Source organism: Bifidobacterium tissieri, from assembly GCF_002259645.1.
GTDB lineage: Bacteria > Actinomycetota > Actinomycetes > Actinomycetales > Bifidobacteriaceae > Galliscardovia > Galliscardovia tissieri.
The window spans coordinates 1-57671 of record NZ_MWWV01000019.1 but is presented as its reverse complement, the minus strand read 5'-3'; the positions used below and the strand labels follow the sequence as shown (position 1 = coordinate 57671).

General features: G+C 61.2%; 44 protein-coding genes, 1 tRNA gene and 1 pseudogene (1 of these 46 running past the window's edge). 17 read left to right on the top strand and 29 right to left on the bottom strand.

Going from position 1 to position 57671, the window contains the following annotated elements; genetic code table 11:
• The 4 genes from BTIS_RS10585 to aroC form a co-directional block, all read right to left on the bottom strand.
• Window positions 1-1239 carry the 5' portion of a M20/M25/M40 family metallo-hydrolase gene (locus BTIS_RS10585; protein WP_094665276.1) on the bottom strand. Its footprint begins 417 nt before the window's first position, so 1239 of the gene's 1656 nt are visible here — the first part of the coding sequence; the start codon lies at window positions 1237-1239; the stop codon falls past the left edge of the window.
• Window positions 1240-1313: 74 nt separating this feature from the next.
• Complete coding sequence (aroQ, locus tag BTIS_RS10580; RefSeq protein ID WP_094665274.1) at window positions 1314-1760, bottom strand: type II 3-dehydroquinate dehydratase; 447 nt, start codon at window positions 1758-1760, stop codon at window positions 1314-1316.
• 27 nt (window positions 1761-1787) lie between these two features.
• A complete protein-coding gene (locus BTIS_RS10575) occupies window positions 1788-3401 on the bottom strand; it encodes a bifunctional shikimate kinase/3-dehydroquinate synthase (RefSeq protein ID WP_094665272.1) in 1614 nt (537 codons plus the stop codon).
• Between the two features lie 14 nt (window positions 3402-3415).
• Complete coding sequence (gene aroC, locus BTIS_RS10570; protein WP_094665270.1) at window positions 3416-4603, bottom strand: chorismate synthase; 1188 nt, start codon at window positions 4601-4603, stop codon at window positions 3416-3418.
• 71 nt (window positions 4604-4674) lie between these two features.
• Here aroC and BTIS_RS10565 point away from each other — a divergent pair, with 71 nt between their 5' ends.
• Window positions 4675-5118, top strand: a complete 444-nt coding sequence (locus BTIS_RS10565; protein ID WP_094665268.1) for a prepilin peptidase — start codon at window positions 4675-4677, stop codon at window positions 5116-5118.
• A 14-nt stretch (window positions 5119-5132) separates the two neighbouring features.
• Here BTIS_RS10565 and mltG read toward each other — a convergent pair whose 3' ends face one another.
• From mltG to BTIS_RS10530, 7 genes are all read right to left on the bottom strand, one after another.
• The gene (mltG, locus tag BTIS_RS10560; RefSeq protein WP_094665266.1) at window positions 5133-6323 is read right to left on the bottom strand and encodes an endolytic transglycosylase MltG; all 1191 of its coding nucleotides are present in this window, start codon (window positions 6321-6323) and stop codon (window positions 5133-5135) included.
• Window positions 6323-6790, bottom strand: a complete 468-nt coding sequence (gene ruvX, locus BTIS_RS10555; protein WP_094665264.1) for a Holliday junction resolvase RuvX — start codon at window positions 6788-6790, stop codon at window positions 6323-6325. The genes mltG and ruvX overlap by 1 nt, the downstream gene beginning before the upstream one ends.
• Before the next feature lie 17 nt (window positions 6791-6807).
• Complete coding sequence (alaS, locus tag BTIS_RS10550; protein ID WP_094665262.1) at window positions 6808-9489, bottom strand: alanine--tRNA ligase; 2682 nt, start codon at window positions 9487-9489, stop codon at window positions 6808-6810.
• Between the two features lie 115 nt (window positions 9490-9604).
• Window positions 9605-9850: a hypothetical protein gene (locus tag BTIS_RS10545; RefSeq protein WP_094665260.1), complete on the bottom strand. Its 246-nt coding sequence runs from the start codon at window positions 9848-9850 to the stop codon at window positions 9605-9607.
• A gap of 4 nt (window positions 9851-9854) precedes the next feature.
• On the bottom strand, window positions 9855-10265 hold the full coding sequence (locus BTIS_RS10540; RefSeq protein ID WP_094665258.1) for a DUF948 domain-containing protein: 411 nt from the start codon (window positions 10263-10265) through the stop codon (window positions 9855-9857).
• Between the two features lie 129 nt (window positions 10266-10394).
• Window positions 10395-11072, bottom strand: a complete 678-nt coding sequence (locus BTIS_RS10535; protein ID WP_094665256.1) for a histidine phosphatase family protein — start codon at window positions 11070-11072, stop codon at window positions 10395-10397.
• Window positions 11073-11091: 19 nt separating this feature from the next.
• Window positions 11092-11922 carry a histidine phosphatase family protein gene (locus BTIS_RS10530; protein ID WP_094665254.1) on the bottom strand — a complete coding sequence of 277 codons (831 nt, stop codon included), beginning with the start codon at window positions 11920-11922 and terminating at the stop codon, window positions 11092-11094.
• 193 nt (window positions 11923-12115) lie between these two features.
• On the opposite strand from BTIS_RS10530, the gene BTIS_RS10525 reads away from it, so the two are divergent.
• Window positions 12116-12823, top strand: a complete 708-nt coding sequence (locus tag BTIS_RS10525; protein WP_158216900.1) for a response regulator transcription factor — start codon at window positions 12116-12118, stop codon at window positions 12821-12823.
• Between the two features lie 71 nt (window positions 12824-12894).
• Here BTIS_RS10525 and BTIS_RS10520 read toward each other — a convergent pair whose 3' ends face one another.
• The 8 genes from BTIS_RS10520 to BTIS_RS10485 all read right to left on the bottom strand — a co-directional run bounded on the left by BTIS_RS10520 (window position 12895) and on the right by BTIS_RS10485 (window position 22939).
• A complete protein-coding gene (locus BTIS_RS10520; protein ID WP_094665252.1) occupies window positions 12895-13254 on the bottom strand; it encodes a YccF domain-containing protein in 360 nt (119 codons plus the stop codon).
• 224 nt (window positions 13255-13478) lie between these two features.
• Window positions 13479-14105, bottom strand: a complete 627-nt coding sequence (gene rpsD / locus BTIS_RS10515) for a 30S ribosomal protein S4 (protein WP_094665250.1) — start codon at window positions 14103-14105, stop codon at window positions 13479-13481.
• Between the two features lie 216 nt (window positions 14106-14321).
• Window positions 14322-15155 carry an ABC transporter ATP-binding protein gene (locus tag BTIS_RS10510; RefSeq protein WP_094665248.1) on the bottom strand — a complete coding sequence of 278 codons (834 nt, stop codon included), beginning with the start codon at window positions 15153-15155 and terminating at the stop codon, window positions 14322-14324.
• Window position 15156: 1 nt separating this feature from the next.
• Window positions 15157-16374 carry an ABC transporter permease gene (locus tag BTIS_RS10505; protein WP_094665246.1) on the bottom strand — a complete coding sequence of 406 codons (1218 nt, stop codon included), beginning with the start codon at window positions 16372-16374 and terminating at the stop codon, window positions 15157-15159.
• Between the two features lie 37 nt (window positions 16375-16411).
• Window positions 16412-16810 carry a DUF4418 family protein gene (locus tag BTIS_RS10500; RefSeq protein ID WP_094665244.1) on the bottom strand — a complete coding sequence of 133 codons (399 nt, stop codon included), beginning with the start codon at window positions 16808-16810 and terminating at the stop codon, window positions 16412-16414.
• 154 nt (window positions 16811-16964) lie between these two features.
• Window positions 16965-19649 (bottom strand): UvrD-helicase domain-containing protein, encoded by a 2685-nt coding sequence (locus BTIS_RS10495; protein WP_094665383.1) that lies wholly within the window; start codon window positions 19647-19649, stop codon window positions 16965-16967.
• 115 nt (window positions 19650-19764) lie between these two features.
• The gene (gene putP / locus BTIS_RS10490; protein ID WP_094665242.1) at window positions 19765-21369 is read right to left on the bottom strand and encodes a sodium/proline symporter PutP; all 1605 of its coding nucleotides are present in this window, start codon (window positions 21367-21369) and stop codon (window positions 19765-19767) included.
• 202 nt (window positions 21370-21571) lie between these two features.
• Window positions 21572-22939, bottom strand: coding sequence for an MFS transporter (locus tag BTIS_RS10485; RefSeq protein WP_211279453.1), 1368 nt, complete (start codon window positions 22937-22939; stop codon window positions 21572-21574).
• Between the two features lie 177 nt (window positions 22940-23116).
• Between BTIS_RS10485 and BTIS_RS10480 the strand changes: the two genes are divergently transcribed.
• From BTIS_RS10480 to BTIS_RS10470, 3 genes are all read left to right on the top strand, one after another.
• Window positions 23117-23695, top strand: a complete 579-nt coding sequence (locus BTIS_RS10480; protein WP_094665240.1) for a xanthine phosphoribosyltransferase — start codon at window positions 23117-23119, stop codon at window positions 23693-23695.
• Window positions 23696-23811: 116 nt separating this feature from the next.
• Window positions 23812-25212 carry a nucleobase:cation symporter-2 family protein gene (locus tag BTIS_RS10475; protein ID WP_245819422.1) on the top strand — a complete coding sequence of 467 codons (1401 nt, stop codon included), beginning with the start codon at window positions 23812-23814 and terminating at the stop codon, window positions 25210-25212.
• A 263-nt stretch (window positions 25213-25475) separates the two neighbouring features.
• Window positions 25476-26957, top strand: a complete 1482-nt coding sequence (locus BTIS_RS10470) for an ATP-binding protein (protein ID WP_094665238.1) — start codon at window positions 25476-25478, stop codon at window positions 26955-26957.
• 69 nt (window positions 26958-27026) lie between these two features.
• On the opposite strand, the gene BTIS_RS10465 is transcribed toward BTIS_RS10470, so the two are convergent.
• From BTIS_RS10465 to BTIS_RS10455, 3 genes are read right to left on the bottom strand one after another with little or no spacing between them, the layout of a single operon-like run.
• Entirely contained in the window at window positions 27027-28361 is a 1335-nt protein-coding gene (locus BTIS_RS10465) for an ABC transporter permease (RefSeq protein WP_094665236.1), read from the bottom strand.
• Window positions 28348-29571 (bottom strand): ABC transporter permease, encoded by a 1224-nt coding sequence (locus BTIS_RS10460; protein WP_094665234.1) that lies wholly within the window; start codon window positions 29569-29571, stop codon window positions 28348-28350. Before BTIS_RS10460 ends, BTIS_RS10465 begins: the two co-directional genes overlap by 14 nt.
• Window positions 29572-29604: 33 nt before the next feature.
• Window positions 29605-30576 carry an ABC transporter ATP-binding protein gene (locus BTIS_RS10455; protein ID WP_094665232.1) on the bottom strand — a complete coding sequence of 324 codons (972 nt, stop codon included), beginning with the start codon at window positions 30574-30576 and terminating at the stop codon, window positions 29605-29607.
• Window positions 30577-30760: 184 nt separating this feature from the next.
• Between BTIS_RS10455 and BTIS_RS10450 the strand changes: the two genes are divergently transcribed.
• The 3 genes from BTIS_RS10450 to BTIS_RS10440 all read left to right on the top strand — a co-directional run bounded on the left by BTIS_RS10450 (window position 30761) and on the right by BTIS_RS10440 (window position 33845).
• On the top strand, window positions 30761-32008 hold the full coding sequence (locus BTIS_RS10450; RefSeq protein ID WP_094665230.1) for a sensor histidine kinase: 1248 nt from the start codon (window positions 30761-30763) through the stop codon (window positions 32006-32008).
• A gap of 48 nt (window positions 32009-32056) precedes the next feature.
• Window positions 32057-32740: a response regulator transcription factor gene (locus BTIS_RS10445; protein WP_094665377.1), complete on the top strand. Its 684-nt coding sequence runs from the start codon at window positions 32057-32059 to the stop codon at window positions 32738-32740.
• Window positions 32741-32906: 166 nt separating this feature from the next.
• Window positions 32907-33845, top strand: a complete 939-nt coding sequence (locus BTIS_RS10440) for a 3-hydroxyacyl-CoA dehydrogenase (protein WP_094665228.1) — start codon at window positions 32907-32909, stop codon at window positions 33843-33845.
• A gap of 122 nt (window positions 33846-33967) precedes the next feature.
• On the opposite strand, the gene BTIS_RS10435 is transcribed toward BTIS_RS10440, so the two are convergent.
• The 3 genes from BTIS_RS10435 to BTIS_RS10425 all read right to left on the bottom strand — a co-directional run bounded on the left by BTIS_RS10435 (window position 33968) and on the right by BTIS_RS10425 (window position 40061).
• A complete protein-coding gene (locus BTIS_RS10435) occupies window positions 33968-35449 on the bottom strand; it encodes a DUF1846 domain-containing protein (RefSeq protein WP_094665226.1) in 1482 nt (493 codons plus the stop codon).
• A 211-nt stretch (window positions 35450-35660) separates the two neighbouring features.
• Window positions 35661-37337 (bottom strand): phosphate acetyltransferase, encoded by a 1677-nt coding sequence (gene pta, locus BTIS_RS10430; protein ID WP_169713093.1) that lies wholly within the window; start codon window positions 37335-37337, stop codon window positions 35661-35663.
• Between the two features lie 246 nt (window positions 37338-37583).
• Complete coding sequence (locus tag BTIS_RS10425) at window positions 37584-40061, bottom strand: phosphoketolase (RefSeq protein ID WP_094665224.1); 2478 nt, start codon at window positions 40059-40061, stop codon at window positions 37584-37586.
• A gap of 461 nt (window positions 40062-40522) precedes the next feature.
• On the opposite strand from BTIS_RS10425, the gene guaA reads away from it, so the two are divergent.
• From guaA to tnpB, 4 genes and pseudogenes are all read left to right on the top strand, one after another.
• Window positions 40523-42085 carry a glutamine-hydrolyzing GMP synthase gene (gene guaA / locus BTIS_RS10420; protein WP_094665222.1) on the top strand — a complete coding sequence of 521 codons (1563 nt, stop codon included), beginning with the start codon at window positions 40523-40525 and terminating at the stop codon, window positions 42083-42085.
• Window positions 42086-42372: 287 nt separating this feature from the next.
• Window positions 42373-43602: an acetate/propionate family kinase gene (locus BTIS_RS10415; protein ID WP_094665220.1), complete on the top strand. Its 1230-nt coding sequence runs from the start codon at window positions 42373-42375 to the stop codon at window positions 43600-43602.
• 169 nt (window positions 43603-43771) lie between these two features.
• Window positions 43772-44353 (top strand): IS607 family transposase, encoded by a 582-nt coding sequence (locus BTIS_RS10410; RefSeq protein WP_094665218.1) that lies wholly within the window; start codon window positions 43772-43774, stop codon window positions 44351-44353.
• Window positions 44346-45643 (top strand): annotated as a pseudogene (gene tnpB / locus BTIS_RS10405) (IS607 family element RNA-guided endonuclease TnpB). Before BTIS_RS10410 ends, tnpB begins: the two are co-directional and overlap by 8 nt.
• Window positions 45644-45705: 62 nt before the next feature.
• Here the strand turns inward: tnpB and aroA are convergent.
• The gene (aroA, locus tag BTIS_RS10400; RefSeq protein ID WP_094665216.1) at window positions 45706-47055 is read right to left on the bottom strand and encodes a 3-phosphoshikimate 1-carboxyvinyltransferase; all 1350 of its coding nucleotides are present in this window, start codon (window positions 47053-47055) and stop codon (window positions 45706-45708) included.
• 147 nt (window positions 47056-47202) lie between these two features.
• Window positions 47203-48933 carry a hypothetical protein gene (locus tag BTIS_RS10395; protein ID WP_094665214.1) on the bottom strand — a complete coding sequence of 577 codons (1731 nt, stop codon included), beginning with the start codon at window positions 48931-48933 and terminating at the stop codon, window positions 47203-47205.
• A 180-nt stretch (window positions 48934-49113) separates the two neighbouring features.
• Between BTIS_RS10395 and glgX the strand changes: the two genes are divergently transcribed.
• Window positions 49114-51252 (top strand): glycogen debranching protein GlgX, encoded by a 2139-nt coding sequence (gene glgX / locus BTIS_RS10390; RefSeq protein ID WP_094665212.1) that lies wholly within the window; start codon window positions 49114-49116, stop codon window positions 51250-51252.
• Window positions 51253-51374: 122 nt separating this feature from the next.
• On the opposite strand, the gene BTIS_RS10385 is transcribed toward glgX, so the two are convergent.
• Window positions 51375-52538 (bottom strand): ABC transporter permease, encoded by a 1164-nt coding sequence (locus BTIS_RS10385; protein ID WP_094665210.1) that lies wholly within the window; start codon window positions 52536-52538, stop codon window positions 51375-51377.
• 240 nt (window positions 52539-52778) lie between these two features.
• Here BTIS_RS10385 and BTIS_RS10380 point away from each other — a divergent pair.
• Together BTIS_RS10380 and BTIS_RS10375 are read left to right on the top strand one after the other, a co-directional pair.
• Window positions 52779-52855 (top strand) — tRNA-Pro (locus BTIS_RS10380).
• A gap of 296 nt (window positions 52856-53151) precedes the next feature.
• Window positions 53152-53703 (top strand): hypothetical protein, encoded by a 552-nt coding sequence (locus BTIS_RS10375; RefSeq protein WP_245819420.1) that lies wholly within the window; start codon window positions 53152-53154, stop codon window positions 53701-53703.
• Between the two features lie 55 nt (window positions 53704-53758).
• On the opposite strand, the gene BTIS_RS10370 is transcribed toward BTIS_RS10375, so the two are convergent.
• A complete protein-coding gene (locus BTIS_RS10370; RefSeq protein ID WP_245819419.1) occupies window positions 53759-54679 on the bottom strand; it encodes a LysR family transcriptional regulator in 921 nt (306 codons plus the stop codon).
• A 140-nt stretch (window positions 54680-54819) separates the two neighbouring features.
• On the opposite strand from BTIS_RS10370, the gene BTIS_RS10365 reads away from it, so the two are divergent.
• Together BTIS_RS10365 and BTIS_RS10355 are read left to right on the top strand one after the other, a co-directional pair.
• Entirely contained in the window at window positions 54820-56244 is a 1425-nt protein-coding gene (locus tag BTIS_RS10365) for an MFS transporter (protein ID WP_094665208.1), read from the top strand.
• Between the two features lie 910 nt (window positions 56245-57154).
• A partial coding sequence (locus BTIS_RS10355) for an IS1 family transposase (RefSeq protein WP_143248935.1) occupies window positions 57155-57671 on the top strand: 517 nt, incomplete at its 3' end.

Here is a 57671-nt window from a genome sequence, read left to right as displayed (position 1 = left end):
CGTCTGGCCGACCGCGTAACGAATGTCAAGATGCATCACGATGGCGTTGCCGTCGTTATCCGGTGTATCGTCGTCCGTCGTATTGCCATTCGACACCGAGACGATCTCATTGTCGGCAATGGCCTGGGGATCGAATTCATGACGAGGCATGATGATGCCGACGTTAACGGTGGTCGGGCCGCTTTCCTCATTGTCGTGATCAATGCCAAGCGCGGCACCATATGGGTCCGCTGCCCATCGGGCTATGCTCGCCGCCGCCGTGGCGTCGCGCCCGGAAAGCAGTCCGGCGTCATCGAGGCGTGAGGCGAGCAGCGCGATGGCGTTGATGGTGCCGTCCGGCTTGGACGCATGACCGGAGATACCATGTGCCTCGACGGTGACGCCCGACGACGTTCCGCGAACATGAATACGCCGGTACGCATCCCCTCCGTCCCCGGTGTCGGCACCGTCACTGTTCGCAGCTGCGAGCGCCTGTCGCGCGTCATCGATGTCGATGCCATGCAACTCCACGGATGCGACCGCAGGAATGGTGTTGGTCGAGGATCCAGAGTGCCAGTCCGCAAGCTGTTCGCCTACCGGGATGGCGATGTCGATGTCAAGCAGTCCTTTTTGGATATTGTTGACGGGGAACGGACCGTCGGTGACGATGGACTGGTATGGCGCTCCCCCGTTACGCACGAACCATTTGATGTCGTTCAACGCTGGCTCCTCGGAGCCGCCGAACAGCATACGGACCCGATGGTGGAACCGTTGACCCTGTTCTGCGAAGAACCTCAGCAGCCAATAGGTGATCAGGGCGACGCCTTTGTCGTCAAGCGCGCCGCGGGCGATGATGATATCGCCGTCGTTTTCGATGCGTGGCTTGAACGGGTCGTGCGTCCACCCCGGTCCTGCGGGTACGACGTCAAGATGGCTGATGAAGGCGATGTCATCCGTGGCCTGTCCGTCGTCTGTGGTCTGTTCGTCCGAAGCGGTCTGCGGGTATGCGACTTCGATGACGTGCCCGTCGTAGTCATGCGTTGGAAATTCGTCACATCTGGCCTTGTCGAGCATGTGGTCGAAGACGCGGCGCACTTCATGACCGTATGGTTCGCCTGGTTTTGGTGATGGATCGGATTCGTCGGAAACCGACGGGTAGCGCAATAGTTCGCAAAGCTCTTCAATGAAGCGTCCACGGTTGTCGTCGAACCAGTGCGATGCCGAGGCGATGAGTTGGCGTTCGGCAGCAGTGAGTGACATCTGGCGTCCTTTACCTATACGTGACAAATCAGGCCCCGTCACGCGATGAAGCGGACGGGGCCTGCGAAATGCGGTCAGCCGTTGACGATGTGCGCCACGGCCTCGAGGGCGAGCTTGTATCCGAAGAAGCCCATGCCGGTGATGGTTCCGGTGGCGACTGGGCTGATCACGGAACGCTTGCGGAATTCGTCGCGCGCGGACGGATTGGAGATGTGCACCTCCATGAGCGGCAAACCTGCGTCGCCCACCATGTGCGCGGCGTCGGAAAGCGCATACGAGTAGTGGGTGAACGCGGCGGGGTTCATCACCACCGGGGTCTTCTCGTCGGCTGCCTGATGCATCCAGTGGACCATCTCCGCCTCGTCGTCGGTCTGACGCACTTCCACGTCAAGTCCGAGTTCCCCGCCCCATTCGGTGCACAGACGCCGAAGTTCCTCAAGATCCTGTCGTCCGTACACATCCGGCTGGCGCACGCCGAGACGGCCGAGATTCGGCCCGTTGACAACGATGACCTTGGTCATGATGCTCTCCTTTGCTTCGTTATCTGCTTACTGCTGGACGCGACGGAACGCCTCTTCCACGACGTCTGCCGGCGGATTGTCGAGGTGAACGACATGACCGGGGCGGTCGAGTACCACGAAGCGCAGCATGTTGCCACGGGCCTTCTTGTCACGATGCATCAGCGCCAGCACGTCTTCGAATTCACCGCCGTTCCACGAGATCGGCAGGCCGAGCGAGGACAGCAACGAGCGATGGTAGTCCACCAGATCCTGATCGATGTAGCCGAGCAGGTGGGCCAGTTCGGCCGCGTACACCATGCCGACGGCCACGGCGTTGCCATGACGCCAGCGGAAGTGCTCGAGTTTCTCGATCGCGTGCCCCATGGTGTGTCCGTAGTTGAGGAACTCCCGCAGGCCCTTCTCCTTGAGATCGGAGGAGACGTGGTATGCCTTCACCCTCACCGTGCGTTCGATGAGTTCGGCGATCACATGCTCGAGATCGTCGGATATGTTCTCAGGATCGAAGGTACGCAGGGCGTCGGCGTTCTTTTCGAGGATTCGCAGGATCTCGGTGTCCATGATGAAGCCGGACTTGGCGACCTCGCCCAGTCCTTCGACGAAGATGTCGTTCGGCAGGGTGGCGAGCGTGGTCAGATCGGCAAGCACACCGGCCGGCGTGTAGAACGATCCGACCAGATTCTTGCCGGCATCGGTGTTGATGCCGGTTTTGCCACCGGTGGAGGCGTCCACCATGGCCAGCAGCGACGTCGGGCAATTCACGTAGCGGATGCCGCGCATCCAGGTGGCGGCGACGAATCCGGCCAGATCGGTGGCTGCGCCTCCGCCGAGCCCCACCACGGCGTCGGATCGGGTGAATCCTTCTTCGCCCAGACGCTTCCAGATGCCGTTGGCCACCTCGATGGTCTTGCCGGCCTCGGCATCGGGAATGGTGATGTCGGACACCTCGTATCCGGCGCGGCGCAGCAGCGTGCGCGCCCGGTCGGAATGACGTTGAACGGGGGTGGTGTGGATCAGCGCGATCCGCACCGGCTTGTCGCCCAGCACCTCGGCGAGATGGCCTGCCACGTGTGCGCCGATGCGCACATCGTACGGATCAGTACCCGTGACATGCACCACGCGTTCGTTTGCTGAATCCGCAATGTTCTGTGCAGCCTGCATGGGAGTCTTTCCTTTCGTGTGCACGATGCAATTCGTCAGCCGTTCGAATACGGGACGACGTTGGGAATACAGCCGGCGCCACTTCTTCGCAGCACCGTCGGCAAGCAACGGGCGGTTCCCGGAACGGGACGCGCGAGCGATGGCCTCGTTCGGATCCGCATCAAGATAGGCGACGGTGCCGCCCTGAGCGATATACGATTCGAGGGCGTCATAGACGCGGTCGGTCATCGGAGCGCCTCCGCCGAGCGACAGCACGCCATCGAAATCGTGGAGGTAATCGAGGATCACCTCCGCTTCGATCTGGCGGAACTCCTGTTCACCGCGCGTCTCGAAGATCTGCGGGATCTTGACGCCTTCCCGGGCTTCGATCTCCACATCGGAGTCTATGAATTCCACATCAAGCAGATCGGCCACATCCTGCCCGATGCGGGTCTTGCCCGCACCCGGCATGCCGATAAGCACGGCCTTGGGGATCAATGTCATAACAGCGGACTCCCCTAGCGCATATGCTCGGGCCAGGATGCCAGGTACGCCTCGGCGTTGCGGCGAATCTCCGACACCGAATCACCACCGAACTTCTCCAGCACGAAGCGGGCGAGCGTCAGACGAACCATGGCTTCGGCCACCACGGATGCCGCGGGAACCGCCGTGGTGTCAGAACGCTGGTTGATGGCCTGTGCGGCCTCGCCCGTCAGCACGTCCACCGTACGCAGCGCACGCGGAATCGACGGAATGGGCTTCATGGCCGCGCGCACGCGAATCGGCTGACCGTTCGACATGCCACCCTCGATGCCGCCGGCCCTGTTGGACAGACGGGTGATACGGCCATGCTCATCGGTCACGATCTCATCATGGGCCTGGGAGCCGGGACGGACGGCCTCGAGGAAGCCATCGCCGATCTCCACGCCCTTGATCGCCTGAATGCCCATGACGGCACCGGCGAGCGCGGCATCGAGACGACGATCGGATTCCACGTAGGTTCCCAGTCCGGCGGGTACGCCGTATGCCAGTACCTCGATCACGCCGCCGACGGTGTCGCCGCTCTTCTTGATCTCATCGATGCGGGCCTTCATGCGGGCCTCGCCGTCCTTGTCGAGGGTACGGACGGGGGAAGCGTCAAGCGCAGCCACATCGTCGGGAGTGGGCAGCGGCGCGTTCTCGTCGACGCCGGCCCCTCCGATGGAGATGACATGGGAGACGGTGCGAATGCCGAGCGTCTGCTCAAGGAACTTCGCGGCGACCGCGCCGAGAGCCACTCGGGACGCCGTCTCGCGAGCGCTGGAGCGTTCCAGCACGGGGCGAGCGTCATCGAAACCGTACTTGCGCATACCGGTGAGATCGGCATGACCAGGACGGGGACGGCTCAGCGGAGCGTTGCGCCCTTCACGCGGAATGTCATGATCAAGCGGATCGGCGCTCATGACCTCAGTCCACTTGGGCCATTCGGTGTTGGCGATCTCGATGGCGATCGGCGAGCCGAGCGTGGAGCCGTGGCGCACGCCGGTGAGCATACGGACCTTGTCCTCTTCGAACTTCATACGGGCTCCACGACCGTATCCCAGACGTCGGCGGGCCAACGCGTCCTTGATGTCCTGGGATGTGACGGCCACGCCGGACGGCAATCCCTCGATCATGGCCACCAACGCCTCGCCATGTGATTCCCCAGCCGTCTGCCAGCGCAACATCTCCCGCTCCTTTGTCCACGTGTATTTCCAACCGAACGTTTGTCGTTCAGCCTCGGTATATCTTACGAGTAATGACGTACCTTTTCATTCCTACAGCAGTGGCCGGATTTGTGGTGACGTGTACCGATATACGGACACGCCGGGTGCCGCGTGCTGTGATCGTGGGAGGTTCGGCGGCGCAGCTGCTCTGTCTGGTCGTCTGGTGCGTGCTTTACGGACAGTGGCCGTCGCTGGCCATGAGCGTCGTGCTGGGACTGGGTTCCGCATTGGTTCAGTTGGGTCTGGCGATGGTTCGTCCCGGCACGCTGGGGTTCGGTGATGTGACCTGCACGCTGATGATGGGGTTTGCCGTCGGCTGGTTCGGTCTGACGGCGGTGCTGTTATGGTGGATGCTTATGGGACTGATTGGTCTGATCATGCTGGGCCTATGCAAAGGCCGGGGCGGGGATTCGATTCCCTTCGCCCCGGCCATTGTCCTGGCAGCCGTGATCGTGGTCCTGCTGAGTCTGTTCTGAGGATCACGATTCGGCTAGTTATTAGCCTCCCAGTCTTCGTATTCCTTGGAGAATTGCTGGAACTCGTTCTCGTCGGCGGTGAACTTCGTTTCGCCGGTGTCGAGGTTGACCGTCACGAAGTACAGCCAATCGCCGTCCTCGGGATGCATCGCCGCCTTGATGGCGTTGTCGCCGGGCTGGTTGATGGGTGTCGGCGGCAGCCCCTTCTGCACACGGGAGTTATAGGGGTTGCTGGTGTCGGACAGCATCGTCTTGGTCAGGGCGCGGGGTTCGACGTTGTTGCCATAGGCGATCACCGAATCCATGCCGAGGGGCATGTCCTTGGCAAGTCGGTTCTCCACGACGCGGGTGACCTTGCCGTAGTAGTCGGACTTGTTGACTTCGCCTTCGGCGATGGACGCGATCTTGAGGATGCGTTCACGATCGTCGCCGGTGGGTACGCCAAGACTGTCGAGCTTGGCGATGCGCTTGTCGACCATCGTCTTCATGATGTCCGCGGCCGACTTCGATTCCTTGACGTTGTAGTTTCCGGGTTCCAGCCATCCTTCGAAGCTGCCGCCGGCCTCCGCGGGAAGGATGCCTTCGCCCTTGCCCTCGACGATGGCTTGGAATTCTGACCGGTCGATACCGGACAGGTCCGCGGCCTGATCAAGTACCGTGCTGAGTCGCTCACCGGGATTGACCACCAGGAATCCCTTGGCGTTATTGGAATCGGTGAGGATCTTCACTACCGCGTCGGACTTCATACGGTACTGCAGTTGGAACACGCCTGGCTGCAGATGGTTTTCGAGTCCGGCATTCTTGACCGCCTGCTGGAATGCGGCACTGGATTTGACAATGCCCGCCTTCTCGAGATTGTCACCGATCTGCACACTGTTCTGACCGGTCTCCACGGTGAATTCGACATCACCCGATCCCGGCCCCGGATAGTCCGCGGCCTCAGAACGAGTGATCTGCAGGGCGTCACGGGCGCCGCCGATCTTGGAGAAGACCAGCCATCCGCATACGAGCAGCAACAAAACGAACACCACAGCGATGATGACTTTGACCTGCCGGGCCCGCTGCTGTTTGCGCCGATACTGCTGCATCTCCTTGCGGGAACGAGGAGGTCGCGGAGGAACGGATGCGTCGGGCTCCGACTTACCGTCCTCACCGACCCATTCGGCCTGCTCAGCGAAAAAGTCCTGCATATCGTCGTCGGCCATCAAACCTCCATAACCGCTGTTCCGGCGCGTTCTCGCGCGTTCCTGTCCAAAGCCTCCTGCAACAGCACCACGGCTGACTGCTGATCTATACTCGGCCGGTGCTCACGCGTACTCAGTCCAGCTTCACGAAGCTGACGATGCGCATCAACCGTCGTCAACCGCTCATCCAGCAATTCTACCGTGACGGCAATGCCTTCCTCCGCGATGCGCCGCTCCAACGCGCCGGCCCATCGCCGTGCCTTCTTGGCGCTTTTCCCTTCCGCGCCGTTCAATTGCAAAGGGTGCCCTACCACTACGTGGGTGATGTCCTCATCCTCGATCACATCGAGCACATCATCGAGCACATGAAAATAGTCGTTTCCCCATACCTGCACATTGCCGATGGGGTGCGCAAAGGTAAGCTCTGGGTCGGACTTCGCGAGTCCGACCCGAGCATTACCGAGATCCACGCCTAACCAACATGACATGGAATGTTCCGTCCCGTTCAGTGCTGCAGCACCTGGGCCTTCAGGGACGAGAGGGCCTCGTCGATCTTGCCGGCATCCTGGCCACCGCCCTGGGCGAAGTCGGGCTTGCCGCCACCGCCACCGCCAAGGGTCTTGGATGCGGTGCGAACAAGATCGCCGGCCTTGATGCCAGCGCCGCGGGCCGCCTCATTGGTGGCCACGATGATCACGGGGTTGCCGTTCTCGCCCTCGCCGGCAAGCGCCACCACGAGCGGCTTGGATTCGCCGAAGCGACCGCGGATATCCATGACGGACTTGCGCAGGGCGTCGACGGATCCGAAGTGACCGACGTTCTTCACGGCCACGGCCACATCGTCGGCGGAATCCTTGGCGGTTTCGAGGATCTGCGGCACCTGAGCGGCGAGATTGCTCTCGTACATGGCCGCCAGACGTCGATCGGATTCCTTGAGCTTGGCCAGCAGGGCATTGACGCGATCGGCCAGCTCGTCCGGACGGGCGTTGAGCTTGTCGGACAGCTGGGACACCAGCGCGTGCTCGCGGGCGTGGAAGTCGTAGGCTCCCTGACCAACCACGGCGTCGACACGGCGGACGCCGGTGCCAACGGAGGCCTCGGACATGATGGACACGGCACCGATCTTGCCGACATGGTCAACGTGGGTGCCGCCGCACAGCTCACGGCTCCAGCCATCCTCGCCGATGGAGACGACGCGCACGATGTCGCCGTACTTCTCGCCGAACAGGTGCATGGCACCGAGGGCGATGGCGTCGTCGAACTTCATCTCCTGCGTGGTCACGGCAAGGTTGTCGCGCAGACGATCGTTCACACGGGCCTCAACCGCGTTCATCACGTCCTTGCTCGGCGCCTTGCCCCACTGGAAGTCGAAGCGCAGACGGTTCGGGGCATCCTCGGAGCCACGCTGGGTGGCCTGCGGGCCGAGCTCCTCGCGCAGCGCCTTGTGCACCATGTGCGTGGCGGTGTGGGAGCGGGCGATGGCGCCACGACGATCCTGATCGATGGTGGCGGTGACCTTGGCGCCGCGAACCAGCGTGCCTTCGGTCAGACGGCACTGATGCACGGTCAGTCCCTTGATCGGGTGCTGCACGTCGTCCACCTCGAGCACGGCACCGTCGTCGGTGAGGATCTCGCCCTGATCGGCGAGCTGACCGCCGGCCTCCGCGTAGAACGGGGTGCGATCGAGGATGACCTCGATGGTGGCGGGAGCGCTGACGGCCGCCACGGAGCCCTTGCCCTCCTGAATGATGCCCAGCACGTTGGAACGGCTGGAGAACTCGGTGTAGCCGAGGAATTCGAGCGGGGCCTCAAGCGTCTTCTTGAAGTCGTCGTACACGGACAGGTCCACATTGTGACGCTTCTTGAGCGCGTCGGCACGGGCACGGGACTTCTGCTCGTTCATGAGCTCACGGAACTTGGCCTCGTCCACCTTCACACCCTGTTCGGCGGCCATCTCGAGCGTCAGCTCGATCGGGAAACCGTAGGTGTCATGCAGGGTGAAGGCGTCCTTGCCGGACACCACAGGATCGGAGCCTTCGGACTTGGCCTTCTTGACCGCCACGTCGAGAATGGACGTGCCGTTGTCGAGCGTACGGCGGAACGCGTCCTCCTCGGCGTATGCGGATTCGGAGACCTCGTGGAACGTGGTCTCAAGTTCCGGGTAGCTGGGGGCCATGGCGTTCTTGGAGACCGGCAGCAGGTGCGGCATGACCTCCTCGGTGACGCCCAGCATACGCATGGAGCGCACGGTGCGGCGCAGCAGACGACGCAGCACGTAGCCACGGCCGACGTTGCTCGGACGCACGCCGTCGCTCATGATCATCAGCGCGGAACGCACATGATCGGCCACCACACGGAAGCGCACATCGGCATCGGCATTCTCGCCGTACTTCAGACCGGAGAGACGTTCGGCCTCCTCGATGACCGGGTAGACCTCGTCGGTCTCGTAGATGTTCTCCTTGCCCTGCATGAGGTAGGCAAGACGCTCGAGACCGGCACCGGTATCGATGTTCTTGTTCTCAAGCTCGCCCACGATGTGCAGGTCGGTCTTGGACTTGACGTTGTCGACCTCGTAGTTCTCGAACACGAGGTCCCAGATCTCGATGAAGCGGGTCTCATCGGCGGCGGGGCCACCGTCCTTGCCATACTGGGGACCACGATCGACGTAGATCTCGGAGCAGGGGCCACCGGGGCCGGGACCACCGGTGGTCCAGAAGTTGTCCTCCATGCCGAAGATCTGCATGTGCTCGGGATCGAAGCCTTCGTTCTTCCAGATGGAGCGGGCTTCCTCGTCGTCGGTGTACGTGGTGACCCACAGCTTCTCCGGGTCGAAGCCATAGCCGCCTTCGCTCTGCGGGGTGGTCAGCAGCTCCCAGGCGAAATGGATGGCCTCCTCCTTGAAGTAGTCGCCGAAGGAGAAGTTGCCGAGCATCTGGAAGAACGTGCCGTGACGGGTGGTCTTACCGACCTCGTCGATGTCAAGCGTACGCACGCACTTCTGGTTGCTGGCCATACGCTTGCGGGGCGGTGTCTGCTCGCCGAGCAGATAGGGGATGAACGGCACCATGCCGGCGATGGTGAACAGCGTGGTCGGGTTCGGCGAGATCAGGGATGCCGAAGGGACGACCAGATGGTCATGCTTCGAGAAGTAATCCAGATATCGCTTGGCGATTTCCGATGTGCGCATGGACGTGCGACTCCTTTAATTGATTGGCTTGCGAGCGCGGCGATCGGCCCGCGAAAAATTACTGGTCATGACTCGCGGAGAACCATCCGCGATGATTGCATGATGGGTTATCGGGTTAGCGGGCGCTGCGCTCGATGAACTCGCGGTTGAGCTGCTCCTCACGGGCACGACGATGCTGCTGGAAGTCGTCGAACAGGGCCTGCACCGTCTGCAGGGTGATGGGAGGCTGCTCCTCGTCGGGGCCGAACACGAACTGTCTGGCAGGCTCCGGCGTGTGGGCCTTCACATAGGCCTGAGCCTTGGTCACGGCCATCACGCCGATGCCCACGCCGAGCGAAATCCAGAAGATGCGTTTGAACATTCGTCTACTCCCCCTTGGCGTCGTCCGACAGCGGCGACGGCTCGGCATGGCGACCGGATGCGCGTCGATTCAGGAAGTCCTGTGCGGTGGCCTTGAGCGCCCACACGGTGGATGCGGCCTTGATCACCGGCTTGCCGAGGAATGATCCGTACAGATCGGTGAGCGCGCCCACGTTCGAGGCGGAGCGCTGGGCGGCATCGGAGATGGTGTTGACATCCTCGAGAGAACGATTGACCTTCTGCACGGTGGTCACGCCCTCGTCAAGGGCGGGAAGCGCATGGTCTCCGGTGTCCTTGACCGTCTGGGCGATCTGGTCGAACAGCTTTCCCAAACGAATCAGCGGGTAGATCATGAAGCCCGCCAGAATGGCGAACGCGATGGCCGCGATCAGGCCGGCGATCTGACCGATATCCATTGCCGAATACCTCGTTTCCTTGACGACTTCCCGGACATTGCAGCAGTCCCGGACGCAAATACAAATCCAAAGGCTATCACCTACGGCGAACAGTGGCGTCTGAATCGCATCACCGTTCGCCGATGGAACTCACTGATTATAGGAGATGATGGTGATGCCGCCGTCGTCCAACGGCTTGGTCGGATCGAAATCAAGCACGGTGACGCTGCCGTTCGCAGGACGTTCGCTCAGATCGTATCCCGCGGGGGCGAATCGGTGCATCAGGCTGAGCAGTGTGTTGCCGTGTGAGATCACCAGTACATCGTCGCCGTCGGAGAGTCGTTCATTGCCGGCGATGAGGTCGAATCCTCCCTCCACACGCGTCCAGTATTCGGTTTCGCTTTCGGCGTCATGGAACGGGTCGGCTTCCTTGAGGAAGTCCTTGGTGGCGGCCAGACCGTATTTCTCGACGATGGCGTTATAGGTCTTGACTCCGTGCGGAGCACCGGCGGCATACCACGCCATGGCCATGTCGAGGCCTTCATAGTAGCCGTAGAACTGCTCGCGGAAATGCATGTCGACGGTCAGCTCCGGGCGCTGGTGTCCGGCTTTTTCGTTGATGTCGAGGATAGATCGTGCGGTCAGTTCAGCGCGCGTGGTGTCGGAGCAGTAGGCCGCCGCGAAATCGACGCCCTCCAGCTTGTGCCCGGCCTTCTCGGCGTCAGCGATGCCGGATTCGGTCAGCGGGGAATTCGACCAGCCCTGCAGACGGTTGTATCGGTTGAAATAGGTCTGTCCGTGACGGACCAGATGCAGATGAAACGTCATATCTCTGATTATCCCACTCTCAGGCCGGAATGGGCTTCCATCGCGGCATATCGTCGTTGCGCAGGTCCTCGGGACCGTTCTCCCAGTCCATCGACCCGGCGATGGCGGGACCGGTGTCGAATTCATCGAGCGTCCATCGCAGCGCGCCGTCACCGGTATACACGGGGGTGAGCCTCGACCAGAAGGCATTGCGCATGGAACCGAGATTGCTCAGATTGTCGGGGTCCATGCCAAGCAGCGTCTCGATGGTGGCGACGATCCAGGATCCATGTCCCACGATGACCAGCGTGGTCTCGCGTTCCTCGCCGCGGGCGCGTTCGATGAGGTCCACCACCGCATCCGCGCCACGCCGTCCGACATGGGTCCGCGTTTCCACGCCGTATTTGGTCTCTCCCCCGGTATGGGCCTTCCATGATGCATAAGCTTCGGCGTCCATTGCGCGCATTTCCGGGCGGGTGAGACCTTCCCATCGTCCGAATGAGCGTTCCCTCATCCGTTCGTCGAGTTCAACAGGGAGACCGAGAATATCGGCGAACGCATGAGCGGTCTGCCGGGCTCGGAACAGATCCGACGCCACCACGCGCAAGGTTCTGCGGGAGGCAGAGGCCTTGCGGTATTCCTCGACATCGCTGTGTCGAGCGGCTCCGGGACCCGGTTGGGGAAGGGTCTCCGGCCGGTCAGCGATGCGACTGACCTTAGCCCAGTAGTATCGGCGAGCGAGTTCGAACCCGGTCTGATCCGCCTGCCATTGTCCGATGATGTCGAGAGGGACGTCGATCTGTCCTTGGAGTCTGCGTTCGAGGTTGAAGCAGGTGCGCCCGTGCCGCACCATCACCACTTCGGTAATCATCGCGTTCCATCCATTCCGTACCGTGTGCGCGACGACGGTCGTCGCATTGGTCCCATCACATGGTGTCACATGGTGGGGAACGCGGGGCACGCACGTTGTCGCCAGCCCGGTCGACGAATCGGAATTCCGTCGTTTTTCCTCCATGCACCTTATGCTGAACACAGGCAATGGGACGCACATCATGGGAGGTTCGATGAGGATTCTGTTGGCGACACTCAACATGGCGTTGCGCAATGCGGCGCGTGCGACGCTTGAGTCGGCTGGATACATCGTCAGGACGATCCCTGCGAATGATGACGAATCCGAGGAGAATGAGCCGTTCACCGCGGAATTGGTCATCATGGACGACACGTTCCCGCAGCATGCGGATCGTCACGATCTGGATCTGATCGTGACGCAGATGATGAACGCCAAACTGCTGTATCTGCGTTCCACCAATCTGGACACGGCGAATGACGACCCCCGGAACGGTACCACCGATTCCCGTGATACCGCCACCGATGCGGGAATGCTATCGCAGATCGACGACGAGCTGCGCAAACCGTTCTCGGACTCGGAACTGTTGGCCCACGTCCGGATGCTGTCACGTACCGGAGTATCATCTGGCTCATCGATCCTGACTCGTGGCGATCTGACGCTGGACGTTGACGCCAGACGGGCGTTCTACGGTAGGCTGGACCGCCCGCTTCCCCTGTCCCCTCGGGAATATGCGGCTTTGGAGATGCTGGTCCGTGTCGATGGCGATTATCTGTCATTCGAGGAATTGCTCGAGGGAGTGTGCGGTAACGGGTTTTTTGAACAGCGTGACGTCATGATGACCGTCATGCGGTCGCTTGAGCGGAAACTGCATCAGGCGGGTCTGTTCATGACACAGCGTGGAGACCGCTACCGCATCGGCTGACGGACGCATGTCTGACCGCTTGCGATCATGCAACGGATGCATGCGATAGATCCGCAAGCGGTCATGATTGGTCAGCGAATGACCGCGCCGAACGGCATAAGCGCGAGCTTGGCCATTTTAAAGGACTGGATGCCGAACGGAATGCCGATGATGGTGATGCAGTTGGCCAACCCGGCGAGTACATAGCCGATCGCCATCCACAGTCCGGCGACCACGATCCAGATGATGTTGAGCAGCAGTGAGCCGAATCCACCGGCGTAATCCACCTGCTTGCCAAACGGGGTCAGCGTCAGCTGCGCCATCTTGAACGCCTGGAGTCCCAGCGGTATGCCGATGATGGTGATGCAGAGGACGATGCCGATCACGGCCCAGCCCAATGCGAGGAACAAGCCGCCAAGGATCAGCCACAGAATGTTGCCAAGAAGTCTCATGATATTCCACCTCTGTTGTGCGATAATGCATTGCTTTGACTTCATTATGAACGCAATGACGGTGGAACGGCATCCGGGTTTGCCCTGATTGTTCCCGGATTCCTCCCCGATACCGAATCTCTTCCGAGATCGTCAATGGTGAAGATCAGCAACGCCATCGGGGTCTGGATACGAAAAAGCCCTGCGGCCGTAGCGGCGCGCAGGGCGAAAAGCTGAAACCAGAATCAGCGAGCGTAGAACTCGACCACGTACTGGATGTTCACCTGAACCGGGATCTCCTCGGCGAGGGGCTTGCGGGTCAGGGTAGCCTTCAGCGAAGCCAGATCGACATCCAGGTAGCCCGGGACGGCCGGCAGCACGTCACGGTGCACGCCTTCGGCGGCAGCCTGGAAGGGCTCCATGGTCTGGCTCTTCGGACGGACCTGAATGGTCTGGCCGGGACGGACCTTGTAGCTCGGACGATCCACCTTGTTGCCGTCGACCATGATGTGGCCGTGCACGACGAACTGACGGGCCTGAGCGGTGGTGCGGGCGAAGCCGGCACGCAGCACGAGGGCGTCAAGGCGGGACTCGAGGTGCTGCAGCATGGCGAGACCGGTCTGGCCAGCCTCGTGGGTGCCCTTCTCGTAAGCGGCACGCAGCTGCTTCTCGGAGATGCCGTACTGGGCGCGCAGACGCTGCTTCTCGCGCAGACGAACGGCGTAATCAGACTCGGTGCGACGACGGGTGCGGCCGTGCTCACCGGGAGCGTACGGACGCTTCTCGAAGATGCGCTGGGCCTTGGGGGTCAGAGCGATGCCGAGGGCGCGGGAAAGACGCACCTGACGGCGGGAGCGCTGAACGTTAGTCATGAATGTTCATCCTTTGTTTCTGTCGTTATCTGAACGGAACGCACGACGATGCCATGCGCTGAGCCGGCCTCTCCAATGCTTCACCGTGCCGTGGCACGAATGGTCGCGATCGTTACCGCAACCACCGACCCATTGACGGGCTAAGGCTCCAGATAGGTTTCCGCCTGAAAGCGGACACCAAGAGAGAAAGTGTACGGCAAAGACGGGACTTTGTCATCATGCCGTCTTTTCGGCGAGTCGCCCGGCATCCAATGTCAGTATCCTATCCGCGTAGGGAAGCGCATCGGCGTCATGGGTGACCATGAGCACCGATGTCCCCCGATCGACCAGGGATCGCAGCAAACGCATGACGATAAGGGTGCTTTCCGCGTCCAGATCTCCCGTCGGCTCGTCGGCGATCAGCAGCTTGGGCTGGTTCATCAGCGCACGCGCGATGGAAACGCGACGCATCTCGCCGCCGGACAGTTCACGGGGATAGCTATGGGCAAGATCATCGACTTGCAGATCGGCCAGCAGTGCATGGGCTCGCATGGTCAACGCATCGGTTTGCTCGTCGCTCGGTGATGGGGACGTGGCCGGGGCGATGACGTCGGGCATGTCCGGATCACTCTGGTCGGCGGAGGGGTCCTGCCCCGAAATGGTCTGCTTCGGCACGTCCGGCGCGGTTGCCTCTTCGGCGGCGTGATCCTGATCATGGGTGACGGGATCATCCGGGAAGAGCACAGCCGGCAGGATCACATTGTCGATCACGGTCAGATTAGGCAATAGCGTCTGGCTCTGCGTGACGAAGCCGATGGTGCGATTGCGCAGACGTGACAACGCTCTGTCATCGAGTTCGGCGACTGTTTTCCCCTCGACCGTCACAGTGCCCGAGGTGGGGCGGAGCAACCCGGACACCATATTGAGCAACGTGCTCTTGCCATTGCCCGAACGGCCGACTATCGCGATGAATTCGCCGTCATCCATGGACAGATTCACATGATCGACTGCGGCGAATGGCACTCCCCTGCGCACGAATTCCCGGGTGAGGTCCTTGATCTCCAGCAGCATGTCATTCTCCTTCCCTCAGCGTCAGATACGCCTCCGGGCGACCGATGCGGATGACGACGAACAGCGATGCCAGAACCGCGGTGATCACGGCGAACGTCAAGGCCACCAGCGCCAGACATAGACTCATACCGATGCCTATCTGCAGGTATGGGAGCTGCATCTGCTTGCCGATGTATCCACTGAAGGGAAAGACGATCAACGATGCGATCGCCACGCCAATAAGACCTCCGGCAAGACCGGTGACCAGCGATTCGCGGATGACAATGGAAGTGAGCATGCCGCGAGTGGCACCCATGATACGCAGGGACGCGAACTCCTTCTTGCGCTCGTTGACCGAGGATGCGAACACGGCGAGCATGACGATCAGCCCCATCACCCACAGCACGGCGACGAACACCAGCATATAAGACAACATGGTGTTCAATGATGTTTTGGTGGACGCTGTGACGCCTCCCGGATACACGAATCCGACCGACGACAGCTGCGGATCGATGCGAGCGATGTTATTCGCCACCGTATGCGCGTCATAGCCGTCCTGGACCTTGATCAGCACGGACGAGACGGCCTTGGACGCATATTCCTGCGGCATGACCTGCCTGGCGACCTTCGCCGAGGCGGCGACCATCTGCGGCACTGTGGCCTTATTGACGAACACGGAGTTGTCGAGACTGGTACCAGTGCTGGCCAACTGCGCGACAACAGGCCAGGAGCGGCCATACAGTTCGATGGTGCCATCAGTGGATACGTTCACATTGGCACCGGCCACCATCTCGCCGTCGGCCAGCGTTCCGTCGTATTGGGACGCGACCCACGGCTCGATCACGAAGTCGGTCTTCGGATCGAAGCCGATGATCTGCAGCTTTTCGACGCAGCATGCCGCAGCGAGCGACGAGATATAGGTCTGTGAGGTGATCTGCGCGATCCCATCGGCCTTGGCGACCTTCGATTCGATATCGTTGGTGAAATAGAAGGTGTTCGGCGTGCCGTCGGTCAGCAGGGCCTCAGCCTTGGATTCGGTGGCCTGGGGCACGACCATAAGATCGGCTCCGAGACGTTCCTCCATGCTCGTCAACCCCTTATTGAGGTTCATGGCCAGCATGGATCCTCCGAAGAACGCGACGGAGAGGATAGCCACCACCGTGATCAGCGATGCGGTGCGGAAGGGCCTGCGCCGGAGATTCTCCAATGGCAGGCGAGCGAGTGAGATGCGTACTGACATGATTCCCGATGCGCTTCCGACGTGTCAGACGCTTCGATCAGGAGCGCTTGGCCAGACGTGAGTCCAGCCACATGCCGATGGCGGCGAAAACGATGGACAGCACGCCGAGCACGATCAGCGTTGGCCTGGCAACCATGTGGCAATGCATCATGGCTCCGGGGCACACGCCGATGAGCACCGTGGGGATGGCGATGGCGAGCACCGCGCCCAGCACCACACCGATGTTCAGGCCAATGCGGATCTGCGGGGAGACGAACAGGGCGACGACACCCAGCAAAGCGATGAGCGAACCGACACCGATCTCAGCCTGTGCCGTCCAATGGCACGCCATGGGCATCTCCCCCACTTTGCAGACATAGGCGAACGTCTGCGGAGCGACGGCGATGAGCACGCCGAAAACGATGGATGGAATGGACGCGAACAGCTTGTTCTTCACAATCTTCTCCTGCTACTTCTGCATATTTCAGCCGATATGTCCAGCGACATCCATGACGAATGCCGTCAACATATGGATTCGAGTGATTGTGATCATCCTGTCCGGGAAAATCAAGTCTTGACTTTCCCGAAAAGGATGCTACTCACCATGCAAACTACAGTTTTTCGATGGGTGCCACCCGCAGCAGCAGCCGCTTGACGCCGTCGGAGCCGAAGTCCACGGTCACCACGGAATTACGGCCCTTGTCCTCCACGGCGACCACGGTTCCCAGACCGTACTGGTCGTGGGTGACCTTGTCCCCCGCATGGAAATCAGCGACGTTGGGGACGGAATCATGATCGCTCCCGGACGTCTTGCGTTCGGCGGCGGCCTTGGCCTTCGACAGCGAGCCGAACAGATCGCGCTGCATTCGCCTCGTGGTCACCTTGCCCGAACGGGACGCGCCTGAACGGGACGACGAGGAGCCGGAACGAGACCCATAGGACGAGCCACCGGAGGCCCCGCCATAGGAGCGTGACGATCCGGAACCATACCGTGATCCGAAACGGGACGACGAACTCGACGATCCGGAACCATAGCCCGAACCGTAGGAACCGGAACCATACGAACCGCCGGAGGAACGCCCAGACGCGGATCCCCACCGACGCGATGAACCGAACGATCCGTACCCGGAATCGGACGAGCCGGATTCGAAACCGCCGAACTCGTCATCGTCGTCGAAACCGCTCCCCCAGCCGCCGCGCATGCGTTCGGATGAGGTCTCCCTGCGCTTCCATTCGATCAGGTCCTCGGGAATATCGTCGAGGAACTGACTGGGCAGCATCTCCGCCGCCTGGCCCCATTGCGCTCGCACCGCGGCGCGGGTGACATACAGGATCTGACGGGCGCGGGTGATGCCAACGTAGGCGAGTCGCCGTTCCTCCTCCAGCTCGCTTTCATCCTCCATGGCGCGGGAATGCGGGAAGGTCCCCTGTTCCATGCCGGTAAGGAACACCACGGGATATTCCAGTCCCTTGGCGGTATGCAGGGTCATGAGCGTGACGGTGCCGCTGTCCTCGCCCTCGCCGGGCAGCTGGTCGCTGTCGGCCACCAGCGCCGTGGTCTCCAGAAATCCGTTGAGCGTGGCGTCGGGCGTGTTCTGTTCGTACTCGGCGGCCACGGATTGCAGCTGCGAAAGATTGTCCACGCGTGTCATGTCCTGCGGGTCGGTGGACTTGCGCAGTTCGGCCAGCAGACCCGACTTGTCGAGCACCTCGGCCACGATCTCGCTCGGCTTGGAGTCGTTGGCCGCGGCGAACTCCCGCAGCGAGCGCATGAGGTCGCGGAACTGTGTGAGCAGGTTGGCGGTGCGGGTAGGCACGCCTTCGATGGTGTCGAGCGCTTCCAGTGCCCCCCATGCGCTGGTCTGATGATCGGCGGCGTACATGGTGAGCACGGCTTCGGCGCGTGCGCCGAGTCCACGCTTGGGTACGTTGAGGATGCGTCGGAGGTTCACGTCGTCGGCGGGGTTGGCGATCGTCTGCAGGTAGGCCATGGCGTCCTTGACCTCCTTGCGTTCGTAGAACTTGGTTCCGCCAACGATCTGATAGGGGATTCCCGCGTTGATGAGCCCCTCTTCGAGGGAGCGTGACTGTGCATTGGCGCGATACATGATCGCGATATCGGAGTATCGGAATCCTTCCTCACCGGCCAGTCTGGCGATCTCGGTGGCGATCCACGCGCCCTCCTGCTGGGCGTTGTCGGCCGCGTAGCCGATGATCTTGCTGCCTTCCCCGAGAGCCGTCCACAGTTTCTTGGGTTTGCGCCCGGGATTCAGCGCGATCACCGCATTGGCGGCGTTGAGGATGGTCTGTGTGGAACGGTAGTTCTGTTCCAGCATGATGGTCTTGGCGTTCGGGAAGTCCTTTTCGAACTCCTGGATGTTGCGGATATCGGCGCCTCGGAACGCGTAGATGGACTGGTCGGAGTCGCCGACCACGGTGATCCATGCCGGTCCGGTCTTGCCGGCGCCACTCGCATTGGGTTCACGCGATTGCCCGGCATCCACGCCGCCGAGCTCACGCACGAGTACATACTGAGCGTGGTTGGTGTCCTGGTACTCGTCGACGAGAATGTACCGGAATTTGCGTCGGTAGTAGTCGGCGACCATGGGATCGGCACGCAGCAACTCGACGGTGCGCATGATCAGATCGTCGAAGTCCACGGCGTTGGCCGCGGCGAGCCGGTACTGGTATTCCGCGTACACGCAGGCATAGAGCACTTCGATGTCGCCGAAACTGCCGATCTGGGATCCGCGGACGCCGGGTTTGAATTGCGGGGCGTATTCCCTGAGTCGTTCCTGCCATCCGACAAGTCCGTTCTTGTAGTCGGAGATGCGGGCGAGGATGGACCTGGGCGTGTACCGTTTGACGTCGATGTTGAGTTCAGTGCAGACGATCTTGATCAGGCGTTGCGAGTCGGCGGTGTCGTAGATGGAGAATCCGGATTTGAGGCCGATCTTCTCGCCGTCGCGACGCAGGATGCGCACGCATGCGGAGTGGAAGGTGGAGACCCACATGCGCTGGGCCACCGGGCCGATCAGCGTGGTGAGTCGTTCCTTCATTTCGGCGGCGGCCTTGTTGGTGAAGGTGATGGCCAGGATCTGGCTGGGCCAGGCACCCACCTGGCTGAGCAGCCATGCGATGCGTCGGGTGAGTACCCGAGTCTTGCCGGATCCGGCACCGGCGGCGATCAGCAGGGCCGGCCCGTGATACTGCACGGCTTCGGCCTGCTGATCGTTGAGGCCTCCCAGCAGTTCCTCCGCACTGCGGGCGATGACCTCCGGTTCGTCATATACCATCATTCGCAATCCCCTGTCCCGATGTCGATTCGTGTCGTCGTTCATCACGGTAAAACCGAGTACATGAATCTACCATCGGGCGCGGTCAAGCGCGTGATGATGGGCCGTACGGAGGCTAGGCCTTGACGGCATGCTCTTCGAGCAGTTCTCCCACGTTGGTGTCATCGTCCATGTAGTGGTCGAATACGTCGGTGATCTCCTTGCCCGGGGCACGGGTCAGCAGGGACACCACGACGATAGCCGCGGCGGAGACGATGAACGCGGGCAGCAGTTCGTAGATGCCGAAGATGCCGCCGAGCGGTTTGATGGCCAGATTCCACACGAATACGGTGATCGCGCCGGAGAGCATGCCGGCGATGGCACCGTACTTGTTGGTGCGACGCCAGTAGAGGCTGAACAGCATGAGCGGGCCGAAGGATGCGCCGAGACCGGCCCACGCGTAGGAGACGACCTGGAAGATGGATGAGTTCTGGTCGGATGCGATTATGCAACCGAATACGAACACGACGAGGATGGTGATGCGGGCCACCCACATGACCTGTCGGTCGCTCGCGTTGCGTTTGAAGATGCCACGGTAGATGTTCTCAGCCACGGCGGATCCTGCGATGATCATGTAGCTTGACGAGGAGCTCATGGACGCGGCGAAGATGCCGGACACCACCACGCCGCAGATGAAGCTGGGCAGCAGCATCTGACTGAGCACGATGAACACGCTTTCCGCGGCCGACTGGGTGGCGAACTGCACCGGCAGGAGCGCGCGTCCGAACAGGCCGATGGCGATGGCGCAGCCAAGCGAGATGACGACCCATACGGTGGCGATGATACGGGACTGTTTGATTTCCTCGGCGTCACGGACCGACAGGAAGCGGACAAGCACCTGCGGCATGCCGAAGTATCCGAGGCCCCAGGCGAGCAGGGAGACGATGGTGATCACGTCGAATTCGGCGGGCGCGCCGAACAGCGGCTGTCCTCCCTGTGCCAGCTGGGCTCCCGTGGCCGGATCGACGGTCGGTGTGGCGGTGTGGTTGGCGCTGAGGTAACCGGGAATATCGGACAGGAACGCTGCGACATGATCGATGCCGCCCGCGCTGATCACGGTTCCGCTGCACACCACGGCGAGCGCGAAGAACATGAGCATGCCCTGGATGAAGTCGGTGAGGACCACGGACAGGTATCCGCCGATCACGGTGTAAAGGAAGACGACGATGGCTCCAAGCACCATCATGAGGTGGTAGTCGAGACCGAACAGCGTGTCGAACAGTTTGCCGACGGTGACGAAGCAGCTGCCGACGTATACGGCGAAGAACACGATGATGATGAGCGCGGCGATGGTCGACAGGATTCTCTTCGTGTCGGCAAAGCGCTTCGAGAAGAAGTCCGGAATGGTGATGGCGTTACCTGCGGCGACGGAATAGCGGCGCAGACGCTTGGCCACGATCTTCCAGTTGAGATAGGTGCCGATGGCCAGTCCGGCGGCGGTCCATCCGGCATCGGCCACACCGGTGAAGTAGGCAAGGCCGGGAAGTCCCATCAACAGCCAGCCGGACATGTCGGATGCTTCCGCGGACAGCGCGGTCAGCCACGGTCCCACGCCACGGCCGCCGGCGAAGTACTGGGATGCCGAGGAGTTGGATCGTCGTGAGTAGAAGAATCCAACCGACAGCATGGCCACGAAATACAGGACCATGGCCAAGAACACCCAGATATCGCTGATCTGCATGAACCGCTCCTTCATTGTTCTCCCGCATCGTCCGCGTATTCGCGTCCGGATGCAGTATCCCCACTGCCGACGTATGCCGGCACGGAGACCTTACTATAGCGTTCAGGCCGTCATGGCCCTAACGCGTCTCACATGGTAAAGTCCAAACCCCGGTTTGTACCACGGTACAGTCGCGCCACGTTTTCAGGTTGTTGTAATGATTTCAGAGACTTTCCAGCCCCTTGCCCCTGGTCTCCCTGGCGAACAGATAGGTCACGGATCCTACGATCAGACAGATGCCGAAGAACACGAATGCCGTGGTGATCACACTGATGTCGATGTTCTGGGAGATCGCGTCCCCGCCGACCAGCAGACCCATGAGGAACGGACTGATGATCTTCGCCGTGGCTCCGATGCCGTATCCCAGTCCGATGCCGGTGGACCGCACCGCATTGGGGAACTGTTCGGCACCGAAGGCGTTGATGATGCCGAACACGCCGTCCGCGAAGGTCATGATGAGCGTCACCTCGATGGCGAACACGATTCCCGTGGGATGGTAGAAGGCCGCGGCAAAACAGGCCGCCGCGCCAATGATGCCGAAACCGAACATGGTCAGACGGCGTCCGACATGATCGGCCAGCCAGGCGGATCCGAATCGTCCGATGCAGTCGGCGACGGATATTCCCATAAACAGGTAGGCGACCGTCCTCGTGGGGAAGCCGAACGCATCCTTGAGCAACGTCTGTCCCCATGATTGGATGGCCGCCCCGCCGAGAACGAAACAGAACGTTCCGAGCGCCACGATGATCAGGGAGCCAAGATGCCGTGCGAACAGCACGGAGTAATGGGATCGGGTCTCCATGTCCACGTGAGGCAATGCCCCGACCTGGGCAACGGGGATCTCCATGGCCCAGGCAAGGGATTCCCTCGCCTTGTCGTCACGGCCCTGGGATTGGTAGTACCGGGGAGATTCAGGTACCTGGCGCAGCCACAACAGCAACAGCACCGGAATGGCGCCGAGGGCGAGCAGGACGCGCCAATGGTTGCCGACCACGCTCTGACCGATGGAGCCCAGCAGCAGGCCGAGCGGGATGAACACGGACGCCAGCCCCGCGAGCAGTCCACGATGCCGGGTGGGCACGAACTCCTGAACATAGGGGATGGAGGTGATGTTGAGGCCACCCACGCCAATGCCGACACCGACACGAAGAACCGCCAGCAGCACCCAGGCCCGGTCCGGCAGAACCACCGACAGCATGGTGAACAGCACGAAGCAGACCACACACCAGAGGAAGGCGCGCTTGCGACCGTAGGCGTCGGCCAGACGCCCCCACATGATGGCTCCGACCACCGTGCCGAGACCCGAACACGCGAGGATCACGCCGGCTTCGATGCCGGTCAGCCGCCATGCGTCGGACAACAGCGCCACTACGAATCCGATGAGGAACATATCGAAGAACTCGGCGATGTTCCCCGCGATGACCAGTCCGATGATGCTTTTCTGATGGCCGGTCAACGGCCGTGAGTCAATCTGTTCGTATGCGCTCGCCGACCGCGCCGGCATTCCCCCGGCAACCTGTGCATCCGCCATGTCTCATCCCCATTCGATTCCGATGGTTTGCGCGGCCGCTGCAACCCATCACCGCCAGCCGCGCCGTCATCCCATGCCCAGAGTAGTCTGCTAGACATACGTGGACCATTGCTGTCCGCGAAGTAAACAGACCATGAACGGCAACGTGCCGAACGGCCATCAACCAAAGGGGTATGCATGAAGGAACTCGAGGAGCGAATCCGCAGGGAGGGCACCGTCAAGCCCGGCAATGTACTCAAGGTAGACGCTTTCCTCAACCATCAGTGCGATGTGGAACTGTTCGACCACATGGGCGCGGCCTGGGCCGAGCATTTCCGCGGAAAGACCATCAACAAGATTCTCACCATCGAGGCCTCCGGCATCGGCATCGCCTGCTGTGCCTCCCGTCATTTCGGCAACGTTCCCGTGGTGTTCGCCAAGAAGGCGCAGTCCATCAACCTCGACGGCGACCAGTACGTGACCACCATCTATTCCTTCACCAAGCAGCGTGAATTCCCGGTGATCGTGGCGAAGAAGTTCCTCTCCCCCGGCGACCATGTGCTGCTGATCGACGATTTCCTCGCCAACGGCAAGGCGCTGCAGGGTCTGATCGAGATCTGCAACCATGCCGGCGCCGTCGTGGAAGGCATCGGCATCGCCGTGGAGAAGGGCTTCCAGAATGGAGGCGAGCAGCTGCGCAAAGCCGGATACGATCTGGATTCGTTGGCGATCGTCAAGTCCATGAACCCCGAGACCGGCGATATCGAATTCGCCTGATCATCATTTCGTTCCCAAGGGAGGGCACCCACAATGGCCCTCCCTTTCCTATGGGATTTGGGATTCCACGACACTTTCGCGGGATCCGAAAACAGAGAATCATGAGAGGAATACGCATGAGTGACAAGACAACGGAGCCGGAACATACTCCGGACACCAAGGAGGACCGTCATCCCTCCGGCATTTCGTTCGAGGCGTTGAGCAGCCTTGACGCTCCGGTCTCCTTCTGGAAGGGCATCCCCTTCGGCCTGCAGCATGTGATGGCCATGTTCGTGGCGAATCTGGCACCGATCTTCATCGTGGCTTCCGCGGCGAAGATGACCCCCGAGCAGTCGGCGACGGTCATTCAGGCCGGTCTGCTGGTGGCAGGTCTGGGCACCTGCCTGCAGCTGTATGGAGCCTGGCGCATCGGCTCGAAGCTGCCGATGGTCACCGGCATCTCATTCACCTACGTTGCCGCCGCCGTGGCGATCTGCGCCGACAAGGGATACGGTGCCGTGGTGGGAGCGGTCATGGTCGGAGGACTGCTGGAGCTGGTGCTCGGCCTGACCGCCCGGTACTGGCGCCGATTCGTGCCGCCGATCGTCTCCGCCATTGTGGTCACCTCGATCGGCTTCTCCCTGCTCACCGTGGGTGCCACCAGCTTCGGCGGTGGATCCGGCGCCGCCGATTTCGGCAGTTGGCAGAACCTTACGCTCGGTCTGATCTCACTGGTCGCCTGCCTGGCGTTCCAGCTGCTCATGAAGGGCACCGCCAAGCAACTGTCGGTGCTGTTCGGCCTGGTCGTGGGATACGTGGTGGCCATCGCCATGGGCAAGGTCGACTTCTCCGGATTCCAGCACCTGTCGATCGTATCCGTACCGCAGTTCATGCCGTTCAAGCCCGAATTCGACTGGGGTGCGATCATCTCGCTCGGTCTGCTGTATGTCGTCTCCTCGGTCGAGGTGCTCGGCGACACCGCCGCGCTGACCAAAGTGGGCCTCAATCGTCTGCCCACCGAACGCGAGACCGCGGGAGCCATCGCGGGCGATGGTCTGATCTCCTCGGTCTCCGGCCTGTTCGGATGTCTGCCACTCACCTCATTCGCCCAGAACATCGGTCTGGTGTCCATGACCAAGGTGGTCAACCGCAAGGTGATCCTCTCCGGAGGCGTGATCCTGATCCTCGCCAGTTTCGTCCCGGCCATCGCCGAGGTGTTCAACTCGCTGCCGCAGGCGGTGCTCGGCGGCTGCACGATCATGATGTTCGGCAACATCATCCTCTCCGGCTTCCAGATGATCTCCGAGGCCGGCTACTCGCAGCGCAACATCACCATCGCGGCGCTGAGCCTGACCATCGGCATCGGATTCACGCAGGTGAGCGACATCTTCGTGCACTTCCCGGCACTGTTCCAGCAGATCTTCGCCTCGAACTGCATCGCCGTCGCGTTCGTCGTGGCCGTGATCCTCAACCTCGTGCTTCCCAGCGAGGACCACTTCCTGTCCGCGCCGAAGGAGGCCCCCGCCGACGCCGAGTAGGCATTCCGCGCATCAGCGCAATCAGTGAAATCGGCGCGATACGCGACCGGCAGCACATATCCGAGAGCCTCGGTGACCACATCGGCCACCGAGGCTCTCGCCGTCATATACGAGCGTACAGGATGCATACGGAGGGGGAATCGGTCCGGGAGAAGGGCCGGAATCGGTCGATTATGAATTCTTGATGAATTGCAGGCCAACGACGCAGGGCGGCGGCCGAACGGCGGACTGGTGCGAGACAATGGAATCCAAGGAGGCCCGCCATGGTTGACGACTACACCGCGAAGATGACCGAGTTGATCGAGCTGATGCGTCTGATCGGCAATGACACACAGCAGTGCGAGGTCAAGGAATGCAAGCGCAAGATTTCGTCGACCATCACGGACACGCTTTCCGCGTTCTCGAATGGGGCCGGCGGCTGGATCATTCTGGGCCTTTCGGAGAAGAACGGCTTCACTCCGGTGCCGGATTTCAACGCCCGTTCCATGCAGGAGTCGCTCAGTCAGGCCTGTGAGAAGATGACGCCCGTGGTGCGTCCGGTGATCGTGACCTGTCCGTTTGAGGGGTCGAATCTGGTGTTCGCCCGTGTGGATGAGATGTTGCCGAGGGACAAGCCGTGTTTCGTCTCCTCCATTGGAGCGCATGGCGGCTCGTATATTCGTACCGGCGACGGCGACCGTCGCATGACCGCGTATGAGGTGGACCGACTTATCGAGGAGCATCTGCAGCCCACCTATGATCTGGACATCGTCGCGGATGCCGCGATCGCCGATCTTGATCCCACGCTGACAGCCGGTCTGCTGGAGCGGGTGCGCAGTCAGCATCCCCATGTGTTCGCCGATCGCAGTGATACGGATACGCTGCTGGATTTGCAGGTGCTGCGGCATGATGATTCGGATTACGGGCGTGCCGGCAGTGTGCTGCGTCCGACGCTTGCTGGGCTGCTGGCTCTCGGACGGTATCCGCAGAAGTTCTTTCCCCGGCTCAACGTGTCGATCGCCGTGTTCCCCGGCACGAATCGCAACGACGTGTTCCGCGGTGACGAACGGCTCATCGCCTCGCAGACGGTGGTCGGTTCGATTCCGGTGATGATCGATGATACGGTGACGTCGCTGATGCGTTGGATCGGCGCCCGCAAGCCCGACTATCCGCCTGCCGCGTTGCGCGAGGCGATCGCCAACGCGCTGACGCATCGCGACTATTCGCCCGATGCGCGTGGCACGCAGGTGCATGTGAGCGTGTTCACCGATCGTATCGAGATCAGCAATCCTGGTGGCCTGTACGGCACGGTGACGCATGATGTGCTGGCCGGGTCGAATCCCGTGGCCGGCACGGCGTTCTCGTCCACACGTAATCAGTTCCTGTTCACGCTGCTGGAGTCCACGCCCTATCCGGATGGCGGATTCGTGAACCCGGAGGGGGGCGACGGCTATCAGCGTATCGCCGCGGCGTTGCGTGAGAACGGCATCGAACCGGCCACCACGCGCAATGACATCAACACGTTCACGATGACGATCACCAAGCATCGCACGATCAAGCATGGTTCTCCGAGCGATGTGTCGAAGGAGATCATGACGTTGCTGGAACGGCATTCGGCGATGAGCGTCAAGGAGATCATCCGCGAGCTGAGTCTCACCCCATTGGCGGCCACGTCGGGGCTACGGGAGCTTGTAAAGGAGGGACGCGTCGCAACGGTGCGATTGCAGGATGATCCGACACAGCGGTACCGACTGAAGACCAGCTGAACAGGCCCCGGCGTGCAGCCATGCCATTCCGTCACAACGGCATGGCCTCCGCGTCCCCTTACGATCCCCTCATGATTCGGCGAGCTGGGTGACGGCAGCACCTCCGGTTGCCGGCCGTGATCGACGGAACCGTCCCACACCAAGGCCCAGGCATATGAATGCTACGCCGAACAGCGCCACGAGTCCCAGGCATGAGGCCCAGTCCCCCACGCTGACGCCGGCAGCGGCCGTGCCGATGCCGAGCGCGTGGTCTATGGTCTGGCAATACCACGATCCAGGCAGGAACTTGCCCACCGTGATCATGACCTCCGGCATCATGCTCAGCGGGAGCATGGTGCCGGAGGTGAACAGCGTCAGTAGTCCGAACACATTGGCGATTCCGTTGGCCATGGTCTCCGAGACCCCGCATTCGCCGAGCAGGAATCCGCAGGCCACGGCCATAAGCGCATACACGCCGGTTGTGCAGACCGTCATGGCCACGCCGGCCGGTGGGAGCAGGAAGGGGTCGTGTCCCGCCGCGAGCATCAGGGCGAATGCGATGATCAGGTATCCGATGGCCACAACGAGTGAGAACGCCCCCATGGTGGCCATACGCTGCATACCCAGAGATGAGGACCGCTGAGGGGACGCGTCGAGGCGTCGCTTGGTCTCCCCCGCGTTGAATACGCCGGTCACGAGCGCCGTGCAGACCACCATGGCAAGGAGCAGCGGATACAGTGCCGTCTTCATGGTGGTACCGAATCCCATGGCAGCGAGGTTGGTCGAACTGGTATCCTCCGCGGTCCTGTCGGCGTGGTCCACGGCGATGGCGGGGTTCACGGACGGATCGTCGACCACGTCGGCCACGGATTTCGCGGCTTCGGCGAGCTGATCCACTGTGGGAACGGCCGTGGACGTCGCATCCTCCGTTACGCCCGCAGTGGCCTCGGCGCTTTCACCGATCAGCGTGGTGCGGGTGAGCGACAGGAACCCGTTCACGCCCATCGACGCCATCGCTCCGGCACCGGAGGTATAGCTGGTGATCGTCTCCACGGCCGGCGGCTCCCCATGCCCTGCCGACGCGATCAACGCATCGGCATACCCGTGGGGAACGATGACGATGAGATCCACATAGTTCGACGCGACCGCCTGCTGCAACGCCTCCGGATCGTCCTCCACCGTGATGATCTCGTTGTCGGCACGCAGATAGTCCTGCATGGCGACGGCGATATCACCCCTTCCCCGATCCCGGTCGACAACCGCCACAACCGGTTTCCTCGGTTCATATGAGTCCCCCACATCCGTATTCGACGTGAGCGCCGACCAGCTGATGGCGAACATCATAATGCCGATGAACACCAGATAGATGATCACGTAAAGTCGGTGCGCGGCCAGTACTCGCAACGTGGCCTTACAGGTGTTCATAGCGCTGCCTCCTGAGCATGACGACGCCCACGGCAAGGAACACGGCGCTCATGGCGAGCAGTATGCCGCAGGTCGTCCCGAACGGACGATAGCTGTCGTAGTAGAGAATGTCGTAGAACAGGTTGGTCACCTGCTGAGCCGGGTTGATGATGGCGAGCGCCGGTGCATTGCGGGTGATCCAATCGCTCAGGTTCATGGCGAACTGCCCATACAATCCGGTGAACAACGACAGGGTGCACGGGATCGCGCTGGTCAGGCCGATCTTCGTGGCATGTGTCAATCCAGGGATCGCGCCGATCATCGTGCCGAATGCACAGGACATGAACGAGGCCACCGCAACCGCGAGCACGGCGGCCGGTTCCCGTCCTCCCAACGCGATGCCGCATACGTATCGGATATAAGCGAGTGCGACGATCAGACTCAGGAATGAACACAGCCAACTGGCAAGGAATCCGGCGGCCAATTGGGCTGCGCGGCTCAGGGGTGCGACCGTGCGGCGGATTCCCAATGCGGAAAGGTTCGCCTGCGCCATCGTGACAGCCGAGATCGCGTACGACATCGCCATCAGACACACCATGCCCAGCAGCGCGTAATAGTATCGGGCCGTGGCATTGGGTTTGAAATTGGTGAGTGATGTCTCCTTCGTCATGGCGGACACGGATCCCACCGACTCCCAGAACCGTTGGCTGACAACCGCCTGCGGATGGTCGATGATCGTACGCCGAGTAACGGCGTCCGTGCGGTTGTAGAGCGCGATTGCATTATGCAGGGCAGCTACCGTGACCGGGCTGACTGAGGCGTTTCCACTGGCGTCCTTGACGGTTTCCACCGTATCGGTCGAAAGCGTCAGGGACAGCATGCCGTCGGCATTGACGGTCAGGTATCCGATCGTCGTATCGTCGGTAATGAGCCGTTTCGCCTCAGCCAATGAGGGCACGGGTGTGGTATCGATGAGCCGTGTGTCAAGGTCGGCGACGTTATTGGACCGTCCTGCGAGCGCGTCGACGAACTGGGCGGCACCATCCGCCTTGCCCCAATTCTCGTCTTCGACCACGGCCACGGTAACGGCGGTGATCCGGTAGGCGTCGGCAAGATTGCCGAACATGCCGTTGAACATGGTCGCCAACACGATCGGGAAGACGAACATCCAGAACAGTGCCGCCCTCTGCCGCAGATTCGTTTTCAACGTGATGAGAAACGTGGTCCACATGGCCCCTCCTTTCCTGTTCGAAGCGTTGGCAGGTCAGTCGCGCAACGCCGTGCCGGTCAGTTCGAGGAACACGTCGTTGAGGGTTGGCGGTCGACTGGTCAGATGGCCGATACCGGCTCCCGACTCGCGCAGGATTCCCAGCAGATCGACGAGGTTATGGTCGCCATGACGGCAGCGCACGGCGAGTTCCCGCCCGTCGTACACGGCGTCGATCACGAAGCCGAGTTGCTGAATCCGATGCAGCGTCTCGTCGGAAAGGTCCAGCGTCTCCACGCTGATGCGCTCGCCGGTGTCGATCATGCCCTTGAGCTCTTCGGCGGTGCCGAGGGCGAGATGCCTGCCATGGTCCATGATGAGGATGCGGTCGCAGATCTGTTCGACCTCCTCCATGTAATGGCTGGTGTAGATCACCGTCGCCCCGCTGCGGTTCAGCCGCTGGATGCCTTCGAGGATCGCGTTGCGACTCTGCGGGTCCACGGCCACGGTGGGTTCGTCGAAGAAGATCAGATCGGGCTTGTGCGCAATGCCGCAGGCGATGTTGAGTCGTCGCAACAGGCCTCCGGACAGTTTGCCCGGACGGTATTTTCGGAATTCACCAAGGCCGACGAAGTCGATGGCCTCCTCGACCAGCGGCTCGCGCTCGGCACGTCTGGGCACATACAACGAGCAGAAATAGTCGATGTTCTCGATCACCGTCAGTTCGTTGAACACCGCCACATTCTGCGGCACGATGCCGATACGGCGTTTCAGCGCATACGAGCCGGGGGTGATCGGCTCACCGAATACGCGTATCGTTCCCGAATCATACGTAAGCAATGCAAGAATGCAGTTGATGGCGGTGGTCTTGCCCGATCCGTTCGGACCGAGCAGACCGAAGATCTCCCCCGCCTTCACGTCAAGATCAAAATAGTCGAGCGCCACCATGTCGCCATACCGCTTGACCAGATGGCTGACATTCACGGCCGGCGTATCCGTATTCGTATCCATCCCCGTCGGTGTCGTCATGATAGGACCATCCTTACCTGTCGTGCCCGTCTCGCTGATTTCATCTTCCCGCCATCGCATGGTCGACGCCACCGCCAAACGTCACGAATTCCTCCGACCTGCATGACATTTGTCATGTCATGCAGGAGCGATGGTGGTCCGCTGCGATAGTGTCATGTCATAGACGAAACATCGAGGAGGGGCCATGCGTGCGATCGGGGAACAGGCATTGCTGATCGCGGCCGGTCTGACACTGGCGCTTGCGAATCCATCGGCAGCGACGATGCCGTTGACGGTTGCTGGGTTCCTTGTATCGGTGGCATATGCCGGGCTTGTCGAGGGACTTGCCCCTGAACATGGACGGTGGCTCGGCTACGCGGGAGCAGGATATGCCGTCGCCGCCGTTCTGTTTCCTCAATGGTGTGCGTTTCTGCCGTTGATTGCCTATGACTGCGCAAGGTCCCCGGCGTTCTTCGATGCGCGTCGATGGCGACGGATCATCGACCGCGGCATTGGGCTCATATGGCTGGTTCCATTGGTTGTTCTGCTCATGAGGGATGGTGCTGTGGACGGTTTTGCCCCGTCAGTGCCAGTGATAGTCACGGCTGTCACGCTGCTTGGCAACGGTCTGGGTTCCGCACGCGTCGAAGCGCACACACTGCGACGGACGTTGCAGCGGACGCAAGACCGTGCACGGCACGATTCCCGTATCATGCGAATCCGATTGAGCGACATCGACGAGGAGCGCGCACGGGCCGTCCGTATGGCGACGCTCGGTGAGCGTACCCGCATCGCACGCGAAATCCATGACAATGTGGGCCATCTGCTCACCCGGGCGATCATGCAGGCGCAGGCAGGCAAGGCGATCGCCGATGCCACCGGTGCCCCCCATGCGTCACAGGGGTATGCCGCACTCGGCGATACGCTGAACGATGCCATGACCATGATCCGTCGTTCCGTGCACGATCTCGAGGATGACGGCACTGATTTCACCGCTCAGATAGCGGATGCCGTGCATTCGTTCAGCGGTGTGTCGTCGGGTTTTTCCGTGCGACTGCTCAATGGAATCGGTGCGGCTCCCGCGCCGGTGGCCCGTTGTCTTGCCACGGTTATTCGCGAATCGTTGTCGAACGTGGTGCGGCACAGCAAGGCCAAGCAGGCCACCGTCACCCTTCGTGATTTCCCCGCATTCTGGCAACTGGTCGTACAGGACGAGGGACCGTCTCGGCATGATGGTCCGGCGGATGGCGGCACGGGTCGGATCGATTCGTCCACAGCGGGAACGGACGATGACATCGAAGGCCTGCGCGGCATGGGTCTATCGGATATCGAGACCCGTGTGCGAGCGCTTGGCGGAACGTCACTGTGCGGCCCGTATCAGGGCGGATGGCGGGTATTCGTGTCCCTGCCCAAAACACGCTGGTCTCAGCATCCATCCGATGCCATGCGCTAGGGCGTGCCATCGCTATGATTCGACATGGGGACATCGATAGGAGGCATGATGAAGACGGCAATCGTGGACGACGATCCGATCGTATGCCAGTCATTGGAGACCATACTCACCGCCACGCATGCCGCCGATGTGCTGTGGACGGCGTGCGGCGGCGATGACGCCGTCACCCGGTACTTCTCCTCTCCTGCCAGTCATCCAGATGTGCTGCTGATCGATATCCAGATGCCCGGCAAGGACGGTCTGACAACGGCTCGGGAGATCCTGCACCGGGATCCGTCGGCCAGGATCCTGTTCCTCACCACCTTCTCGGATCAGGACTATATCGCCCAGGCGATCGGACTCGGGGCAAAGGGATATCTCATCAAACAGGATGTCTCGGCGGTCGGCCCGGCGATGCAGGCCGTGATGGCGGGGCAGATCGTATTGGGAGCGGACGTGCTGAACAAACTGTCCGTATCCCCGACGTCAACGGCTTCGACAACCCCGCAGATGGCATCGGGAAACCATACTCGTCGGTCCACGGCGATAGGCATACGGGATCTGGACGTGCTCAGCGATCGGGAACGGGACGTGGCCGCACTGGTCGCCGAAGGCTACGACAATCGTCAGATCGCGGCGAGCCTGTTTCTCAGCGAGGGAACGGTACGCAACCGGATCAGCGCCATGCTCGACAAACTCGGTCTGATGAATCGCACCCAGCTGGCCATCGCGTGGATCAACGCACACCGTTGACGAGCCGGGAACTCCATGGCATGATGCGGCAACAAATGCCGCGTATCCTGTGGATCATGCATATGATACGGATATGTGGACTCTTGTCCGCACGCGGTCTCATTGCCGTTTCGGTGTTCGATGTCGAACGAGGCCCGATCCGCAATCAATGGTGAAAGGATCACATATGAAGATCAGCAATGTCGTTGTCGCCGGTGGCGGTGTGCTGGGTAGTCAGATCGCCTTCCAGATCGCCTATAAGGGATTCCACATGACGGTATGGTTGCGTAGCGAGGCTTCCATCGACCGTGCGAGGCCGAAGTTCGAACGACTCAAGGGCATCTATCTGTCCACACTCGAAGCGATGAAGACCAATCCGGCCGCCTACTGCCGCGGACTCGCCCCCTCCCCCGATCTGACCGCCGATCAGATCGACGAGCTCAAGGCCCAGGTCGAGCAGGCATTCAATGGCATCGAATACACGACCTCCTATGAGGAGGCGGCGAAGGACGCCGACCTTGTGATCGAATCGATCGCCGAGAATCCGCAGGACAAGATCGCGTTCTACACGGAGCTCGCCAAGCATCTTCCGGAGCGGACGATCGTGGTCACCAACTCCTCCACCATGCTGCCCAGCACGTTCGCGGAATACACGGGACGTCCCGGGCAGTACCTTGCGCTGCATTTCGCCAATGAGATCTGGCGGAACAACACGGCCGAGATCATGGGTCATCCCGGAACCGATCCCGCGGCCTACGATACCGTGGTCGAATTCGCCGAGGAGATCGGCATGATTCCCCTCAAGCTCAAGAAGGAGCAGCCCGGCTACATTCTCAACAGCATGCTCGTTCCATTCCTGAGCGCCGCAGAGGCCTTGCTCGCCACCGATGTTGCCGACGTGGAAACGATCGACAAGACGTGGATGCTGGCCACCGGAGCGCCGCTCGGCCCGTTCCGCATCCTCGACATCGTGGGACTGACCACCGCCTACAACATCGGTGCCTTGGATCCGCGTGCCAAGGATCCGAACACCGTTCAGGGGAAGATCGCGGCCATGCTCAAGCGATACATCGACGAAGGCAAGACCGGTATCAACGCCGGTGAGGGCTTCTACACGTACAAGTAGCCAGTACTGAAGAAACCGCGGAGCCTGCGAACAGCTGTGGCGTGTGATGGTCTCAAGGACACCGGGGGAACAGCCCGTCCCATGATTCATCCCACGCCACGGCTTATCGGCATTCGTGCCGGCTACTTATGGTAGAGGCTCACCCGCTCGTACTTCGGCTCGCAGCACACGTTGATGCCAAGCTTGCGGTACAACGCCTCGTCGGTGGCGGAGATGATGACGGAGAAGAACGCATCGCATCCACGCAGCAGTTTCAGTCCGTCGATCACCTTGGCGGCGGTCGGACTGGTCGCACTCGTAATGGACAGTGCGATCAGGGTCTCATCGGAATGCAAACGGCGATTCACGCTGTGCAAATGGCTGGTCTTCAACTGGCAGATGGGCTCGATGGCCGCCTCGTCGATCACGAGCGCGGACTGGTCCACGCCGGTCACGGTCTTCAGCGCATTCATCAGCAGTGCGCTGGCGGCACCCAGCAGGTCTCCGGTCCTGCCGGTGACCACGCGCCCGTCCGGCAGCACCATGGCTCCGGCCGGGGCACCGGTCTCCCGTTCCCGGTTCAACGCGGCGGAGCGCGCCGGCGACAGATTCTCATCCACGCCGGCCTTCTTCATGATGGAACGCAGTCGTTCCACCTGCTCCTCGCCAAAACCGGTGCGCTTCTCGTTGACCACGGCGGTGAAGTAGCGACGCACGATCTCCATATCGGCCGCCTCACGACACGCCTCATCGTCGCTGATGGCGAACCCGGCCATGTTCACGCCCATGTCCGTAGGACTCTGATACGGGCTCTCCACCATGATCCGCTCCATCATGGCCTTGAGCACGGGGAACGCCTCAACGTCGCGGTTGTAGTTGACCGTGGTCTTGCCGTACGCCTCCAGATGGAACGGGTCGATGATGTTGGCGTCGTCAAGATCGACCGTCGCGGCCTCGTAGGCGATGTTCACGGGATGGTTGAGCGGAAGGTTCCAGATGGGGAACGTCTCGTACTTGGCGTAGCCGGCTGCGATACCACGGCGATGCTCATGGTAGAGCTGCGACAGGCAGGTGGCGAGTTTGCCGGATCCGGGACCGGGAGCCGTGATCACGACAAGCGGACGGCTGGTCTTGATGTAGTCGTTGCGACCGTAGCCCTGATCGGAAACGATATGCTCGATGTCATGCGGGTATCCGGCGATCGGATAATGCAGATAGCAGGTGATGCCCAGCCGTTCCAGACGATGACGATAGGCGTCGGCGGCGGGCTGACCGGCATACTGGGTGAGCACGACAGAGCCGACGAGAAAACCATGGGCTCGGAATACGTCGATCAAACGAAGCACGTCCTCGTCGTAGGTGATGCCAAGATCCCCACGAACCTTGGCCTTTTCGATGTGGTTGGCGTTGACTGCGATGACGATCTCCACGTCATCGGACAGACTCTGCAGCATGCGGAACTTGGTGTCCGGTTCGAAACCGGGCAATACGCGTGATGCATGGTAGTCGTCGAACAGCTTGCCACCGAATTCCAGGTAGAGCTTGCCACCGAATTGCGCGATGCGCTTCCGAATGTTGGCGGCCTGCAATTCGATGTACTTGTCGTTGTCAAAACCCTGTCGCATGAAATCGGCATCCCTTCTCGAACGGCGGTGCAAATGAAAGCATTATAGGGAAAGGCCGGAACTGCGGGCAGGTGTTTCGACACGCCGATCATGGCTCGCGATGCGATACGCAGCATTGTCGGCGTAACAACGAAAAAGGGCCATGGCATGAAGCCATGACCCCTATGAACCATGAATGGTTCAGTGACGAAATGTCAGTGACGGAACATCATCACTGGGCGGTGACTGCGGTCAGCGCCACGGTGTTGATGATGTCCTCGACGTTGGCGCCACGGGACAGATCGTTCACCGGCTTGTTCAGACCCTGCAGGACCGGGCCGATGGCCAGAGCGCCGGAGGAGCGCTGCACGGCCTTGTAGCCGATGTTGCCGGCGCACAGGTCGGGGAACACGAACACGTTGACGTGTCCGGCGACGTCGTTGCCCTTGGCCTTGGTGGCGGCCACGACCGGCGACCATGCGGCGTCGAACTGGATGGAGCCGACCACGGGCAGTTCCGGGTTCTTCTGCTTGACGAGCGAGGTGGCCTCTTCGACCAGGTCCACGTCCGGGCCCTTGCCGGAGCCGAGGGTGGAGTAGGACAACATGCCGACCTTGGGGTCGATGCCAAAGGCCTTGGCGGTCTCAGCGGACTGCAGGGCGATCTCGGCAAGCTGCTCGGCATTCGGGTTGAGGTTGATGGCGCAGTCGGCGAACACGGCAACGTGATCCTTGAAGCACATGAGGAACGCGCCGGAGACCAGCTTCTGGCCGGGCTTGGTCTTGATGACCTGCAGGGCCGGACGCACGGTGTTGGCGGTGGAGTTGATGGAGCCGGAGACCAGACCATCGGCCTTGCCGAGCACCACCAGCATGGTGCCGAAGTAGCTGGCGTCGGTCAGCTGCTTGCGGGCCTGCTCCGGGGTCATTCCCTTCTTGGCACGAAGCTCGCACAGCTTCTCCACCATCGGAGCAAGCACTTCCTCGTCGTTCATGGACTGGAAGGTTGCCTTCTCCAGGGAGTTCAGTCCGAGCTCCTTGCCGCGGGCCAGGATCTGGTCCTTCTCACCGACGATGATCAGGTTGACGATGTCGCGCTCGAGCAGGTAGTCGGCGGCCTTGATGATACGGTCCTCTTCGCCTTCCGGCAGGACGATGGTCTTCTTGGCGGCCTTGGCCTTGTTCAGCAGGTCGGACTGGAAGGCGTACGGCGTGGTGGGCTGGGCGAAGTCCTGATTCAGGGCTGCCAGGATCTGCGCGGCCGGAACGTGGGCCTCGAAGTCGGCGAGGGCGGCCTTGGCTTCCTCTTCGGTGCCGCAATCGTGGGCGGGCACGGTCCACACCGGGGCGGCGAAGTCGGAGAGCGCCTCCTTGACAGACAGGGCCTTCTCGTCATCGCAACCGGTCAGAAACACGCCGGCGACGGTCTGGCCGGCGTCCTTGACGCTCTTGGCGCAGGCCTCGACGGTGGCCTTGGCCTGCTTGGCGTCGCGCTGCAGAGCGCACACGGCAAGGAACACGGGAGCCTTGAGGTCGGCGGCCACGGCGGCGTTGAAGTCGAATGCACCGGGATCGAAGATGCTGCTCTTGTCGGTACCGACAACAACGACAGCTTCCGGCTCAACGGCGGTCACGGCGGCGGAGTACGCACGCACGATATCGCCGCGGGCGCCTTCCTTGTCCTCGCGGGCGGCACAGGGGCACACGCCGACGGCCTGTTCGCGGGTCTGTCCGGCATTGGCAGCTCCCAGCAGCACGTCGGTGAAGGTCTCCTTCTTGCAGGCGGCCGGGCGGAACACGCCCGTCTTGTACTGTCCGGCGAGGGCGGACACAACGCCATAGGCGACTACATTGCGGCCATTGGCGGCTTCCGGGCTGGCGATATACACACTGGTGAGACTCACGGTCATACACTCCTTCGCGAATGGTCAGTTCATTACTGAACTGAGGTGCGGCAACACTGCATTGCAACCTTCACTATTGTAAGTGTGTGAACGCTTCTCACGGACGATTGTTGTCGTATGTTGTCGTGGTTTGCATCGGCCGTTAACCGATCGGCAAATTCACGAATATGGAAAACCCCTACAACCATTTAGGCTGTAGGGGTTTTCCCGATTCGCTAACGAATCAGACCGTTACCGGTAATGTGACGAATCTCACTCGTTGTCGCCAGCGGTGGCGGCGGTGGCGGAGACGGCACCCGGCAGCTCGGTCTTGACGCCCGGCCACACCCAGTCGGTGTAATCCGGGTGATCGTAGCCGTTGTCGACGGCGAACTGGAAGGCCTCGAGGCGGAAGTCCTCGAGCTTCTTGATCTCGTCGGCGTACTTGTCGGCGTCGACCATGCGCAGAGCCTCAGCGGTCAGCTCGTAACGGTCGATGTTGTTCACGCGCACCATGTCGAACGGCGTGGTGGTGGAGCCCTGCTCCTCGTAGCCGTGGACGTTGAAGTTGTCGTGGTTCGGGCGATCGTAGATCAGACCACGCACGTCGTGGGCGTAGGAGTGGTAGGCGAACAGGACCGGCTTGTCGGCGGTGAAGAGGTCGGCGAAGTCCTCGTCGGACAGGGCCTGATCGTTGTCCTTGGCGGACTGCAGAGCGAGCAGATCCACCACGTTGACGACCTTGAACTTCACACCGAGCTTGTTCAGCTTGTCGGCGGCGGCCATGAGCTCCTGGGTCGGAACATCACCGGCGGAGGCGAGCACAACCTCGACCTCGTCGTTGGAGTGAACGTTGGAAGCCCACTCCCACTCGGCGGCACCCTTCTCGAGCTCGGCACGAGCCTCGTCCAGGGTCTGCCAGGTGGCGGCCGGCTGCTTACCGGCGATGATCGCGTTGATCATGTTGGTGGACTTGTAGACCTTCTCACCAACGGCCAGCAGCATGTTGGCATCGGCAGCGAAGTAGATGCCGATCACGTGGTCGTTGTTGTAGCACTTGTTCAGCAGCACGGAGGTCACACCAGGATCCTGGTGGGAGAAGCCATTGTGATCCTGACGCCACACGTGGGAGGTGACGAGCAGGTTCAGGGAGGAGATCGGCTTGCGCCACGGGATCTCACGCACGGTGGCCTCGAGCCACTTGGCGTGCTGGTTCAGCATGGAGTCGATCACGTGCACGAAGGACTCGTAGGAGCTCCAGATGCCGTGACGACCGGTGAGCAGGTAGGCCTCGAGCATACCTTCCATCTGGTGCTCGGACAGCTGCTCCACAACCTGACCGGTGACGTTCATGTGCTCGTCGACCAGATCGGACAGGTAGCCGGCATCCCACTGCTTGTTGGTGACCTCGTAGGAGGCCTGCAGACGGTTGGAAGCGGTCTCGTCAGGTCCGAAGATGCGGAAGGAATCCGGGTTCAGCTTGATGACGTCGCGGGTGTACACACCGAGGCGACGGGTGGCCTCGAGCTGGCCCCAGCCGTGGCCGAACTCCTTGACTTCCTTGACCTCGTAGTCCTCGAGCTTCGGGAGCTTCAGGTCCTCACGGATGCGACCACCGTTGGCGTTCGGGTTCTGGCCGATGCGCAGCTCGCCCTGCGGCATGAACTTGGTGACCTCGGGACGGATGGCGCCGTTCTCGTCGAACAGCTCCTCCGGCTTGTAGGACTCGAGCCAGTGCTTGAGGACGTTGAAGTGCTCCTCGGTATCGCGGGCGGAAGCCAGCGGCACCTGGTGGGAACGCCAGGAACCCTCGGTCTTCTTGCCGTCGATGAACTTCGGGCAGGTCCAGCCCTTCGGGGTGCGGAAGATGATCATCGGGTAGAACGGACGGTGCTTGTCGTCGGTCTGAGCGGCGGCCTTGATGTCGCAGATCTCGTCGAAGACGGTCTCGAACAGCTCGGCGAAGCGACGGTGGATCGACAGGTGATCCTCATCGTCGAAGCCAGCGACGAACTCGTAGGGCTCGTAACCCATGCCGTGGAAGAACTCGTGGAGCTCTTCGTCGGAGATGCGGGACAGGATGGTCGGGTTGGCGATCTTGTAGCCGTTGAGGTGCAGGATCGGCAGGACGATACCGTCGGTGCGCGGGTTCACGAGCTTGTTGGACTGCCAGCCGGTGGCCAGCGGGCCGGTCTCGGCCTCACCGTCGCCGACGATGGCCGGCACGAACAGGCTCGGGTTGTTCATCACGGCGCCGTAGGCGTGGGACAGAGCGTAACCCAGCTCGCCACCCTCGTGGATGGAACCCGGGGTCTCCGGAGCGTAGTGGGACGGGATGCCGCCCGGGTAGGAGAACTGACGGAAGAACTTCTGCAGGCCAGCCTCGTCCTTGGTGATGTTCGGGAAGTACTCGGTGTAGGTACCGTCGACGTAGGACTGGGAGGTACCAGCGGGGCCACCGTGGCCCGGTCCCATGATGATCACGGTGTTCTGCTGATGATCAGCGATAAGACGGTTGATGTGGCCGATGAGGAAGTTCAGGCCAGGGGTGGTGCCCCAGTGTCCGACCAGGCGGTGCTTCACGTCCTCACGGGTGAAGGGCTCCTTCATCAGCGGGTTGCTGCGGAGGTAGATCTGACCGATGGAAAGGTAGTTGGTCACGCGCCAGTACTTGTCGACGGCCTCGAGGGTCTCGTCGGAGATCGGAGCGTTCAGCTTCTTCCAAGGGGTGCCAATAACAGGACTCGTCATGTGTACTCCTGTACTTCTGCACTTGATGTGCGATCGGTTATTTTCTCAGGATTGCAATCCCTTGAGTTCCTTGGATTGGAACGTGCAATGAACTGCATTTCCTAATCGTCCTTAATGGTAAAGGAACTCGCGGACTTTTGCATAATCGACCGACGGACTTTTGTTAAGAAATGTTCGAAAAGTTGTCATAGAGGATCGAAACTTGTGCGCTTTCTTCGTTCGCCGAAAAGCCCCGTCAGGCCGATAACTCTTGGGTTTTCGGTTGCCTGAGTTTGCCATGATGTGAAGAAACCGATCACGGGAAGATGCGCAAGCGCTGTTGCATCCGAAGGGCGTGTCGCCGGTATCCGAACGAACAGCATGCGCATGCGAACCCGGACGAACACCTTATGTCGTAATCTCCGGTGATAATCGACACACTGTTTTCTCTACATATCTTCTGAACCCCAAGGGAGGCTCGTATGGCCAAAGGACCGGTTCTCGTCGTCGACTTCGGCGCTCAGTACGCGCAGTTGATCGCACGCCGCGTGCGCGAAGCGCACATCTATTCCGAACTGGTGCCGCACTCCATGCCCGTGGATGAGATCCTAGCCAAGGACCCGCAGGCAATCATTCTTTCCGGTGGCCCCGCCTCGGTATTCGAACCCGGCGCCCCCAGCATCGATACAAAGATCTTCGACGCCGGCGTCCCCGTGCTCGGCATCTGCTACGGCTTCCAGGTGATGGCGCATGAACTCGGCGGCGACGTCGACAAGGCCGCGCTCGGCGAATACGGCAAGACCCCCGCCGTCATCACCGATGCCGAGGGCATCCTCGCCGGCTCCCCCACCGACCAGAGCACCTGGATGAGCCACGGCGTGGCCGTCAACAAGGCCCCCGAGGGATTCAAGGTGCTCGCGCACACCGAGGGCGCCCCCGTCGCCGCCATGGCCGACGAATCCCGCAAGCTCTACGGCGTGCAGTGGCACCCCGAGGTCAAGCACACCCCGCTCGGTCAGGATCTCATTGAAAACTTCCTGCACAAGTGCGCCGGACTGCCTGACAACTGGACCGCATCCAGCATCATCGACGATCAAGTCGCCAAGATCCGCGAGCAGGTCGGCGACGCCGAGGTCATCTGCGGCCTGTCCGGCGGCGTGGACTCCGCCGTCGCCGCGGCACTCGTGCACAAGGCCATCGGTGACCAGCTCACCTGCGTGTTCGTGGACCATGGTCTGCTGCGCAAGGGCGAGGTCGAGCAGGTGAAGCACGACTTCGTCGAGGCCACCGGCATCCGCCTCATCACCGTCGATGCGGCCGACGACTTCCTCACCGCGCTCAAGGGTGTCTCCGAACCCGAGCGCAAGCGCAAGATCATCGGCGAGAAGTTCATCCGCACCTTCGAAAAGGCCCAGCTGCAGGTGCTCGAAGAGGCTGGTGCCCGCGGCAAGGAGGTCAAGTTCCTCGTTCAGGGCACCCTCTACCCTGACGTCGTCGAATCCGGTGGCGGAGACGGTGCGGCCAACATCAAGAGCCATCACAACGTGGGCGGCCTGCCCAAGGACATCAAGTTCCAGCTTATCGAACCGCTGCGCACCCTCTTCAAGGACGAGGTGCGCGCCATCGGCACCGAGCTCGGCCTGCCCGACGAGATCGTCTGGCGTCAGCCGTTCCCCGGCCCGGGCCTCGGCATCCGTATCATCGGCGAGATCACCAAGGAACGTCTCGATCTGCTGCGCGAAGCCGACGCGATCGCCCGCGAGGAGCTCACCAAGGCCGGTCTCGACCGCGACATCTGGCAGTGCCCGGTCGTGCTGCTCGCTGACGTGCACTCCGTGGGCGTCCAGGGCGACGAACGTACCTACGGCTCCCCCATCGTCCTGCGTCCGGTGTCCTCGGAGGATGCCATGACCGCCGACTGGTCCCGTCTGCCCTACGATGTGCTCGCCGTGATCTCCACGCGCATCACCAATGAATGCCGTCAGATCAACCGAGTCGTCCTCGACTGCACCAGCAAGCCGCCGGCAACCATCGAATGGGAGTGATGCAGGGGACTTGCCGATCTGCCAATCAGTCATAGATTGACAGATCACCAAAAGAACGCAACAGGGGTGCCATGGTCTCGACCGGGCACCCTTGTTGCATGCGCGGACACGAATGCGTCAGGTGTGACATTCCTCACAAATCATTTCGATTCCTTGCGATGTCAATGGTTCCCCAATGAAAAAACCATGCAAATCACTACCGGAATGTAGCCACCAACGAGTACCCTCGATCAAGGAAGTGGAGCAATTATGCTCCCCAATCACTAGTAGTCATGGAGGAAGCCCTAATGGCGAAAACCGTCCTTGTCATCAACTCCGGCTCCAGCTCGATCAAGTACCAGCTGGTGGATCTCGAAACCGGTGAAGGTATCGCATCCGGTCTGGTTGAGAAGATCGGCGAACCGATCGACGGCAACTACAAGCACGAATACAACGGCGAAAAGCACAAGCTGACCGAGCCGATCCACGATCACGAGGAAGGCCTCAAGCGCGTGCTCGGCTTCTTCAAGGAGTATGGTCCGGATCTGAACGAGTCCGGCATCGTGGCTGTCGGCCATCGTGTGGTGCAGGGCGGCTCCATCTTCCCGCGTCCGGCTCTGGTCACCGACAAGACCATCGGCAAGGTCAAGGATCTGGCCGTGCTGGCTCCGCTGCACAACGGCCCTGAGGCCACCGGCGCCGAAGTCATGCGCACTCTGCTGCCCGACGTGCCGCAGGTCTTCGTCTTCGACTCCTCCTTCTTCTTCCAGCTGCCCAAGGAGGCCAGCACCTACGCCCTGAACAAGGAGATCGCCGATCGTTACCAGATCCGCCGTTACGGCGCTCACGGCACCTCCCACGAGTTCGTTGGCTCCGTGGTTCCCGAGCTCATCGGCAAGCCGGCCGAGGGTCTCAAGCAGATCGTGCTGCACATCGGTAACGGTGCCTCCGCCTCCGCCCAGATCTCCGGCAAGCCGATCGACACCTCCATGGGCCTCACTCCGCTCGAGGGTCTGGTCATGGGTGGCCGTACCGGTGACATCGACCCGGCTGTCGTGTTCCACCTGATCCGCAACGCCCACATGAACGTGGATGAGCTGGACTCCCTGTTCAACAAGAAGTCCGGTCTGACCGGCATGACCGGCTTCGGCGACATGCGCGAGGTCATGCGTCTGGCCGATGAGGGCGACGAGAACGCCCAGCTGGCCCTCGACGTGTACGTGCACCGCATCGTGGCCTACATCGGCAACTACACCGCCCAGATGGGTGGCGTGGACGTGATCACCTTCACCGCCGGTGTCGGCGAGAACGCCTCCCCCATCCGCAAGATGGTCATCGACCGCCTTGCTCCGTTCGGCGTGAAGTTGGACGAGGAGAAGAACAACGTGCACACCTCCGAGCCGCGCATCATCTCCACGCCCGACAGCTCCGTCATCGTGGCCGTCTACCCGACCAACGAGGAGCTTGCCATCGCCCGCAAGTCCGCCGCCATCGCCGCCGAGGGCAAGGACTCCTACGGCAACGTGTTCACCAAGTGAGCATCACTGGCAATCATTGATTGAGTGACGCTAATCCGGTTGTCATTCATGCAGTTCTACGCATGAATGACAACCGGATTTTTCATATGCTTACTCATACGATGATGGGACTGTCGCATGATGCCGTGTTGACTTGTTTTTCCTTGTTTTGACATGTTATGATTTATTCATGCGTGTGAAGGAATGGGCGGCTCGTGAGGGGTTGAACGAGCAGACGGTGTGGAAGTGGTGTCGTGAGAATCGTATGCCGGTCCCGTTCGAGCGTTCGGGTAGCGTGTGGCTCATCCATGACCCGAAGTATGAGAAGCCCGCTGTTCCCGCCGTGGGTTCGCGTACGGTCTGCTATGCGCGGGTCTCTTCATCCGACCGGAAGGATGATCTGCAGCGTCAGGCGGACCGGTTGAAGGCGTTCGCCATCAATATGGGCGTCGAATCCCCGGAGGTGGTCACGGAGACCGGCAGTGGCATGAACGACAGGCGGCGCAGATTGAACCGAATCCTCGCCGACTCCACGGTGGGCACCATCATCGTGGAGCATCGCGACCGGCTGGCGCGCATGGACGCGGGACTCGTTGAGTCCGCGTTGAAGGCGGCGGGGCGCAGGCTGATCGTCGTGGACGATTCGGAGCTGGATGATGACCTCGTATGTGACATGACCGAGGTGCTGACCTCGTTCTGCGCGCGCCTGTACGGCAGGCATGCCGCCAGGAACAAGGCGGAGGCCGCGTTGAGGGCGGCTCATGATGCTTGAGGCGGTCAGGGTCGCGTTGGACCCGACCCCCACGCAGGAGCGGCTGTTGGTCGCGCATGCGGGGGCGGCGCGGTTCGCGTTCAACGCGGGTCTCGCCCATGTCAAGGCAATGATCGACGTGCGCGGGAAGCCGGAGTGGTCGCTGTACGCGCTGCGCCGCTGGTGGAACGCCAACAAGGACACGCTGGCCGTGGACGGGAGCGGTGTGCCGTGGTGGCGGGAGAACAGCAAGGAGGCGTACAACAGCGGTCTGGAGGCCCTGTCGAACGCCTTGCGAACTGGTCGAAAAGCCGCAGGGGGCGACGCAGGGGCCGTCGCGTTGGCTTCCCCCGGTTCAGGGCGAAGGATCGGACAACACCCCGGTTCGCATACACGACCGGCTCATACGGTCTGATCGACGGGGACGCGAACGCGTTGAGACTGCCGCGGATCGGCCGCGTGCACTGCATGGAGAACGTGGCGAAGCGGGTCGGCGATGGTCGGGTGCTGCGCATGACCGTCAGCCGGCATGCGGGACGCTGGCACGCCGCGCTGACCGTGGAACGGGCCGACAATGCGCCATTGGTGCCTCCGAAAGGCGGTGCGGTCGGCATCGACCTCGGTGTCAAGACGCTGGCCGTATTGTCGGACGGCACCATGATCGCCAACCCACATGCATTGGGGATGAGCGAGCGTCGGTTGAAACGCGCGCAGAAGGCGTTGTCCCGCAAGACGAAAGGCTCGAACCGTCGGCGCAGGGCGCGCGAACGCGTGGCGCGTCTGCACGCGCGCGTCGCCAACCAGCGGCGCGACCTGCTGGACAAGCTCACCACGCGACTCGCCTCCACCTACTCGGACATCTCGATCGAAGACCTGAACGTGCATGGCATGGTCGGAAACCATCGGCTCGCCAAGGCGATAGAGGACGCATCCTTCTTCGAGATACGCCGCCAACTGGAATACAAGACCATGCGAACCGGCGCACGACTGCACGTCATCGACCGCTGGTATCCGTCAAGCAGGACATGCTCGAACTGCGGGAGGGTGAAAGCCAAGCTCTCCCTGTCCGAGCGCGTCTACCATTGCGACGGATGCGGACTCGTGATCGACCGCGACCTGAACGCCGCGATCAACATCAAGGTCGCCGGGAGTGCCCCGGAGACCATAAACGCACGTGGAGCGGACGTAAGACCAGCCACCCTCCGGGGCGGCGGGCAATCCGCAGTGAAACGCGAGCCAAGCAGCCATGACAATGGCATAAGACTTGGAGCGGACACCCGCAAGAGTGTCCTGCAAGCCAAAACAAACTAGCTTGCAACGGTGGCCATCCGATGTGGACGGCCACCCCATCATTGTGTCTGCAAGAGGAAACGTCAGTTAGTCGAAGTGTCCTTTCCCAGCATGGACGTCCACAGTCCGACAAAGTCCGGAATGGTCTTACGCGTGGTCGCCACGTTGACGACATCGATGCCGTCGATGCGCAATCCCAGCATGGCAGCAAACGTAGCCATACGATGATCCGCATACGTCTCCATCACGGCACCATGCAACACGTCCGAGGGAACGGCATCGATATGCAGACCATCAGGCAACTCATGGGCGCTGCCACCCACACGCTCGATCTCCGTGACCAGCGCCTCCAGACGGTTCGTTTCATGACCACGCAGATGTCCGATGCCCACCAGTGATGTCGGAGCGTCGGCGAATACCAGAATCGCGGCCAGAGACGGCGCGATCTCCCCCGCCGCCGAAAGATCGAACTCACCAAGTCCATGAATCGTGCCATCGGATGTGACCGACAACGTTCGCACCCCGTCGCCCGACACCTCAACGGACACATCGGCTCCCATACGTTCCAGATAACCAGGCAGCAGGCCGCCAGGCTGCGTGGTCGTCTCAGGCCAGTTCGGAACCCGAACCGTACCTCCGGCGATCAACGCCGCCCCAAGGAATGGTGCCGCATTCGACAGATCCGGTTCCACCACCACGCGTTCCGGCAACTGAACGGCACCGTGACGTACCGTCCACGTGTGATCATCCATGGTCACGTTCACACCGGCGGCCGAAAGATCAGCCATGGTCATGCGGATATGTGGCAGGCTGGGCAGATGTTCACCGGTATGGGTCAGGGTTAGTCCGTTTCCCAGCTTCGGGGCGGCCAGCAACAGTCCGGAGATGAACTGGCTGGAGCCGGACGAGTCGATCGACACTGCTCCACCGGCAACATGCTCGGGCGGCGTCAGCGTGAACGGCAACCGACCACGCTCCCCCTCGTAATCGATATGGGCACCCAGCTGTTCCAATCCCTCCAGCAACGGTGCCATCGGGCGCTGGTACGCCTGCTCGTCTCCATCGAACCGCACCGGGCCATCGGCATACAGGGCCAGCGCGGGCACGAATCGCATCACGGTTCCGGCAAGCCCGCAGAACACCGAGGAATTCCCCTTGAACACCCCGTCGGCCGGCGGGACAACGGTGACCGTGGTTTCCTCATGGTCATCGATCCGACATTCCACGCCTAGGGATTCAAGGGCTCCCATCATGAGTTCGGTATCGCGCGAACGCAGGAGACCAATCAAGGTGACCGGCCGCGATCCCATGGCCGCAAGAATGAGATACCGGTTGGACAGGGACTTGCTGCCAGGAATGGTTACCGTTGCATTGAGGGGCGCCGCCGCCTTGGGGGCGCGCCAAAGATCTGTGGAAGCTGTCATGTCTGACATACTAGCGTGAGACATGACGGGGCCCGCGTTCGCATTCCACAAACGCGGGCCCCATCGGAAACGTCAGAGCTTCGGAATTTCACTGCAACGCCGTCGATGCGGCACCGGCAAACACCACACACCGGGGGCCGACCATCGACCACGCCGTCACTTCTTGCTCAGCGCATCGTGGAATCCGTCCTGCAGCACATCATTGAGATCGTTGAGCGCATCCTCAGGATTCGTCTTGTCCTCGGTCTCCTTGAGCGCCTCGGAGAAGGCGGAATCGATGTCGTAACCATCGGAGCTCAGCTCGTAGAACTGGTCCGACAGCTCGCTCATCTTGTTGTACTCATCAGTGCCGTATCGGATGTTATTCGGATCACCAAGCGCCTGCATCTGGTGGATGAGGTCACCCAGCTTGCCGATGTAGTCCTTCATATCGGTACCGTACTTCGCCACGTCCTTGTCCTTCGCCTTGCTGAGCTCTTCAAGGCTTGTGGAGCAGTCGTTGATGTACTGGTTGTACTTATCGTAGAAGTCGCTGTCGTACAGGCTTGCCGTCGGTGCCGTGGCGCAGGCCTTCACCGACTTGGACATGGGCATTGCGGAATCGGCGAGACCGTTGATGTAGGAGGCGTATGCGTCGGATGCCTTCACATAGGCGTCATACTTGCCCTTGACGTTCTCGTCCTTGAGGAGCTTGTCCTGCTTCCCCAGCTCGGACACCGCACTCTGATAGTCCTTCACCTTCTCCTTGAGACTCGTGATGTCGCTATCTTCGATGTTCTTGGACGGATCGTAGCTCACGGCGTACACATCATTGAGCTTCGTCCTGATGCTGTAGTACTTCGTGCTGATCTTCGACGTCTGGTTCAACGCATTGGTGTAGTCGTCCGCGGTCGGCTTGCCACTGGGAAGGAAGGCGAGCACGACCAGCACGATGACGACGAGCGCGGCGATGCCACCACCGATGCTCAGTCCCAGAACCAGCTTCTTGTTGGGCTTCTTCTGAGCCGGGGGCATGGGCGCACCATACGGCGGCTGACCCTGCGGAACCTGACCGGGGCCGGACTGCTGGAATCCGCCATACGGCGGCTGGCCGCCGACGGGGGGAACGCCGGGGCCGGACGGGCCAGCACCGGGAACCTGAGGTCCGCCAGCCGGCTGGGACGGCACGGCCGAAACCGGGGGAACCGGTCCCGCGGCAAAGGGGTCGGACACGGGCTGAGCGGGCTGAGCGGGCGCGTCCAACGAAGAGGAGTCGTCAGTGGCAGGCGATGCCGTCGCTCCATCAAACGGTTGCTGCGTTCCTGCTGACGTCGGCTGCTCAGCGGAGGGAACCTGCAACGGTGCAGTCGGCTGAGACTGCGGCTGCGCGACCGGGCCGGTCGTATATGGCGGGACACCAAATGGATCGGAGGATCCGGCCACATTGGCGTCGTGTCCGGCACCGGCGTCAAACGCCGCCGGCTGAGCAGACTGCGCTCCCGATTGCTGAGGCTGGAACGGAGACGAATCCGGAACCGGAGTCTCGAACGAGTGACCAAACGGCTGCTGCGTCACGCCGGGCTGATCAGGCTGTCCGGACTGGAACTGTGAAGAATCCTGACCCTGACCGTAGCCGCCGTAGGCAGGCTGGCTGAACGGCTGCCGATCGTAGGACTGCTGTGGCGAGTAGGGCTGATACGGCTGCGCGGCTTGCGGCAGCGGTGTTCCCGTTCCGGACTGATAGGTGCCAGAAACGGCGGAATCGGGCTGCTGAGGAAATGCGGACGCCCCCGAAACCGACGGACCCCCCATCGACGGCTGCTGTCCAGCTCCTTCATCGGTCGCCGCACTGTCCGGCGGCACATACTGCGAGTCGCCGTCCCCAACCGGCTTGTATCCATCTGTCATGGCGAAAACTCCTTCGTCTCTTCGCTATTGAGTGGTGCACCCCTATTTTAACAACGTGACCGTTCACACTCGGGGATTGGAACGCCGGGAATCTCACAGAACCAGTACACATCACATACGATTCATCTCCGGTTCACTCGCGAACGAGACTTTGTGACACGGTAATGCGATACTGTAAGTATGCAGATCAGACCTGGTTCAATGTATCCATTGGGAGCTCGCTACGATGGCGCAGGAGTCAATTTCGCCCTGTTCTCGGAAGCGGCCGAAAAAGTGGAACTCTGTCTGTTCGACGCGGACGACAACGAGACCCGCATTGAAATGACGGAACAGAATTCCTACGTATGGCACAACTATCTGCCGGGCATCCAACCGGGACAACGGTATGGCTACCGCGTCTACGGTCCGTACGACCCCAACAACGGCCATCGTTGCAACCCCTCCAAGCTCCTGCTCGACCCCTACGCCCGAGCCATCCAGGGACACATCGACGACGATGAAAGCCTGTACTCCTACCACTTCAGTGATCCTGACAATGAATACAACATGAACACCATGGATTCGGCGCACCACACCATGAAGTCCGTGGTCGTCAATCCGTTCTTCGACTGGGGCAACGACAAGCATCCCAACATCCCCTACCACGATTCGGTGATCTATGAGGCGCATGTGCGCGGCATGACCAACCTGCGCAAGGATGTGCCGGCCGAGATCCGCGGCACCTACGCCGGTCTCGCCTACCCCACCGTGGTGAACTACCTCAAGGAACTCGGCATCACCGCGCTCGAGCTCATGCCGATCCACCAGTTCGTCAACGACTCGTTCCTCACCGAAAAGGGACTGAGCAACTACTGGGGATACAACACCATCGGATTCTTCGCCCCGCACAACGCCTACTCCAGCTCCGGAGAATTCGGAGAGCAGGTCAACGAGTTCAAATCCATGGTGAAGGCCTACCACGAAGCCGGCATCGAGATCATCCTCGACGTGGTGTACAACCACACCGCCGAAGGCAACCACCGCGGCCCGACACTCAGCCTTCGCGGCATCGACAACCGCAACTACTACCGTCTGGTGGACGGCGATTACGCCCACTACTTCGACACCACCGGAACCGGCAACTCCCTGCTCATGCGCTCGCCGCACGCACTACAGCTCATCACCGACTCCCTGCGGTACTGGGTGACTGAGATGCACGTGGACGGCTTCCGATTCGATCTTGCCGCTACGCTCGCCCGTCAGTTCCAAGAGGTCGACAAGCTCTCCGCGTTCTTCGACATCGTGGAACAGGATCCGGTGCTCTCCCACATCAAGCTGATCGCCGAACCGTGGGATCTGGGATCCGGCGGCTACCAGGTCGGCGGCTTCCCGTCCAGCTGGTCCGAATGGAACGGCCGCTACCGCGATTGCGTGCGCGACTTCTGGCGCTCGCAGCCGTCCACGCTTCCTGAATTCGCCAGCCGACTCATGGGAAGCTCCGACCTGTATCAGGCCAACGGACGTCGACCCGTCGCCTCGGTGAACTTCATCACCGCGCATGACGGTTTCACCCTCAACGATATGGTCACGTACAACGACAAGCACAACGAGGCCAACGGCGAGGGAAACCGAGACGGCGAATCCCACAACCGTTCCTGGAACTGCGGCGTGGAAGGCCCCACCGACATTCAGGATGTGAACTGCCTGCGCCATCGCCAGCGTCGCAACTTCCTCGCCACGCTGCTGGTCAGTCAGGGCATTCCGATGATCTGCGGCGGCGACGAGGTTGGGCGCACCCAGCAGGGCAACAACAACGCCTACTGTCAGGACAACGAAATCTCATGGACCGACTGGGAGCTTGATCAGGACCGTCGTGATCTGCTCGAGTTCACCAAGAAGTTCATTCATCTGCGTCTCGATCATCCGGTGCTGCACCGCAGGCGCTTCTTCACCGGACGCGCCGCCGGCGATACCTCGGATCGTATCCCGCAGGCCGAATGGTTCGATCATACCGGTGAGGTCATGGACCGCGAGGATTGGGGCAACACCCACGCCCTGTCGGTGATGGTGTTCCTCAACGGCAAGGACATTCCGGAAACCGACTGGTATGGCTCCCCCATGACCGACAACGGCTTCCTGCTGATCTTCAACGCGCACTATGAGCCGATCGTGTTCAAGCTGCCCGAGGAGAAGTACGGATCCACGTGGACTCTGGTGGCCGACACGTTCAACCCGAAGGGACCTGAACTCACCTATGAGGCGGGTTTTGTGATCACCGCACAGCCGCGCAGCTTTCTGGTGCTGATGAGTGCCAAGCGCTCGCGCAAGCTCATGGACTAGGGGCTTCTGGGCCAAGATTCAGGCCAAGGTCCAATGGTTCGCTAGCGGAACCGCTTCCCTAATAACCGGCGGTCCCACATACCGGTCGATCAATCGACACGGTGTGCGGGACCGCCGGTTATTCAGTTCTGCGGGGAGATGCGCGACTCGGGCGGTACGACACTCACCGGACGATCCGCCGTTAGCTGGGCATACACACGGTCCGCTTCAATGGCCGCGATCTGTCTTGAGAACACGATGAACCAGCCCATGAACAGAATGCAGGCAAGCGCCTCCACATTGGTGAGTGTTGTGCCGCCCTGCAACCAGTTGAGTCCTGCCACCACGATGGCAACGATGATGAGATCCGATACCACGTATATGGCGCGGGACAATTGCGGCGCAAGCCATGGCAGGAAGATCATAAGCAGGCTCATCGGCAGGCTCAGTCCGCGCGCGAATACGTTGTGCAGGATGGGATGCGGGGTGTATCGGAAGAATCCGACTCCGGCGAAGCAGACACCGGCCAGAGTAAGCAGGATGGACATGCAGAGGATTCGTGCCCAGAAATGAGGAATGTCGAATTCAGCTCCCGGTTCGTCACCGACCTTGGGGGCTTCGGTGTTGTTCACCGCCCGCCATTTAAGTCGCATGCGTTGCGTGGTGATGAGTTCGGAGATGGCGAAGTAGCTGAGGATGATCACGCAGATGCCCGCCAGAATCAGTGTCGAATTGAACATGCGCGCGGCGAATGTGGTGCGGTCGCCGAGTTGGGAGAAGTTGTTCTTCCACCAGTTGGGATCATCGGTGGTCAGTCCGGCGGTGCTGACGCCGGAGACGACAAACAGCGGTAGCAATGATGCGATGGTCCGCGAATTCAACGTATCGGCCTGCACGAATACAACGTATCCGACAATGCCTGAGAATATGGCGGTGACGGTGGAAATGTACGTGGAGAATATGGCGATGCCCATTGTGCCGTTGATGATCTCCATCATCGCGTAGACACTGAGAAACACGGTTGCCGCGTAGACCACGGATAGGGATAAGGTCTCGAACGCGCGGCGAATCGGCACGATCCATCCTCGCTTGAGACTCCACGACCGTGATTGACGAGTGTATCCGACGATGAATGCGATGACGGCGCATGCGGCGACCACACCTGCACATACGGCGAAGAGTCGGCCTGAAACCATCCAGATGGCCGACGCGAACGTGCGATAGAGCTCCATGATCAGGCCGGATGCGAGCGTGCAGACCAAGGATGCGATGAGTCCAAGCGTCTCCGCCTGCTGATGCCTGCCCATGGGCCCCCGTTTCTTGTTTCCTCTCCGCCATTGCTTCTTCCCGTTGATTATAGGTCGCGCCCGTTGCGAGGATCGTTCGTCGAGAAGATCGTTCGGTGATTTCTGTTTTCAGCACTAGGGAAAACAGCCCGTCGTAAAAACTTCGAGGTGACACAAGGACGACACGCGGGCCGTCATGGGTTATACTGGTAATTCGTGTTCATGCACGGTCGGCATTGTCTCGATCTTGTACGGACGCATCGGGCTGTAGCGCAGTTTGGTAGCGCGCCTGCTTTGGGAGCAGGATGTCGCGGGTTCAAATCCCGCCGGCCCGACCACAAGAGGGCTACTTCCAAGGGAAGTAGCCCTCTTTAAAAGAGAACCCCCAGTGCATCACGGCTCAGTCGAAGACCGTCCGGAGAGGCCCTTTGGGGGATTTCTTGGAAGATGATAACGGGTTATGAGCCGACAGTCAAACCCAGCAGCCGATTTCCTCTCACAGACTCCCCGGAAGGGCAGTCCACAGGAGAGGGCGTTATGCTCGTGCATCACCGACGAACGGCTCTCATCCCATGACTCCGAAGCACGGAGACGTTCATGCCCGGCTTTGCGACTGTACCTGTGGGATCATGACATGGCCAGCGCGTGCATGGGCGACATCGCCATCCTTGAAGTCGCCTTGCGCAACCACATGGATCGGCAGCTGTCCCTCATCGCCTTGGAGCAGGCCGGCACCGAGGACTGGTACATGGCGGGGCCGCGTTTCGACGACCGTACTCAGCGTCAGATCCGTGAGACATGGGGCCATCTCACCATCCAGCAGAAGAAATGGCACACGCATGGCCATCTCGTCGCGGCGTTGACGTTCGGGTTCTGGCGCAAAGGCATCGCCAAGTCCTTCCCTGGCGGCCGTCGGCACGCAGCGGACGCGAACGCCAAGTGGACAAGAAAATACGCGCTGAACATTGTCAAGACCGTGCATGCCCTGCGCAATCGGGTCGCCCACCACGAGCCGCTCGTCAACGGCGTCCCGCTGCCGGGCGAGAACCGGCGCATCACACTGGCGGACGCGGTGCGGGCCTGTTTCGATCTGGCGATGATTCTGGACCGGAACCTGTACTCGTGGCTGATGGACAACAGCAAGATGAAACTCGTGCTCGAACACAAGCCACGGTCTATCGAGTAGACGGCGGATGTCACCAATCCCGCAAGCCAGGAGCCGGAAGACAAAGGCCCAAGGATCATGAATGAGGTAGTGCACGGGGTTCGCCAGTAAGGCCGGATAGTGCGGCGATGCGGGAGATAAACGTGCGAATTGCCGGGGTGGCATCGAGCGGATAGAGCAGCCCGTAGTGCATGATGACCGGTTCGGGCCAGTCCACGGCTACGTTGACGAGCTGTGGGTGAATGCCGGCCCACATCGGTTTGGAGATGAGCAGGTCGCCGGATTCGGCGCAGTCGTTGAACGTGTCAAGGTCGTAGCGGTCGATGTCGATCAGATCGATGGCAGGGCATTGTTCCAACAAGTCCCGAGCCGTGTCGTTGGCGCCGCGATGGCGCTTGAGGATGCGGATGCGCGTGCCTTCGAGGTCTTTCAATGTGAGTCGTGCGCGTCTCGCCAGCGTGTGGTTGCGTGGCACGGCCACGCACAGTGACTCGGAATCGAGGGCGACGGTGCTGCATGTGTCGTTCCAATAGCCGGTGTCGAACGCCGTGGAGATCAGGTCGATGTTTTCGCCGAGATGGGTGATGATGTCGTTGATGGCTTCGGAGTCGTCGGGCATCGACACCAGTTCCAGGCGGATGTCGGTGTGCTTGCCGGCGTCGCGTTGCCATAGGTCGAGGATACGGCGGCCGGGGCGCAGGATGGAAACGCCAAGACGAACGGTGGCGATGCCGTCGGTGCCGCGTTGTTGCGCACGGCGCAGGATCTCCTCGCATTGGCGCACAATCATCCGCGCGTCCTCGACGAACTCTCGGCCGGCTTTGGTGAGTTGCACGCCGCTGCGCGATCGGTCGAACAGCGTCAGGCCGTATTCCCTTTCGAACGTATTGACCTGTTTGGCCACCGCCGGCGTGGAAATATGCAGGCGATGGCCGGTCTTGGCGAAGCTGCCGGTCTGCGCGGCGGCGATCACCGCGTCCAGTCTTCTGTCGTACATTGCGACCTCCATAAACCAAAGGTTTATAGGATGTAAGCCATAAGCATTTATAAAACGCTATTTTACTGATGTCTTGAAGAATACCATAGCTATTGCAATAAACAAACGGAAACATGTAAACCAATGGGATATAGGTGAGTATGACATCAATCAACGAATCCGCAGCCCTCGGCCTCGTGTGCGAAGACGAAAGCCTCGAGCGTGAAACCCGTCGCGCATCGCGTCGCTCGGCCCGCTACAGCGCCGGGCTGACCACTTTCACCACTTCGCTGGCGTTCTTCCTGACCGGTATGGACACCATGATTGTCAACGTGGCACTGCCGACCATCACCGCCGACCTTGGCGGCAATATGGCGTTGCAGCAGTGGATGATCGACGGGTACACGCTGCTGTTCGCCTCGCTGCTGCTGCTCGCCGGCAGTCTGTCTGACAAGTTCGGTGCCAAGCGCATGTTCTTCTTCGGCACGGCATTGTTCGGAGCGGCATCCCTGCTGAGCACCTTCGCGTGGACCATGCTGGTGCTCATCGTCGGCCGTTGCCTGATGGGCGTGGCCGCAGCCCTGATCCTGCCGGCGTCGATGGCCTTGATTAACGAGGCCAATCCCGATCCGCGCCGCCGTGCGTTCGCCCTCGGCCTGTGGGGCGCCGGCTCGGCTTCGGCATCCGCGTTCGGCCCAATGTTCGGCGGTTTGCTCACACCAATCCACTGGAGCCTGATTTTCGCGGTCAACGTGCCGTTCTGCCTGATTGTGCTCGCTCTTGCACCGAAGGTTGCACCATCGCCCACCCGTGCCATCTCGTTCGACTGGCTCGGTCAGACGCTCGCGCTGATTGGTCTCGCCTCGCTGGTGGCCGGCGTCATCGAAATCGGTTCCCTGGGCATCTCCTCACCGGTGACGCTCGCGCTGCTGTCTGTCGGCGTCGCCGCACTCGTGCTGTTCGTGATCGCACAAGCCAAGGTCGGGCATCCGATGGTGCCGCTGAACCTGTTCCGCAACGACGGCATGCGCATCTCGCTGATCGTGGGCTTCATCATGATCTTCAACTGGTTCGGTATGGTCTTCATCTCCACCCTGTTCCTGCAAAGCGAGCAGGGTATGAGCCCGTTCGCCGCCGGGCTGGTGTTCATTCCCTCCGCGGTGGTCATGGTGGTCATCAACGTGTTCAGCGGGCAGGTCATCAACTCGATGGGCACCCGGTTCACCGTGTCCATTGGACTGATTGCCATGGCCGTCGGGTTCCTTGCCGCGGTGCTGGTGCCGGCTCCAATGCCCGCATGGGCGATCGCCGTCGCCCTGAGCGTCGTCGGCCTTGGCGGCGCACTGGTCACGCCGGCACTGTCCGGACTGGTGCTGGTGAGCGTGGAGCAGAAGCAGGCGGGTATCGCCAGCGCGGTGTTCAACACGTTCCGTCAGGTCGGTGGCGCGATCGGCGTGGCCGTGTTCGGTGTGGTCGCCACCTTCACACCCTCGCTTGACGGCTCCCTGCGCGCCGTGTTCATCGCGGCCGCCCTGCTGCTCATCTGCGCATTCGCCTACGCTCGGCTGCGATGGGCTGAGCGCTGACTTCGGGCGTCCCGTTCATGGCGATATCCGCCACACTTGAACGACAGTCGTTGGAGACGGGTCGATTATTCCGCATTCAGCTCCAATTAGGGTGAATGGGGAGAGCGGGTCAAGTTCTCTTCAATCACCTGTTCGGAGAAGATCGTCATCATGAAGGGCAGTGATGCTAACAGAGCATCTGGGGCAGTGTTTCGACGCGCCGAGTGTTTAAGCTGTTTCGATGGTCTGGGACGCTAACATTTTGCTAACAATGACCGTCACGATTTACCAATCCGGGTGGTCTGAACAAAGAAATTCAAAACTCAAGAACGGCATAATTCCAACGGTTTCAAGGTGAGCCAAGAACCCCCGATCCTAACAGGATGTCGCAGGTTCAAATCCCGTCAGCCCGACCGAAAGCCCTACTCCCGCTTGGAAAGCAGGGCTTTTTTTCTTGATATGTGCCCCCCTGCGCGGTAACACTCAGTCAATGACCGCACACCTTAGCCTCAATTAGCTGTGCCGGAAAGAAAAAGCACCAATGTTTCATGATGTTTCGCATGAGTGACGTTCCGGGGCATTCGCCATTAGTATAGCCATCATGAATCCTGGCTCTTGCATGTCAGAGCTGGTTCTGTCATAATGGTGACGCTTCGTCCCGTAAGGGCGAGGCTCCAAGTCGCCGGGGGTATTCCCCCGGCATTCCTTTATCCGCCGTCTTGTCAGGGAATCGGTTGAGCGAATTGAGCATCTTCGTGGACGAGTCCGGCGAATGGGGCAAGCTGTCCGAATACTATCTCGGGGTTATAGGAACTTTTGTGGTGCTTATAACTGGCATCTGGCCTTGTGGCAGTAGGCGTGTCGGCTGGTTATTTTCGACGGCGGGAAAATAGCCGGCTTGTGCCATGGGTCGGGTGGTGGGCTGGATGTCGTGAGAACGAAATCCAGCAAGGCGAAGAAGTGCCCGATCTGCGGTCGGGCGATGAAGAAGAACGGCAGGACCGCGAAGGGCACCCAACGGTGGAAGTGTCCCGACTGTTCGTTGAGCTCGACGATGCCGCAGGAACGGGCCGCGCGGGCGCGCATGCTGGACGAATTCCTGACCTGGCTGCTGGGCAGGCAGCCGCAGTGTGCGATCGACCCGTCCGGTGACTCGCGCGCCCTGCGCAAGCGCACCGCCTGGTGCTGGAACATCCATCCGCGCATACCGTCCGTGACGGCCAGGCATCATACGGTGATGGCGGACGGCACGTACATGGACCACGGCTGGTGCCTGATCATCGCCATCGACGGCGAGACCGGCGAGACGCTTGACTTCCAATGGTGCGGGCATGAGTCCAAGGCGGCCTACACGGCGCTGTTCTCGCGCATGCCCGCGCCGGACGTGCTCGTCACCGACGGGCTGCGCGGCGCGGAGACCGCCTGCCGTGAGACCTGGCCCGGCACGC

Bases quoted from the DNA above. Each gene is read 5' to 3' on its own strand.
- aroQ (WP_094665274.1), bottom strand. From the start codon at position 1,760: ATGACCAAGGTCATCGTTGTCAACGGGCCGAATCTCGGCCGTCTCGGC.
- BTIS_RS10575 (WP_094665272.1), bottom strand. From the start codon at position 3,401: ATGACATTGATCCCCAAGGCCGTGCTTATCGGCATGCCGGGTGCGGGC.
- aroC (WP_094665270.1), bottom strand. From the start codon at position 4,603: ATGTTGCGCTGGCAGACGGCTGGGGAATCACATGGCGAGGCGTTGGTG.
- BTIS_RS10565 (WP_094665268.1), top strand. From the start codon at position 4,675: ATGACGTACCTTTTCATTCCTACAGCAGTGGCCGGATTTGTGGTGACG.
- mltG (WP_094665266.1), bottom strand. From the start codon at position 6,323: ATGGCCGACGACGATATGCAGGACTTTTTCGCTGAGCAGGCCGAATGG.
- ruvX (WP_094665264.1), bottom strand. From the start codon at position 6,790: ATGTCATGTTGGTTAGGCGTGGATCTCGGTAATGCTCGGGTCGGACTC.
- alaS (WP_094665262.1), bottom strand. From the start codon at position 9,489: ATGCGCACATCGGAAATCGCCAAGCGATATCTGGATTACTTCTCGAAG.
- BTIS_RS10545 (WP_094665260.1), bottom strand. From the start codon at position 9,850: ATGTTCAAACGCATCTTCTGGATTTCGCTCGGCGTGGGCATCGGCGTG.
- BTIS_RS10540 (WP_094665258.1), bottom strand. From the start codon at position 10,265: ATGGATATCGGTCAGATCGCCGGCCTGATCGCGGCCATCGCGTTCGCC.
- BTIS_RS10535 (WP_094665256.1), bottom strand. From the start codon at position 11,072: ATGACGTTTCATCTGCATCTGGTCCGTCACGGACAGACCTATTTCAAC.
- BTIS_RS10530 (WP_094665254.1), bottom strand. From the start codon at position 11,922: ATGATTACCGAAGTGGTGATGGTGCGGCACGGGCGCACCTGCTTCAAC.
- BTIS_RS10525 (WP_158216900.1), top strand. From the start codon at position 12,116: ATGAGGATTCTGTTGGCGACACTCAACATGGCGTTGCGCAATGCGGCG.
- BTIS_RS10520 (WP_094665252.1), bottom strand. From the start codon at position 13,254: ATGAGACTTCTTGGCAACATTCTGTGGCTGATCCTTGGCGGCTTGTTC.
- rpsD (WP_094665250.1), bottom strand. From the start codon at position 14,105: ATGACTAACGTTCAGCGCTCCCGCCGTCAGGTGCGTCTTTCCCGCGCC.
- BTIS_RS10510 (WP_094665248.1), bottom strand. From the start codon at position 15,155: ATGCTGCTGGAGATCAAGGACCTCACCCGGGAATTCGTGCGCAGGGGA.
- BTIS_RS10505 (WP_094665246.1), bottom strand. From the start codon at position 16,374: ATGTCAGTACGCATCTCACTCGCTCGCCTGCCATTGGAGAATCTCCGG.
- BTIS_RS10495 (WP_094665383.1), bottom strand. From the start codon at position 19,649: ATGGTATATGACGAACCGGAGGTCATCGCCCGCAGTGCGGAGGAACTG.
- putP (WP_094665242.1), bottom strand. From the start codon at position 21,369: ATGCAGATCAGCGATATCTGGGTGTTCTTGGCCATGGTCCTGTATTTC.
- BTIS_RS10485 (WP_211279453.1), bottom strand. From the start codon at position 22,939: ATGGCGGATGCACAGGTTGCCGGGGGAATGCCGGCGCGGTCGGCGAGC.
- BTIS_RS10480 (WP_094665240.1), top strand. From the start codon at position 23,117: ATGAAGGAACTCGAGGAGCGAATCCGCAGGGAGGGCACCGTCAAGCCC.
- BTIS_RS10475 (WP_245819422.1), top strand. From the start codon at position 23,812: ATGAGTGACAAGACAACGGAGCCGGAACATACTCCGGACACCAAGGAG.
- BTIS_RS10470 (WP_094665238.1), top strand. From the start codon at position 25,476: ATGGTTGACGACTACACCGCGAAGATGACCGAGTTGATCGAGCTGATG.
- BTIS_RS10465 (WP_094665236.1), bottom strand. From the start codon at position 28,361: ATGAACACCTGTAAGGCCACGTTGCGAGTACTGGCCGCGCACCGACTT.
- BTIS_RS10460 (WP_094665234.1), bottom strand. From the start codon at position 29,571: ATGTGGACCACGTTTCTCATCACGTTGAAAACGAATCTGCGGCAGAGG.
- BTIS_RS10455 (WP_094665232.1), bottom strand. From the start codon at position 30,576: ATGACGACACCGACGGGGATGGATACGAATACGGATACGCCGGCCGTG.
- BTIS_RS10450 (WP_094665230.1), top strand. From the start codon at position 30,761: ATGCGTGCGATCGGGGAACAGGCATTGCTGATCGCGGCCGGTCTGACA.
- BTIS_RS10445 (WP_094665377.1), top strand. From the start codon at position 32,057: ATGAAGACGGCAATCGTGGACGACGATCCGATCGTATGCCAGTCATTG.
- BTIS_RS10440 (WP_094665228.1), top strand. From the start codon at position 32,907: ATGAAGATCAGCAATGTCGTTGTCGCCGGTGGCGGTGTGCTGGGTAGT.
- BTIS_RS10435 (WP_094665226.1), bottom strand. From the start codon at position 35,449: ATGCGACAGGGTTTTGACAACGACAAGTACATCGAATTGCAGGCCGCC.
- pta (WP_169713093.1), bottom strand. From the start codon at position 37,337: ATGACCGTGAGTCTCACCAGTGTGTATATCGCCAGCCCGGAAGCCGCC.
- BTIS_RS10425 (WP_094665224.1), bottom strand. From the start codon at position 40,061: ATGACGAGTCCTGTTATTGGCACCCCTTGGAAGAAGCTGAACGCTCCG.
- guaA (WP_094665222.1), top strand. From the start codon at position 40,523: ATGGCCAAAGGACCGGTTCTCGTCGTCGACTTCGGCGCTCAGTACGCG.
- BTIS_RS10415 (WP_094665220.1), top strand. From the start codon at position 42,373: ATGGCGAAAACCGTCCTTGTCATCAACTCCGGCTCCAGCTCGATCAAG.
- BTIS_RS10410 (WP_094665218.1), top strand. From the start codon at position 43,772: ATGCGTGTGAAGGAATGGGCGGCTCGTGAGGGGTTGAACGAGCAGACG.
- aroA (WP_094665216.1), bottom strand. From the start codon at position 47,055: ATGTCAGACATGACAGCTTCCACAGATCTTTGGCGCGCCCCCAAGGCG.
- BTIS_RS10395 (WP_094665214.1), bottom strand. From the start codon at position 48,933: ATGACAGATGGATACAAGCCGGTTGGGGACGGCGACTCGCAGTATGTG.
- glgX (WP_094665212.1), top strand. From the start codon at position 49,114: ATGCAGATCAGACCTGGTTCAATGTATCCATTGGGAGCTCGCTACGAT.
- BTIS_RS10385 (WP_094665210.1), bottom strand. From the start codon at position 52,538: ATGGGCAGGCATCAGCAGGCGGAGACGCTTGGACTCATCGCATCCTTG.
- BTIS_RS10375 (WP_245819420.1), top strand. From the start codon at position 53,152: ATGGCCAGCGCGTGCATGGGCGACATCGCCATCCTTGAAGTCGCCTTG.
- BTIS_RS10370 (WP_245819419.1), bottom strand. From the start codon at position 54,679: ATGTACGACAGAAGACTGGACGCGGTGATCGCCGCCGCGCAGACCGGC.
- BTIS_RS10365 (WP_094665208.1), top strand. From the start codon at position 54,820: ATGACATCAATCAACGAATCCGCAGCCCTCGGCCTCGTGTGCGAAGAC.